This is a genomic window from uncultured Idiomarina sp. (assembly GCF_964010655.1).
Lineage (GTDB): Bacteria > Pseudomonadota > Gammaproteobacteria > Enterobacterales > Alteromonadaceae > Idiomarina > Idiomarina baltica.
The window spans coordinates 1-47,155 of sequence record NZ_CAXGLS010000016.1 but is presented as its reverse complement, the minus strand read 5'-3'; the positions used below and the strand labels follow the sequence as shown (position 1 = coordinate 47,155).

43 protein-coding genes are annotated in these 47,155 nt (G+C 47.5%); 13 read left to right on the top strand and 30 right to left on the bottom strand.

Translation table 11 applies throughout. The features are described from left to right. The first annotated feature begins 42 nt into the window (after nucleotides 1–42). A complete protein-coding gene (locus ABNS04_RS06030) occupies nucleotides 43–942 on the top strand; it encodes a metallophosphoesterase (protein WP_348671229.1) in 900 nt (299 codons plus the stop codon). Between the two features lie 161 nt (nucleotides 943–1,103). Here the strand turns inward: ABNS04_RS06030 and ABNS04_RS06025 are convergent, their stop codons facing one another. The 9 genes from ABNS04_RS06025 to ABNS04_RS05985 all read right to left on the bottom strand — a co-directional run bounded on the left by ABNS04_RS06025 (nucleotide 1,104) and on the right by ABNS04_RS05985 (nucleotide 15,225). Beyond that, nucleotides 1,104–2,372, bottom strand: a complete 1,269-nt coding sequence (locus ABNS04_RS06025) for a DUF6575 domain-containing protein (protein WP_348671228.1) — start codon at nucleotides 2,370–2,372, stop codon at nucleotides 1,104–1,106. A 494-nt stretch (nucleotides 2,373–2,866) separates the two neighbouring features. After that, on the bottom strand, nucleotides 2,867–3,430 hold the full coding sequence (locus ABNS04_RS06020; RefSeq protein ID WP_348671227.1) for a DNA N-6-adenine-methyltransferase: 564 nt from the start codon (nucleotides 3,428–3,430) through the stop codon (nucleotides 2,867–2,869). Next, nucleotides 3,427–4,251, bottom strand: a complete 825-nt coding sequence (locus tag ABNS04_RS06015; protein ID WP_348671226.1) for a DUF3883 domain-containing protein — start codon at nucleotides 4,249–4,251, stop codon at nucleotides 3,427–3,429. Before ABNS04_RS06015 ends, ABNS04_RS06020 begins: the two co-directional genes overlap by 4 nt. Nucleotides 4,252–4,285: 34 nt before the next feature. After that, entirely contained in the window at nucleotides 4,286–7,339 is a 3,054-nt protein-coding gene (locus ABNS04_RS06010; RefSeq protein WP_272978851.1) for a DEAD/DEAH box helicase family protein, read from the bottom strand. An 8-nt stretch (nucleotides 7,340–7,347) separates the two neighbouring features. After that, the gene (locus tag ABNS04_RS06005; protein ID WP_272978850.1) at nucleotides 7,348–9,222 is read right to left on the bottom strand and encodes a site-specific DNA-methyltransferase; all 1,875 of its coding nucleotides are present in this window, start codon (nucleotides 9,220–9,222) and stop codon (nucleotides 7,348–7,350) included. Nucleotides 9,223–9,271: 49 nt separating this feature from the next. Then, a complete protein-coding gene (locus ABNS04_RS06000) occupies nucleotides 9,272–10,012 on the bottom strand; it encodes a DUF4391 domain-containing protein (RefSeq protein ID WP_272978848.1) in 741 nt (246 codons plus the stop codon). Between the two features lie 2 nt (nucleotides 10,013–10,014). Continuing rightward, nucleotides 10,015–13,308, bottom strand: coding sequence for a helicase-related protein (locus ABNS04_RS05995; protein ID WP_272978846.1), 3,294 nt, complete (start codon nucleotides 13,306–13,308; stop codon nucleotides 10,015–10,017). A gap of 307 nt (nucleotides 13,309–13,615) precedes the next feature. Beyond that, entirely contained in the window at nucleotides 13,616–13,825 is a 210-nt protein-coding gene (locus ABNS04_RS05990) for a hypothetical protein (protein WP_272978845.1), read from the bottom strand. 536 nt (nucleotides 13,826–14,361) lie between these two features. Beyond that, entirely contained in the window at nucleotides 14,362–15,225 is an 864-nt protein-coding gene (locus tag ABNS04_RS05985; protein WP_272978843.1) for a YicC/YloC family endoribonuclease, read from the bottom strand. Between the two features lie 197 nt (nucleotides 15,226–15,422). On the opposite strand from ABNS04_RS05985, the gene ABNS04_RS05980 reads away from it, so the two are divergent. Both ABNS04_RS05980 and ABNS04_RS05975 read left to right on the top strand, forming a co-directional pair. Then, nucleotides 15,423–16,322 carry an alpha/beta hydrolase gene (locus tag ABNS04_RS05980; RefSeq protein ID WP_272978842.1) on the top strand — a complete coding sequence of 300 codons (900 nt, stop codon included), beginning with the start codon at nucleotides 15,423–15,425 and terminating at the stop codon, nucleotides 16,320–16,322. After that, nucleotides 16,315–17,394 carry a sigma-70 family RNA polymerase sigma factor gene (locus tag ABNS04_RS05975; protein ID WP_348671225.1) on the top strand — a complete coding sequence of 360 codons (1,080 nt, stop codon included), beginning with the start codon at nucleotides 16,315–16,317 and terminating at the stop codon, nucleotides 17,392–17,394. Before ABNS04_RS05980 ends, ABNS04_RS05975 begins: the two co-directional genes overlap by 8 nt. Nucleotides 17,395–17,412: 18 nt before the next feature. Here ABNS04_RS05975 and smrA read toward each other — a convergent pair whose 3' ends face one another. Then, nucleotides 17,413–18,000: a DNA endonuclease SmrA gene (smrA, locus tag ABNS04_RS05970; RefSeq protein ID WP_006954555.1), complete on the bottom strand. Its 588-nt coding sequence runs from the start codon at nucleotides 17,998–18,000 to the stop codon at nucleotides 17,413–17,415. A gap of 154 nt (nucleotides 18,001–18,154) precedes the next feature. Here smrA and rph point away from each other — a divergent pair, with 154 nt between their 5' ends. Continuing rightward, on the top strand, nucleotides 18,155–18,868 hold the full coding sequence (gene rph, locus ABNS04_RS05965; RefSeq protein ID WP_071462116.1) for a ribonuclease PH: 714 nt from the start codon (nucleotides 18,155–18,157) through the stop codon (nucleotides 18,866–18,868). 9 nt (nucleotides 18,869–18,877) lie between these two features. Next, a complete protein-coding gene (gene pyrE, locus ABNS04_RS05960) occupies nucleotides 18,878–19,522 on the top strand; it encodes an orotate phosphoribosyltransferase (protein ID WP_272977443.1) in 645 nt (214 codons plus the stop codon). 82 nt (nucleotides 19,523–19,604) lie between these two features. Here pyrE and ABNS04_RS05955 read toward each other — a convergent pair whose 3' ends face one another. Beyond that, complete coding sequence (locus ABNS04_RS05955) at nucleotides 19,605–21,302, bottom strand: cyanophycinase (protein ID WP_272977442.1); 1,698 nt, start codon at nucleotides 21,300–21,302, stop codon at nucleotides 19,605–19,607. A gap of 229 nt (nucleotides 21,303–21,531) precedes the next feature. Here ABNS04_RS05955 and ABNS04_RS05950 point away from each other — a divergent pair, with 229 nt between their 5' ends. Next, entirely contained in the window at nucleotides 21,532–22,911 is a 1,380-nt protein-coding gene (locus tag ABNS04_RS05950) for a hypothetical protein (RefSeq protein ID WP_006954559.1), read from the top strand. Here ABNS04_RS05950 and trmL read toward each other — a convergent pair. Beyond that, complete coding sequence (gene trmL, locus ABNS04_RS05945) at nucleotides 22,895–23,359, bottom strand: tRNA (uridine(34)/cytosine(34)/5-carboxymethylaminomethyluridine(34)-2'-O)-methyltransferase TrmL (RefSeq protein WP_006954560.1); 465 nt, start codon at nucleotides 23,357–23,359, stop codon at nucleotides 22,895–22,897. The genes ABNS04_RS05950 and trmL overlap by 17 nt on opposite strands. 66 nt (nucleotides 23,360–23,425) lie before the next feature. Between trmL and ABNS04_RS05940 the strand changes: the two genes are divergently transcribed. Continuing rightward, nucleotides 23,426–24,352 carry a cation diffusion facilitator family transporter gene (locus ABNS04_RS05940; protein WP_272977441.1) on the top strand — a complete coding sequence of 309 codons (927 nt, stop codon included), beginning with the start codon at nucleotides 23,426–23,428 and terminating at the stop codon, nucleotides 24,350–24,352. On the opposite strand, the gene ABNS04_RS05935 is transcribed toward ABNS04_RS05940, so the two are convergent. From ABNS04_RS05935 to glnA, 6 genes are all read right to left on the bottom strand, one after another. Then, nucleotides 24,330–25,316: an alpha/beta fold hydrolase gene (locus tag ABNS04_RS05935; RefSeq protein WP_272977440.1), complete on the bottom strand. Its 987-nt coding sequence runs from the start codon at nucleotides 25,314–25,316 to the stop codon at nucleotides 24,330–24,332. The two genes, ABNS04_RS05940 and ABNS04_RS05935, sit on opposite strands and share 23 nt — an antisense overlap. A 31-nt stretch (nucleotides 25,317–25,347) precedes the next feature. Continuing rightward, the gene (locus ABNS04_RS05930) at nucleotides 25,348–26,703 is read right to left on the bottom strand and encodes a HAMP domain-containing sensor histidine kinase (protein ID WP_006954563.1); all 1,356 of its coding nucleotides are present in this window, start codon (nucleotides 26,701–26,703) and stop codon (nucleotides 25,348–25,350) included. Beyond that, entirely contained in the window at nucleotides 26,703–27,380 is a 678-nt protein-coding gene (locus ABNS04_RS05925; protein WP_006954564.1) for a response regulator transcription factor, read from the bottom strand. Before ABNS04_RS05925 ends, ABNS04_RS05930 begins: the two co-directional genes overlap by 1 nt. Before the next feature lie 78 nt (nucleotides 27,381–27,458). Further along, nucleotides 27,459–28,853: a nitrogen regulation protein NR(I) gene (ntrC, locus tag ABNS04_RS05920; RefSeq protein WP_348671224.1), complete on the bottom strand. Its 1,395-nt coding sequence runs from the start codon at nucleotides 28,851–28,853 to the stop codon at nucleotides 27,459–27,461. Further along, nucleotides 28,850–29,914, bottom strand: coding sequence for a nitrogen regulation protein NR(II) (gene glnL / locus ABNS04_RS05915; protein WP_006954566.1), 1,065 nt, complete (start codon nucleotides 29,912–29,914; stop codon nucleotides 28,850–28,852). Before glnL ends, ntrC begins: the two co-directional genes overlap by 4 nt. Before the next feature lie 92 nt (nucleotides 29,915–30,006). Next, the gene (glnA, locus tag ABNS04_RS05910) at nucleotides 30,007–31,416 is read right to left on the bottom strand and encodes a glutamate--ammonia ligase (RefSeq protein ID WP_006954567.1); all 1,410 of its coding nucleotides are present in this window, start codon (nucleotides 31,414–31,416) and stop codon (nucleotides 30,007–30,009) included. 402 nt (nucleotides 31,417–31,818) lie between these two features. On the opposite strand from glnA, the gene typA reads away from it, so the two are divergent. Then, nucleotides 31,819–33,657: a translational GTPase TypA gene (gene typA / locus ABNS04_RS05905; RefSeq protein ID WP_272977697.1), complete on the top strand. Its 1,839-nt coding sequence runs from the start codon at nucleotides 31,819–31,821 to the stop codon at nucleotides 33,655–33,657. Between the two features lie 65 nt (nucleotides 33,658–33,722). Here typA and ABNS04_RS05900 read toward each other — a convergent pair whose 3' ends face one another. Continuing rightward, nucleotides 33,723–34,385: a hemolysin III family protein gene (locus ABNS04_RS05900; protein WP_006954569.1), complete on the bottom strand. Its 663-nt coding sequence runs from the start codon at nucleotides 34,383–34,385 to the stop codon at nucleotides 33,723–33,725. After that, entirely contained in the window at nucleotides 34,382–34,663 is a 282-nt protein-coding gene (locus ABNS04_RS05895; RefSeq protein WP_006954570.1) for a DUF3081 domain-containing protein, read from the bottom strand. Before ABNS04_RS05895 ends, ABNS04_RS05900 begins: the two co-directional genes overlap by 4 nt. 213 nt (nucleotides 34,664–34,876) lie before the next feature. Here ABNS04_RS05895 and ABNS04_RS05890 point away from each other — a divergent pair, with 213 nt between their 5' ends. Continuing rightward, nucleotides 34,877–35,491, top strand: coding sequence for a TetR family transcriptional regulator (locus tag ABNS04_RS05890; protein ID WP_272977698.1), 615 nt, complete (start codon nucleotides 34,877–34,879; stop codon nucleotides 35,489–35,491). Here ABNS04_RS05890 and ABNS04_RS05885 read toward each other — a convergent pair. From ABNS04_RS05885 to ABNS04_RS05865, 5 genes are all read right to left on the bottom strand, one after another. Beyond that, entirely contained in the window at nucleotides 35,488–35,994 is a 507-nt protein-coding gene (locus tag ABNS04_RS05885) for an MgtC/SapB family protein (protein WP_272977700.1), read from the bottom strand. The two genes, ABNS04_RS05890 and ABNS04_RS05885, sit on opposite strands and share 4 nt — an antisense overlap. Next, entirely contained in the window at nucleotides 35,994–36,506 is a 513-nt protein-coding gene (locus ABNS04_RS05880; protein ID WP_006954573.1) for an NAD(P)H-dependent oxidoreductase, read from the bottom strand. Before ABNS04_RS05880 ends, ABNS04_RS05885 begins: the two co-directional genes overlap by 1 nt. A 21-nt stretch (nucleotides 36,507–36,527) precedes the next feature. Next, the gene (locus ABNS04_RS05875; RefSeq protein WP_006954574.1) at nucleotides 36,528–37,172 is read right to left on the bottom strand and encodes a DUF2959 domain-containing protein; all 645 of its coding nucleotides are present in this window, start codon (nucleotides 37,170–37,172) and stop codon (nucleotides 36,528–36,530) included. Next, nucleotides 37,172–37,408, bottom strand: a complete 237-nt coding sequence (locus ABNS04_RS05870) for a YqaE/Pmp3 family membrane protein (protein ID WP_110575410.1) — start codon at nucleotides 37,406–37,408, stop codon at nucleotides 37,172–37,174. The genes ABNS04_RS05875 and ABNS04_RS05870 overlap by 1 nt, the downstream gene beginning before the upstream one ends. Before the next feature lie 78 nt (nucleotides 37,409–37,486). Next, entirely contained in the window at nucleotides 37,487–38,203 is a 717-nt protein-coding gene (locus ABNS04_RS05865; protein WP_272977702.1) for an SDR family NAD(P)-dependent oxidoreductase, read from the bottom strand. A gap of 65 nt (nucleotides 38,204–38,268) precedes the next feature. Here ABNS04_RS05865 and ABNS04_RS05860 point away from each other — a divergent pair, with 65 nt between their 5' ends. Genes ABNS04_RS05860 through ABNS04_RS05850 form a run of 3 tightly spaced genes read left to right on the top strand, consistent with a single transcriptional unit; the run spans nucleotide 38,269 to nucleotide 40,516 of the window. After that, complete coding sequence (locus tag ABNS04_RS05860) at nucleotides 38,269–39,117, top strand: virulence factor BrkB family protein (protein ID WP_006954577.1); 849 nt, start codon at nucleotides 38,269–38,271, stop codon at nucleotides 39,115–39,117. Nucleotides 39,118–39,171: 54 nt separating this feature from the next. Continuing rightward, on the top strand, nucleotides 39,172–39,612 hold the full coding sequence (dtd, locus tag ABNS04_RS05855) for a D-aminoacyl-tRNA deacylase (protein ID WP_272977703.1): 441 nt from the start codon (nucleotides 39,172–39,174) through the stop codon (nucleotides 39,610–39,612). Nucleotide 39,613: 1 nt separating this feature from the next. Continuing rightward, nucleotides 39,614–40,516 carry a bifunctional GNAT family N-acetyltransferase/hotdog fold thioesterase gene (locus ABNS04_RS05850; RefSeq protein WP_006954579.1) on the top strand — a complete coding sequence of 301 codons (903 nt, stop codon included), beginning with the start codon at nucleotides 39,614–39,616 and terminating at the stop codon, nucleotides 40,514–40,516. Here ABNS04_RS05850 and hutH read toward each other — a convergent pair. From hutH to hutC, 3 genes are read right to left on the bottom strand one after another with little or no spacing between them, the layout of a single operon-like run. Next, on the bottom strand, nucleotides 40,513–42,039 hold the full coding sequence (gene hutH / locus ABNS04_RS05845; protein ID WP_272977704.1) for a histidine ammonia-lyase: 1,527 nt from the start codon (nucleotides 42,037–42,039) through the stop codon (nucleotides 40,513–40,515). The two genes, ABNS04_RS05850 and hutH, sit on opposite strands and share 4 nt — an antisense overlap. A 9-nt stretch (nucleotides 42,040–42,048) precedes the next feature. After that, entirely contained in the window at nucleotides 42,049–43,722 is a 1,674-nt protein-coding gene (gene hutU, locus ABNS04_RS05840) for a urocanate hydratase (protein ID WP_006954581.1), read from the bottom strand. A gap of 14 nt (nucleotides 43,723–43,736) precedes the next feature. Beyond that, entirely contained in the window at nucleotides 43,737–44,450 is a 714-nt protein-coding gene (gene hutC, locus ABNS04_RS05835; protein WP_272977705.1) for a histidine utilization repressor, read from the bottom strand. Between the two features lie 126 nt (nucleotides 44,451–44,576). Here hutC and hutI point away from each other — a divergent pair, with 126 nt between their 5' ends. Then, entirely contained in the window at nucleotides 44,577–45,797 is a 1,221-nt protein-coding gene (gene hutI / locus ABNS04_RS05830; protein WP_272977706.1) for an imidazolonepropionase, read from the top strand. Here the strand turns inward: hutI and ABNS04_RS05825 are convergent. Together ABNS04_RS05825 and rraA are read right to left on the bottom strand one after the other, a co-directional pair. Beyond that, complete coding sequence (locus ABNS04_RS05825) at nucleotides 45,748–46,803, bottom strand: formimidoylglutamase (RefSeq protein WP_006954584.1); 1,056 nt, start codon at nucleotides 46,801–46,803, stop codon at nucleotides 45,748–45,750. The genes hutI and ABNS04_RS05825 overlap by 50 nt on opposite strands. Beyond that, on the bottom strand, nucleotides 46,803–47,155 hold a 353-nt coding region (gene rraA / locus ABNS04_RS05820), incomplete at its 5' end, for a ribonuclease E activity regulator RraA (protein ID WP_272977707.1). The genes ABNS04_RS05825 and rraA, both read right to left, overlap by 1 nt.

Sequence of the window (47,155 nt, the reverse complement as noted above, 5' to 3'; positions counted from 1 at the left end):
TAATACTGCGGTTGCTTAAAACAGGTTTTTTGGACAACTCGGTTGAAAAACACCGTCGGAGACATTCACGGCCACGCAGATAAGTTAGAAGAACTTCTTCTTGAGCTCGGTTACAAAGAAGACGATGGCGTTTACCAACACCCCGAGAGAACTTTAATTTCTGTTGGCGATCTCATTGATCGCGGCCCTTATCAAAAACGGTCGGTAGATATCATTAGAAAAATGTGCGAGCGCGGTCATGCAAAATGCATTATGGGAAATCATGAGTTTAATGCCGTCGCATGGGCTACGACGGATACTAACGGTCATTACCTTCGTGAGCACAGTGATAAAAATAGAAAGCAACACGGTGCATTTTTACTGGAAGCAGAACAAGATAAACAATGGTATAAGGAAACTATAGACTGGTTTAAAACACTGCCTATTTACCTTGAGCTGGATAACTTGAGAATTGTGCACGCATGTTGGCACACTCCGTCTCTCGATATATTGAGCAAATACGCTACTGAGGGTGTGTTACATAACGATGCGTGGATCTCGGCTACTACTGAAGGGCACGAACTGTTTGAAGCTATCCAAGTTCTATGCAAAGGCTGGGAAATAGCATTACCAGAAGGATTCGTCTTTCATGACAAGGATGATAACCCACGAACAAATATTCGTACAAAATGGTGGCAAGAAGACGATAAAAGTTACCAAGCTCTTGCGATTGGCGTGAAGGACAAAGAGAGCTTACCAAGCTCAGACATCCCTGGCTCGGCAATGCCAGGTTACGACAACCCAAAACCATTATTCATCGGACACTATTGGATGAAAGGAGAGCCTTGCCTACAATCCAGCCGTATCGCCTGCGTCGACTGGTCTGTAGCGGCTGGAGGTAAAATGGTCGCCTACCGGCTCAATTCGTCTTCGCTAAATAATGACGCCTTTGTTGCTGTTTGAGGGGCGGTGGTAGCTAAGTCGCGCCAAAGGCGCGACCTATTCGATGTTTTGGATCTGAATGGATGATGTGAATGTTATTCTGCTGTAAAACAAATGGTTGCTGGTTTTAAGGCTGACGTTTTTTGCGTTTAGGATCCATTTTTGGATCCAGTTGGAAAAGCTCAAGAGTCATATTGACGTGAAAGCCCAGTCAACATATTCAACCAATGTTGAAGAGTAGAAGCTCTTCGCCCAGCTGTATCTTGGCTTAAACCGCGTGCGCATTCCATTATAAAGTCAGTAGCTGTCTCGCTATCGAGTTCGTTTATAGAGCTAACACCAGACCATTGTATCCAAGCTAATCCTACTTCTGACGTCTCAAACTTATCAGCTATAAACCGTAATTGTTGTTCACGGTTTTGTAATTGTGCGAGAAACCTTCCACTTGAAGTTACGACTGCGTTACGTTTCATCAGGTCAAGAGTAAAAGCTGCGTCCGTATAATACTTAACTTGCCTGCTCGAGGAGAGATCTTCAATTTCATTATGGTCGAGCGACAGTCCCGCGACTTTTCTAACAACGATATCAATTACGCGATTGAGATTATTAGCCTGTGGTATTTTTATCGAATCTACAAAAGAACGAGTGTTCTCAGAGAGTAATTCTAAAAGTTGCTCTACTCGATCTGCTCGAATTTCTAATTCATCGTCCTCGATTAGACCAGGTCGTTTCGGGGTAAGCTTTATTATAGCTTTAGACTCGACAACAGTCTCGAGAAGCTCTTTAAGCCTGAAGGAATCCAGACGGTACTCTTCAAGCCTTGCAAGTAGCTCGTTCTCAGCATGAAAAATATTGGATAGCCTTGAAATTGCAGATTCCGTCGAATCCAAGTCTGACGTATCTAGTCTCACATTAAATGAACCATAATGCGCGTTTACTGGTGAAAATTTAATATTGCGTCTTGCCTCATCAGGAACAAGAGCATTCATCACATCCGAGACTAACTCAATCGCTTTCGTGACCAAATCAGCAGACGGATTGGACTGACGCTTCTTTATACCTATCTCGAATGCCCAGTTTGCTTCTGGGTGCACAGGCTCGATATCTTCAGGCTCAAAAATAAAGTTTTCAGGAGGAAAGTTAATGTTCACAAAATTATCTTCATAGAAGCTGGCATTCCTTCTGTGATCATGCACGATAACCTTTAGTTCCCTCTCGGGGTTACGGTAAACCTCGGGGACAGAGACACGAAGCTTTACTAAAGCGTCTAAACGCGATTTCGAAATTGGGGAAACAAGCCATTTTGTAATTTCTCCGTCAGCATAGTCGCCGCTCCAATACACCAAAAAGTACTCTCCCCAACGATTCACCGCAGAGAAAAATTTGGGCTCTAAGTACTCATCATAAATCTCGAATATTTCGAGACCGTCAAATTGTTTTAAGTTGAACACTTAGTTAACCTGTATGTTGATATGATGATGAGGATTAGTATTTTCAGCTCTCCAAAACGTTAAATGACCTTTCCGATTTGGCGATGGCTCAGTCACGCCTAATGAAGCATCTAGATGTCCTTTCACGATGTATACGGTCCCGAGCTGTTCCGGCTGAGAGTAGTTGTTCATCAATCTCCGAGCTCGACTCTCTTTAGTCCAGAATGAAACGCCATAAGGTTTTTCTTTCCCAACGTTCGACGGCGCTGGTTTTCCTGGATTATCTTGGAGCCAGCACAGAAAGTCGTTCGACGTAGGCGGGATATTCTTGACAATACGATATACTAAACCACCTGCTCTCACGGAGTCTTCTGGCGGTACTCCCTCAGGGAAGCAGTCCGGCCAAGTATATTCGTCGATTACCATAGTCTATCCTTTTCTTATTTTTATACTTCCTGTTAAAAATCGGTCAAATTATACGCAAAATTGGCTTTTCTACAACTATGTGCCTGTCTTTATCGGAAATGACACATGACAACACCTGACTTTTCAAAAACATCTTTAAACCTTTCCGGGCGATGTCCAAAGTAAAAAAACACTTGTCCACGGGTGTTGCCGGATACATGTTTTCCGTCATCATTCTCGAATGCTATTCGACGATCTGGCAAACAAAGTGCCGAGCAATGCTTTAGTAAAGCATGGAACCATTTTGTCTCGGTGGCGTTATTCACCAAAACAATCCCTTGAGTTATTGCTTCTCGCTCAAAGTTAGCAATAAACAAATCAACAGCTGCATCTATTAGCTTACGTGTGTATGGTGGGTTCATAAAAACCCGCCCTTGCTCTGAAAACCATTCAGACTTGAACGCATCAGTTTGTTTATCAAAAAATCGCTTAGCTTTAACTCGTTGATTTGCTGCAGCAGATGAAAATGGGTCCAAATCAATTTCACCCATAACTTGTCTAGCCATTTCAGTATAAATTGACGGAGTGAACCAAGAATCAGGATCCCGGACTTGCTCTGTTTTCTTTCCAGGGGCGGAGCCTATGTAGGCTAATTTAGCTGCGTCAACTTTCATTCTTCATCACCATTTTTTATGGTTGCTTTGTAAGTTTGTGGCTCTAAGACGCACACTGAGTCAAAGTCACCATGTATCTTGTAGAAATTTGCTTTCCGTGTGTCTAAATCCAATCCGTACACCCGATAAATCCAGTACGATGGCGACAGTTCAATTGATTGACTGACTTCGTTTCTTGAAACAAAGAATGGCGTATTTTGATCCAGAGTTGTCGATTTCACCTCGATGAAACGGACTGTTCCATCTTTATTGAATGACTTAATATCGTAGCCTAAGTGGTCACCTTCTACTCGCGCAGAATGGCATATCTCATTTGCCAAATCAGTGCGTCCCAACTGAATTAAGCGACGCATTTCGTACTCAATAACTAATTCCTCACCTGCGTCACCGATTTTCTTATTGTGCTCTCCAAGTAATTTCCACCAATCCGGATTTTGTGGAGGATCCCAGGTTGTCTCAGGTTTATCTACTTCGTGCAACAAGTTTGTTTGTTGAGAGCTTTCATAGTCCCATGCCTTGCCCAGCGTAACATTCAAAACTGATGCTCGCCCTTCTTGGTAAGAACAAACGACACATTTATGGCGACCCGAGCCGCCTTGGTTCTCATGCAACTCAGCAACTATGGCTTCAGGTGCCTTGCTGCCATGTCCACATAACACAAAGCGCCCCAAAGATGAGGCGGTTTGAGTGACTTCATCTCTTCCTCGAACATACGCGCAGTTTGGACAGCGATGTCTACCCAATCCACCCTGAGATTCAGGTAGATCTCTCAACATCTGTGTTGGTGCTTGGCTATCTTCTTTACAAGTCTCAAATGCCATGCATATTCCGCCCTGCAAATGAACGCCTTTTGCCTCAACCAGCAACCATACTCATCAATTCTGAATAGTTAGTCACCACATCATACTTAACCTTTTCGCCATCAACGTCGCCGCTGAGTCGTTCAAAGAACTTACGTGCGCATTCAATCTTGCGCTCTTCAATGCCGCGCAAGCTAAGCGAGCTCAGAGAGCCTTTGGTTTCGGCTACAAAGTATATGTGCTTTACGCTGCCCTCTTGGAACGCAATTGCCCAGTCGGGGTTGTAGTCACCCACCGGCGTGGGTATCAAGAAACCACGCGGCAGTTTCGAGTAAACGACAACCTCTTTACTACTGTCGAGCTCTTCGACAAACTCGCGCTCGACTTTGGAGTCGGTGACGACGTAGTCGAATACATGCTTTTTCAATACACCCACGGCTTGGCTCAAGTCTTGGCCCGTTTGTGCATCGGTAAAGACATCGGTGTCGTAAGTTTCGTTCGTCGTGTCGTAACTCAGTCGCTCAATAATAATTGAAGCCTTCTGCTCGTTTATTAGGCGTGTCGCCTCGGCAATGAAGTGTTCCGGGTTCTGCTTAAATTGATTGAATACACTCGGCTGAATCTTCGTTAGTATTGCCGCCACAGTTCGGCGTGTTAGTTTAGTGCCTTCGGCTAACTTTCCAATCAGGTCATATTTGACTGTTGAGTGAACAGATGTTGCTTCGTATTCTGTTTGAGTGGCAGTAATTTGAAAGCCTTTACCGGCTCCTAACTGCTCATAACTCACACTATCACCCTGAGTACCCGCTTGAATCGTGTACTGAAGCGGCGTTACGCGCAGCTCATTGTCCATAACGCGAACGCAGTTAGCAATCAGTTCATCAGAATCGAAATCAACCTGGTACACCGCTTTACGATTGATACGCTCCCATAGCTTTTTAAACTCCTGCTTGTGGAAATTATCGTTTAAGCGGTTAAGTTTCGGTTTGCGATCATCACCAACTTTCGGCAACTGAGACTCACTAAAGACAGAGTCCACCAACTTAAAAATTTCTTCTGCATACGGCGCTAGCTCTTCAGGAAGTGGTGCTAGGCTCTCATTAGCCTTCGCTTCATGGTAAACAGGCGCAATAGAATCGTCATCACGGGTGTAATCGTTCTTAACCAAGTAGCGATAAATCTGTTTAGCCATGGTTTCCGAAACTTCTAGCGGGCCAGCTTCTGTTTGCAGCTTTTTACCAGTGAAGTAATCGACATCCGCCTTTTTCGGACGTGCCGATAACGCATCAGAAATTTCTTTCTGTAGGTTGCCAACAAAATCCTTGTAACTTTCACTTGCGATAACCGAGAGCACGTTGATCTCATGTACGGTTGCGGGGTGGTCTTGCCGGTCACCATGCTGATTAACAGCCAAACGTAAACCCCGACCCACTTCCTGACGACGCGAAATGGTATTCTCGGAATGTTTCAGCATACACATTACGAACACGTTAGGGTTATCCCAACCTTCTCTAAGTGCCGAGTGCGAGAAGATGAAACGTGTTGGTTCATCGAACGACAATAGTTTCTCTTTGTCTTTCAAAATCAGGTCATATGCATCAACATCATCAGCAAGTTTTTCGTCCCCTTGTTTTTTCTCTTTTGGGTTCGTTAGTCGCTTGGTTTTCTTGTCGATAGAGAAATAACCGTTATGGGTTTTATCCACTTCTATTTGTTCAAGGTGTTGCCGGTACTCATTATTCTCGAGAGGTAACTCGTAAAGAATACGGTTCCGCTCTTCAATATATTCCTCTTCAAAGATCCGCGCATACTCTCCCTTTTCATCGGCTTGCGAGTAATCACGATACTTGGCTACTTCATCAATAAAGAACAGCGAGAGTACTTTTATACCTTGGCTAAACAACTTTTGCTCTTTTTCAAAGTGCGCTTTGATGGTTTCGCGAATTTGAATTCTGCGGATTGTTTCTTCGGTAACGTCGCCAGTTGCATCACCCGCTTCAAGCTTGTGTCCATTGGTAAACTCAATGAAATCGGTTCGAGCGTCAATCTCTGAAACAACGAAGCCCTTATATTGGTCTAGCCCGTTACTCAATTCATATAGGTTATCCCTATGTTTTAGCTTCCGAGTAACACGTTTAATTCCTGAATTTTGCTTCACCTCATACTCAACGCGAGCCACTGGCGCACTTTTAGAGGTTTCAATCGACTCTAAATATAAGTAAGCATTTGTTCCCGCAAGCCCTTTCACCGATATACCGCGCACGTTGATTTTCTTCACCAGCTTTTGGTTATAGGCGTCAAGCGCATCTAACCGGTGAATCTTATTGTGAGTAGTTTTATGAGTGGCGGAATAACGCAGCACCATTAGTGGTTTAAATTTCTCCAATGCATCGAGTGTTTTCTTACCTTCCATCTTCTGAGGCTCATCGAGGATCAGAATTGGACGGTTTGCACTAATCACGTCGATTGGACGGCGAGATTGGAAATCATCAAGTTCATCGTAAATTCGGCGGTTGTCCTTTCCTGCGGCATTGAACGCTTGGATGTTGATCACCATCACATTAATTCCGCTGTCAGACGAGAAACTCTCTAGATGATGTAGCTGCTTAGAGTTGTAAACAAAGAATCGTGCTTTTTTGTGATAGGTTTCGCTAAAGTGCTCTTGCGTAATCTGCAATGACTTATAAACGCCTTCACGGATCGCGATGCTGGGCACCACAATAATAAATTTGCTCCAGCCATAGCGCCGATTCATTTCGAATATGGTTTTGATGTAGCAGTACGTTTTGCCCGTCCCCGTTTCCATCTCGATGTCGAGATTGATTTTACTGCTTGAGTTCGACACCAAGCCATCAGAAACAGGCAAGTTCTGTCGACTTTGTACATTGTGGATATTCTGGAGTAATTGTGTATCGGATAGCGCGATATCCGCATTACGGAAACCATCTTGATCACCGTAATCCCAACCTTGTTGCCCCTGTTTATTCACAACAACTCCAGGATCCACCCGATAAGTGGTTCCTGAAAGATTCGGTTGGCCAGAAAAGCAATCGACCACCGACTCAACCGCATTCGTTTGGTAAGGCTGTACTTTGAATTTTAGTTTCATACAACCTCCTAAATTGCTTTTACAACCGTATTTGGTGATAGTTGCTTAAAAATCTGTTCAGCATTGATCTTCATTGCATTTGACTCAAAAGCGTCATCTCGGAACACGACTTGCAGAGGTTGGAAGCTGGCGAGCTCCTTTACTAAATTCTCATTTATGCCCTGAGCGAAGCAGGCAACAAAAGCATTTTCATCAACGAAGTAAACCGGTTTACCACATACTTCCTTAAGTGTTATTGGGAGCGCGAGATCTACCGCTGCATCTAGTAGCACCTGAAATAATAAATCCTCGTCCGTGCGGTCAGGTTTTATATGATCAACTAGTAAATCCAAGTCACTTTGCGAGGTTTGATTCGGTGTATAGAAAACATCCGACATGTTTGATGTATCTACTTTTAAAACACGAAAACCTACGTCTTTATTCCAGTCTTTATGGCACTCTCCATCCAGAATTTTTGATCCCGCTCGGCGAATTCTTTCTTTTGAAATGTCTGCTATTGTTTCAAAGCCAGCCTTGTATGCTTCGGACGTTTCATCACATTTTTCAGCTAACTGGACAATAATAAACTTGCGATTGTGGCCGTCTTCAGCATTTAGCTGCATCGTGGCATGAGCAGTAGAGCCTGAACCGCCGAAAAAGTCTAATATGATGTCGTTATCCGAAGTATTAGCAATCTGCAATATCCTCTTCATTAACCTAACAGGTTTAGGACCGTCGAAATAGCCTCGTCCATCAAACAAAGCTTTTACCTCTTGCCGGCCCTCTTGATTGTGGCCTACATCTTGATGAAGCCATAATGTTGTAGGTACCATTCCACCTTGCACTTCGCTTAAAAAGCGCTTAAGCCTAGGGACATTCCCACCATCATTACCAAACCAAATACGATTATCCTTTACTAGCTCTTCAAATTTTTCTTTTGATACACGCCAACATGAACCATGCGACGGCGTAACTACCCGCCCACTGGGTGTCTCAATCGGAAAATCATACTTTTCAGAATACGTTTTGACGGTTAAATTATCTGATATCCAAACGCCACGAGGATCATTATCAAGATTCTTATATCTTGCATTTGCCTCCTCCGTTCTCGGAAGGCGCCCGGCACTAAAAGAATCTAAGTTCTTTGCATAAATGAGAATGTAGTCGTGATTTTCCGACAAGTAACGCGCGTCATTTTTAGGCGAGAAAGCTCTCTGCCACACAACATTTGCTACAAAATTATTGCGACCAAATATTTCATCACACAGCTTTCTTAAATTATCAATTTCATGATCGTCCAATGATATGAAAATCACACCATCATCACACAATAGGTTGCGACTCAGTTTTAATCTAGAATACATCATGCTGAGCCATGCAGAATGGAATCTTCCACTCGAATCTCTATTTACCGTTAACTTATCGCCACGTTCACTAACTTGACTTGTTTTAGTTAAAAAAGAAGCCGACGATTCGGTAAAGTCGTCTTCATAGATAAAATCGCTTCCGGTATTATATGGAGGGTCAATATAAATTAGCTTAACCTTATTTAAATAAGATTCCTGTAGAAGTTTTAAAGCATCTAAATTATCACCCTCTAGAAAAAGATTCGCGGTAGAGTCAAAGTTCTTACTTTCCTCCACTGAGGGCCTCAAGGTATTCGAAATCGGCTGGCTTGATGCTAATAAAGACTCCCGCTTTCCCGGCCAATTCAAGTGATATCGCTCTTGTGGCCCTTCAACGATTGAATCGGAGAGCTCCTGTTTAAGTTGGTCAAAGTCTATGGCAAGTCGCAGCTTTCCGTTTTCATCGCGGACTTCTGTTACACAGTTGGGGAACAAAGCCTGAATTTTTTTAATGTTTTCTTGTGTCATGTCCGGGCTATGCATTTTTAACTTGTCCATTATCTCTCCTCACTACCTTATTTTTATCAAGCTTTATTTATTGCCTGAATTAAACTGTTTTTAACGCTGCTAGTTCTTGCTGCAGCGCTCTTAAATTTCTGTTGAGCTCGACCTTTCGATTAAACTGTTTCTCAGCGTTTAAACGTTTTTGTAGGCGATAGCACTCTCGCTTGGTTTTTTCGATGTTTTCTATCCGTTGCATTGCACATTCAAGTGACTCGCCGTTAGCTAGTGGGTACGGCAATAGCAAACTAAGAATACCGCGATACAATTCCCCCATAGAAATCGCCGGAGGCAGTGCGCGCCAGCTTTTAGTTTGGGCTGTCTTTGCGACATCGTGTTGCTCGATTAACCAGTCTGAATACGCATAAAAGCTCGTCACCCACTTTGAGTTACCTGCTTGGCTCTGTCGTTTGTATGTGGCCACGTACTGAACTTCTCTCCGCGCCGACTCTGCCTCTGCAGTTTTATCGTTATCCAGTTCACGAATTAACTTAAACAGAATCGGAAAAGGTATAGCTTTGTCTATGGCAGCGAGCACCTTCTCGTCGACTACATCACCTTTTAGCTTCAGTTCAAACACCTGAATTTCAGGCACGGCGTTCGACGGTTCGATATTGAGCGTTTTCGCCGACAGTTTATTCGCCCATTTAATTTGCTCTACCTGTGCGACAAATTGTGTCGTGACGGCTGCATTAACGCTCGAGGACTCATAAATTTTATTTTTGGGTATGACTCGTTCAACGCGCGTACTTTCCGGAAGTCGAATCGGTTTATCGAGTTTATGCATCCTTACCGGCCTTCTTGCACAACAATAAACGCCACTAGTTCAAAATCATCCAGGCCATTTATGGTGTTGGCAAGTGCTGTCGTTTCACCACCTGAGAACAAGCTATCAATGTCTTTTTCTTCTTTCACGGCAATCATGCTTTGTATCGCTTGGTTTAGCAATTCCGAATAAAGGCTCATGTCGCGACCATCTTTGGTCTCGCGGTTAAATACCGAACAAAGATTAATAATAGGCTCGGCAACGCCTTTCGCACTCGTCCGCACTAGGTCCAGTAGCTTCTTCACCTCAAAGTGGTTTGCGATAACCTCACCATCGCGTGCTATGTAGACAAGATAAAACGGGTGTAAGCGATTCTGCTTATCCTCATTCACACTGTCGTTCACATTGCGTAGCGTGAATATTACACCTTCTTTGAGGCCTATTTCAGGTCGGGCGGGAACTACTGCATGCATGCCCGTGGGTAAGGTTTTCGGTTCGCCATAGGCTTTTACGAAGTTAAGCAGGTCCATACGAAACTCGTTCAAACCTAAGTCTGTAATCGAGACACCACCCTTGACGTCTTCTAAATCGATAACTTCTTCTTGTAAACGTTTTAGCTGTTCTTTGCGATACGCCACATCATTGGTCTGAGAGCTCAATACGTTATCGTCCCCAGTGGCTGTTACATCGACAATGGTCATGCGGCTTTCTACGCGTTCTTTTAAGTTGATGTATTCATCCAGCGATATATCCGGCCAGTAGTTCACTAGCTGAATAGACTGGTTCGGTGAGCCAATACGGTCAATACGCCCGAAGCGCTGAATAATACGAACCGGGTTCCAGTGAATATCGTAATTGATCAAATAGTCGCAGTCCTGAAGGTTCTGACCTTCGGAGATACAGTCGGTTGCGATTAGTATGTCGATTTCATTAGGCTCTTCAGGTAAAACGCTTTCCTTGTCTTTCGAGCGCGGTGAAAACAAGGTGAGCACCTCCTGAATATCGTAAGCCTGACGACGCGACTTGAGCGTGGAGCTAGGTGGCCCTGAACCGCCGGTGACTTTGGCTGAGTGCAGTCCACGCTCTTGCAACAACCACTGTGATAGATGTTCGTAGAGATAATTAGCGGTATCTGCGAACGCGGTAAAGATGAGCACTTTTTTGTTGTCGCTATTGAGCGGATTATCGACTTTGGCAAGTACATGGCTTCGTAAATGCTGAAGTTTCGCATCGTCCTCTGGCCGAATCTTATTCATCGAATGCAGCAGATCGTTGATAATTTCAAGATCAGCACGCATGTCCTGTTCCCAAGACACAATATCCATATCACTGAGTTTGATCTTGATCTTGTTACCAATTTCCATGTCATGGTAAGACGGCAACTCGTCTTCATCGGCCTCTATCGACTCTACGGCTTCAACTAAGCTCGATACCTCAGAGGTTCCACCCCTCGCTTTAAAGTCATCAATGATATTCAGCAGCCGTTGATGGTTGTCTGATAGTGTTTGTAGCGTGCTTCTGAACGCATAAACGGAGCTCTCGAGGCGCTTTAATAGGTTTGTCGTCATTAACGCGACAAGGCTTTTCTCACGGTCTACTTGGCGTAAACGGCCTCGGCCACCCTCGACTTGGGTGTCGTACATGTCTTCATATTTTTTCAGGCGACTGGGCAGAATAAAGCTGACAGGTGCGTACAAAGATAGTTTTAACAGGCTCAGTTGCTCAAATATTTCATCAAGTCCATATACATCTTCGCGGCCGGTCAGTTTACAGTGAAATGACAATGGCTTGAGCCGTTCTGGGAAATGGCCAATATCGGTCGTATCGTAAAATGACTGAATATGCTTACGTGAACGCGCAATGGTCACGCTATCAAGCAATTCGAAGAAGTCGAAATCTAGCGAGTCAAGAATCGCTTTCGCTGTTCGTTGTTCTGGCGGCAGCTTCGACCATGCATTAAAGGCTGCCTGCGCATTGCGAAATATATCTTCCACACTGCGATTCGTTTTTAAATGCTTGCTCAAGTTGCTGGAGTCACCCTCATAAGCGAGCGCCAACTGATTGCGCAGGTCAGCAAAACGGTTATTAACCGGCGTCGCTGAAAGCATCAGAACCTTGGTTTTCACTCCCGCTCGAATGACTTGATTCATGAGCTTCTGGTAGCGCGTTTCACGATCTTTTACGGCATCGTTGTTGCGGAAATTATGTGACTCGTCAATGACCACTAAATCATAATTCCCCCAGTTCACTCGGTTCAGCGGCATGCCAAAAGATTCACCTGACGTTCGACTTAAATCGGTATGGCATAAAACGTCATAGTTAAAGCGATCTCGAGCGAAGATATTCGTTTTAAGGTTTCGATTAAAGTTGAGCCAGTTGTCGGCCAGTTTCTTTGGACAAAGTACCAATACTGAACGATTGCGCAATTCGTAATACTTTATAACCGCAAGCGCCGTAAAGGTTTTACCTAAACCTACACTGTCGGCCAGTATGCAGCCACTGTAGGTTTCTAGTTTGTTGATGATACCTGTCGCGGCATCCCGCTGATAATTGAACAGCTTGTTCCAAACTAGTGTGTCCTGATAGCCCGTTCTGTCATTCGGCAGCACATCTTCGTCAATGTCATCTAGAAACTCATGGAAGATGTTGTACAGCATTAGGAAGTAAATTTTCTCGGGTGAGTTTTCCTGATAAACCGATTCAATATGCGCACAAATGGTTTCGGTAACGTCTTGCAGCTTTTCAGGATCGGACCATATCTGCTCAAATAGCTTTAGGTAGTTGTCGGTAAACTCCGGCTGCTCAAACTGATGCACATAGTTCGATAGCGCATTACCTTTTTGGTAACCAAGGTCAACTGCTGTAAAACCATTTATAGGCGCAAACACCGTATGTTGGTTGTTGTTTGCGGAGTCTGCTGTCACAGCGAATTGCTGCATTGGCGACGCTGTTTTATTGGAGCGGAATTGCGCCTTGCTGCGGATCCAGTTTGCGCATTCTTTTGCAATCGCTCGCTGAGTCATTTGGTTTTTGAGTTGTATTTCAAACTCAGAACCGTACAAGCTGCGCTCACGACCAAGTTTAGGAATGAAAAACTCGCGACGTTCTTTTTTAAATTTATCGGTCGCTTCTGCTGGCACGAACGTTGGCGAGGTGAAAATAAACTGCAAACTATCAATTGTGCTCAGCTCTTTTTTAAGTGCTTCGTAGGCATAAATTGAAAAACAGGAAGCCGCAATTTTGAGCTTCGAACCAGGTCCGAGGTTCGCTTTTATTTCGTCACCGAAGAGCGTGTTGATGTTGTCGATTATTTTCATTTGCGTCCCTACCTTTAAAGGCCTTAGCCCTCGACGTCTCCGCTAACTGATGGCTTGTATTTTATTTATTGTAATTTGACCGTTTTTAACTATACAGATATGCCCTTTATTCTTACATGACTTTCGGTCATTCAAAAAGTTAACGCTTTTGACGCAATTTTACCATAACTACCCATACCACCCCTCCCGCGTTCACGAATCGAGCTTTTCTATTGCCGTCTAGTTGGGAGGGGTAGTTCCTAGCGCAAAAAGCACCCTCCCCACCGGGAAAGTGCTTTCTTATTGCCCTTGGGAGAGGTGGGTAAGTTTATTCAACAACCTCAAATGCGATTGGCATGGTGAATTTGTCTCGCTGGCTTGGGTCACACCCCTGTGCCCAGTCTGATTCATCAAAGTCCTCCCGCATGTCGCGTTCACGATCCGCCTTAAATCTGGCCTCGATTTCTTCGCGAGTTTGGCCCGTCATTTTTAGGTGGTTTTCGATGTGCTCTTCTGACACCTCTAAAATGTGTGGCATGTTTGTTCTCCTTCTTGCTTAGTCATACTCTAGCTTTCAGATACATCATTATCAATACGGTGCCTAAGTCAACTAATCGAACAGATCCTGTGGCTCAGCACTAAGCAACGTAGCGAAGCGCTCGCGCATGTTCTCTAGAGATCCAAGTTCAAAGTAGCGGCCGTTACGATCAGACCGTCCAAATACGCGTTCCGCGATGTTGCCGAAAAGCTTACCCACCGAGCTGCTGGAGTTGCCACAACTCACGCCATGATTATGGTTCTCACACCCGTGCATAAAGTCGTTGATGGCATCGGTCGACAAGATTCGTGCTCCGTCTACAAAGATGCCTCAATGCTTAGGTTCTTAGATTAAACGTCTCAATTTTCACCTAATGTACTCATTAAAAAGCGGCTAACAAGTAGCTCTTACTAAGTCTTCGATCATAAACCAGGCTTGAAAACTATACACACAGAAATGAAAAAGGCCCCTCTGGAGCCTTAATTAATGAGAACAGTTAGCTTGTTACCTCAAAACAGTCGCGCCAAAGGCGCGACCTACTCGATGTTTTGAATTTGCTCACGCATTTGCTCGATCAACACTTTTAGCTCGACTGCGGCGGCGGTGATTTCGGCGTTGATGGATTTCGAGGCGAGGGTGTTCGCTTCGCGGTTGAACTCTTGCATCATAAAGTCGAGGCGTCGGCCGCAGGCGCCGCCCTTTTTCAGGATCTTGCGGGCTTCGGCGACGTGGGCGTCGAGGCGGTCGAGTTCTTCGGCGACGTCGACTTTTTGCGCCAGCATGACCATTTCGGCTTCGAGGCGTTGTGGTTCGAGTTCGACTTTGGCTTCTTCAAAGCGGGTTAGTAAGCGCTCACGTTGCCATTTAACGACGTCTGGCATGCGTTCGCGTACAAAGGCGACGTGTTCGATGATGCCGTCTAAGCGTTGCTGAAGCATGGTGTTAATGGCTTCGCCTTCACTGGCTCGGTTTTCGATAAATTCGTTGAGCGCGGGTTTTACGGCGTCGAACAGTTCTTTTTGAAGCTCGTCGATATCTTGGTCGTCACTGCTGACGACGCCAGGCCATTTCAACACGTCGAGTGCGTTAATTTGTGCGTTGTGAACTTGGCGGTTAACCCATTTGGCTTGGTTGATCACGCTCTCGGCGAGTGCTTCGTTAATCACTAACTCGCTTTGCTTGCTCTCATCCATGTGCAGGTGCAAGCGACATTCGACTTTGCCGCGCTGTAATTGCTTGCGGAAGAGCTCACGCAGGTTGTTCTCGAGGGCGCGCACGCTCTCGGGCAGTCGAAAGTAGGTCTCTAAATAGCGTTGGTTAACCGAGCGGATTTCCCACACGGCGCTGCCCCATTCTGCTTTGTGCTCGTAACGAGCGTAACCGGTCATACTTTGAATCATGGCGTATCCTACTTTTTTGTCGGGAGGTCTTTCCTTCAACCTGCCGAAAACAATGTGTGCGTTAAGCGTATAAGCCAAATATTACCTGTGCAAAGAGGCAATATGAAGTAATAGTACAAAAAAGATGTCACACTTTTCTGTGCGAGTCTGACCTTATTGAGCAACCTTTATTAAAAGTGACTCAATAGGAACGTATTATGTCTTTGAAAAACCAATTTTTTATCTTGTTATTAGGCGTGTCGTTGGGCCTTTTCAGCCTACCCTCGCATTCTCAAAACACCGTGCTACATGCGCAGGTTTCGGGTCAGGGTCAGCCGGTAGTGCTTATCCCGGGTTTAATGTCCGATGAGCGTGTTTGGCAGCAAACGGAAGCGGCGTTAGCTCAGCATTATGAGGTGCACACGCTGGCATTTGCTGGCTTTGGGGCGCATCCAAGCAATCCTCAATTACGTGAGGCATTTACTGAAAACGCAGGTGCTGCGCTAGAACGTTATTTGCAGGAAAACAGTGCTGGCGATGCGGTGGTTATTGGGCATAGTTTGGGCGCGTTCTTAGGCTATCAACTGGCAAGCCAGCAGCCTCAGGCGTTGCAATGCCTTATCGCGGTTGATGGTGTGCCGTTTTTCTCGGCGCTGGTCAGTGGTAACTCGGCGTTGACTGCTCAAGCGGTTAAACCTCAAGCACAGCAAATGCTGGCGGTGTATCAACAACTCTCCTCCGAACAAATGGCGATGCAAGTGCAAATGGGGGCGTCACGGCAAACCTCGTCTGAGGAGAACCAAGCGCGCGTGGTCGCGATGGCAAAAACGTCGGATCCTACCACGGTGGGCCGTGCGATGTATGAACTGATGACCACGGATTTACGCGCTGAGGTCGCCGACCTCAACGTGCCGACATTACAAATGGCGGCGACTGGCGGCTTCTCAACGGCCGAGCAAAAGCAAACGGCGCTTAATGCCTATCAACAGCAGATCGCTGGTGATAATGCCATCAACTTGCTAGAGTTTGCTGAGTCACGCCATTTTATTATGTGGGATCAACCCGAGGCCTTTTTGTCGGCCGTTAATCACTTCATCGAGGAGCGCTGCCATGACTAATCAAACTGCACAGTATGCGGCGCTTAACGCTTCGATTGAGCAAGCGCGCCAAGGTAATTCGCAGGCGTTCGCCGAGGTGGTCACACATACACAAAACTTAGTGGCGAGTATTGCCTTGGCCATTGTTAAAGATATCCGAGCCTCAGAAGAGGTGGCGCAAGAGGCTTATCTCATTGTCTGGCAAAAAATGAATACGCTGCGTAAGACGCGTAGCTTTTTGCCCTGGCTACGACAAATCACGCGGCATTGTGCTTATCAGTGGTTAAGCAAAGAGCATGTGCGTCGTACCGACTATAAGGATAATCTCGATGAGGAGCTGGGTGCGGTACTGAGCGATGAATCACCCGAGGCGTCGCTCAGTGAGCAACAGCAGCAGGCGATTATTTATCATGCGTTGGATAAATTGCCAGAGCAAACCCGCGATGTCGTACTGCTGTATTATCGCGAACAGCAGTCGGCTGAGCATGTTGCGGACTTGCTGGGGATCACACCCGAGGCGGTGCGCCAGCGTTTGTCTCGCGCTCGCAAGCAATTAGCTCAACAATTACTAAGCCGTGTGGGTAAAGCGGCGTTGCTTTCGGCACCATCCATCAGTATTTCGACGTTACTGACAACAGGCGCGATGGTGGGTAGTGCACCTGCCGCTGCAGCGGGCTTTTCGCTGACCTCTGGTGTTGCCACAAGCGTGAAGTGGTTAGCGTTATTAGGTGCCATGGCGGTCACTATTCTCGGTGGTTTGGCGGGCTTGTTTATCGGCTCTCACCGCGCGCAGAAGATGGCATCCACCGACGCTATCCGCCAACAGTTGGTGCGAATGCGTAATCAGGCTGCAGTATTCATGATCGTTGTCGGTAGCTTGTTTATTCTAAGTTACGAGGTTGATCCCGGTTGGTTACTGCCGACGCTCAGTTATCTAGTGCTATTGCTGGGTATTCTAACCTATCAACGCCGAGTGCAGCGTTTGGTGTGCTCCGGTGGTCGGTCACTCAGCTGCTATTTGGGGTTAGCGCTTGGGCTTGGTGGCGGCCTAACTGGCTTTTTTGCGGGATTAATACTGAGTGGTCGTCTCTAACGACCACTCGTTTTACGGTTATTTTTTCGCGTGTTTTTCGCGGTTCTTTTGCTTTTGTTCCGCGTTCTTCTTCATCATGATATACACCGCGCCGCGTCCACCATGGTGGCGCTGTGCGCTATGAAACGCGAGTACTGGCGGCATTTCACGCAGCCACTTATTCACATAGCTTTTTATCAGCGCGGGATGCGGTTTACTGTGTTTACCTTGTCCGTGAATAATCAGTGCCGTGCGTATACCGGCGTTATGGCAATCCTGAATAAAGTTAAATACTGCGGTGCGCGCCTCGCGCAGCGTATGCTGATGCAAGTTGAGACTCGCTTCCATGGTGTAACGGCCTTGTTTAAGCCGTTTGTACACGCCTTCTTGCACGCCATCGCGCCGAAATTCGATACACTCCTCAGGCTCCACCAACTCAACATACTCGGTCGATAAAAAGTTAACATTTTCTTGCTCTTCGGCTTCAGCCGCACGACGCCGCTCCTTTTGTGCCAATGTCGGCTCAAAAGCAGTGCGAATGTCTGCAACTTCCTCACCCACCAAGGGTGTTACGTCGTTCATTTCTTGGCGGAACAATTCAAATTCTTCGTCTTTTGAACGCGACATACGGCCTCCCGTTCAGTGATTACCGCGTATTTTCAGCTTGCGTTAGTTTAATACGTTACAGAACGATTCGCGATCCATTCAACGGTCAAATTTGCTACACTAACGGCTAATTCGTTTTACTTATCCGCGTTTACTATCAAATAAAGGAGATGCCATGCGTCCAAGTGGTCGTACTGCCCAACAAATTCGCCCGGTCACCATCACGCGTAACTTCACCAAACATGCCGAGGGTTCAGTTCTGATTGAATTCGGCGATACTAAGGTGTTGTGTAATGCCACGGTTGAAGCCGGTGTGCCACGCTTTTTAAAAGGTCAGGGACAAGGTTGGGTGACCGCTGAATACAGCATGCTCCCACGCTCTACCCACACTCGCTCGCAGCGCGAAGCGGCGCGTGGCAAGCAAGGAGGCCGCACGATGGAAATCCAGCGGTTAATCGCGCGTTCTTTGCGTGCTTGCATCGACCTTAAGGCGCTCGGCGAAAACACCATCACGCTCGACTGCGACGTATTGCAGGCTGACGGTGGTACACGCACCGCCTCAATTACCGGTGCTTGCGTGGCGTTGGTTGATGCGTTGAACTACATGCGCGCTAACAAAATGGTTAAGGTCAATCCGTTAAAAGAGATGGTTGCGGCGATTTCTGTCGGCATTGTTGATGGCGATGCAGTGAGCGACTTAGAGTACATTGAAGATTCTCAAGCCGAGACTGACATGAACGTTGTGATGACGGAAGCGGGTAAGTTCATTGAGATCCAAGGCACCGCTGAGGGTGAGGCGTTTAGTTACGACGAGATGCAAAGCCTAGTGGACATTGCGCGTGTCAGCATTAAAGAATTGATCGATATCCAAAAAGCAGCATTGGCATAAGGGATCAGCATGAAAACCTATCAAAAAGAGTTTATCGAGTTTGCGATTGAGCGCGGTGTACTAAAATTTGGTGAGTTTACGCTGAAATCCGGTCGCACCAGTCCTTACTTTTTTAATGCCGGCTTGTTTAACAAGGGTTCTGACTTAGCTAAGTTAGGACGCTTTTACGCAGCGGCGTTAAAAGACTCAGGCATTGACTTTGATGTGTTGTTCGGTCCTGCCTACAAGGGCATTCCTATCGCCAGCGCGACTGCGGTTGCGCTGTTTGATCACTTTCAGACCGATACGCCTTACTGCTTTAATCGCAAAGAGAAAAAGGACCACGGCGAAGGGGGGAACTTAGTCGGTTCAGCTCTTGAGGGACGCGTGATGTTGGTCGATGATGTCATCACCGCGGGCACGGCGATTCGTGAATCCATGGATATTGTTGAGCAAAACGGTGCACAGCTTGCGGGCGTGTTGATTGCCTTGGATCGTCAAGAAAAAGGCAAAGGCGAGCTATCCGCGATTCAGGAAGTTGAACGTGACTTTAATGCGCAAGTGATTGCGATTGTCTCACTGAACGATGTGATTGAATATCTTAAGGACGACGAGCAGTTTAAAGCGCACTTGCCTGCGGTTGAAGCGTATCGCGCTCAATACGGTGTAGCATAACGCACTGCGCCACTAAAAAGCAGCGCATAAAAAAGCTCGCCTCCGTGTAAACGGGGCGAGCTTTTTAGTAACTAGGTGCTGCTTACAGTTTTTCTTCGGGCTGATAAGCAATACCAATTTTACCGTTAATCACTTGGCATTCACCACCGGCTTCAGCGGTACGGCTTGCGTCGTTGATACGCGCGATCAAGCGATAGTCTTTATTCAGAAGCGTTACTTCGTTGCGTTCTTCACCACACAACACGCGAATCGAATCAACTAAACCGCGGTCGGTTAGGAAATTGGTGGTTGGATTCTCTTTTACAATACCTGACTGGTCCGAGAATTCCGCGGTTTGTAAGCCATACGGATTCATCATACCGGACGCGCCAGCGACTAAATAATGGAAAGTACTCGCGACCGCCGTAGGCACCGATTGTGCGTTTTCTACAAAGAACACGCCTCGCTCGCCGACAATATCAAATAGGCCTTTCTCAAGGTTCACTTTCATGGCGGTATTCTCATCAATCCCTAGCGAAAGCGGTGTACCACTATCGCCCGCGAGACGGATTAAACGACCATAACGACCTTTATCAGAGAAGTCGCTATCCAAAATACCAAAGTGAAACAGCCCTAAACCGCCCAATGGGTGGAACGTCAGCGTGTCTGGGTTGGTATTGGTTGGACAGGTTGCATCCAAATCACAACCGAACGGCGGTGGCTCAGAAGCAAAGGCGCCGTCTTTTATCGCTGATTCGGTGGTACCGTTAGAAATCATCGGTTTAGATGTCAGCGCAACAGCACCCGCGCCGTTACCACCTACCACTAAACGCTTGGATTGCACGAAGCTCACGATGTCGCGTAGCAAATCAGACGGCTGGTTATCTTCATTAATGAAGGTTGAGCGGGTAAGATTGGCATCACCATCATTGATAAAGATCGCATTGGCTTGGCGCACCATCTTTAAGGCTTCTTTGGGCGCTTTACAAAACTCAACTTGCTGCTGATAGCGGTCGCGATACACACGGTCTCGCGCATATGCACCGAGCACTTCCTCTTGCACGTCAGCCAATTCGTCACAACGGCCCTCTTGTTGCGCTTTAATTAGAGCCGCATCAACCGGGAACCAATGCGGCTCGGCACCTAGCTGACTGAACAAGTCCATGTAGTAATCGACTTCGTTGTAAGGATCGCGCGATGACGACGTCGTGAAGAAGACCACGGGCTTCTTGCTGTCATCAAAGCGAGTAGTCTTCGCCATCTCAACGAACTGGCGATAGATATCGATCGCAGGTTTATTCTGCGACTCATTTAAATTAATCTTTTCATCGAGCTCAGCAGGGACGGGCATTTCGAGTAAGTCGACCAGCTTGTTCCACTCAGCTTCAGATAATGAATTGTACGTTTTTAATGTGGCACGACGAGTAAATTCACGCATGAACACGCGTTCTGTGATGATTTCCTCGTTCATACGGTCATAAATAAGCTTTAACGCCTCATCGACCTTTTTCCGAGCCTCTTCACGAAAGCCGGTCCAGTATTCATCTGAAACAGCCGTCTTGATTGACTTCTCCGACAAGTCGATATACCGATTAGTACGCATTGTTTTGCTATCAATCCAATCGGTTTCGTTACAGCTATCGGACGCCATGCTCGTGCAGAGCGTTAAACCGCCCCCAGCCAACATTAAGTGGCGGTAACCATCATCTTTGATGGTTGGCTGTTCTTGTGCGGATACCGCACTGGTCATCAGTCCTGCAAGCACGATGCTGAGGCTTGATGCGATCCATCCTTTGTTCATGAGACACCCTTCTGATTACTGCAAAGTTGCGGGTTAATGAATCCTAGTATAACGGGTCAATGGATAAAAATCGCTCTCAGTTTTATCAACATCGACCCCATCTGCTCTGACCTCAATAAGAAGAATAAATTCAATCACCCTGCGGGTGTTGGATTTTTGTAAATGCTGTGCATAATACCCTGCAATTGATATACTTCTGAGGTCAAATTGACCAAGGTTCTGTGTTCTGGTGATTAACTTATTTCGCGCTATCGTTTTTTCTACGCTTTTTTTTGTAAGTGGGCAGCCTCATGCGCAGCAATCATCAAGCAACCTATCGACTGACTTAAAATTAGACGATGAGCAAACAACCCAAACGCTCGTCTTTCGAGCGCCGCAAGACGGTCCATTGCCGGAGCTCGTTCAGTCGATATTAGAAGAAGCCTATGCTGAACTTAATATTAAACTACGCTATGAGTCTTTGCCGCGCCTACGCGGCGAACAGCTGGCTTCCGAGGGGATCATTGCTGGTGAGTTAGGGCGCATTCCTGGACTATCTGAGCAACTCACCAATCTCATTCGTGTCGATTTTCCGATCTATGAGTTTTCCTTGCTTCTTATCGCCGACCCTTCACAGTGTGGTGTCTGTACGCCCGATAAGTTAAGTAATTTGGCTTACTTAAGTGGTTTACGCGCCGGTGATGAAGTGGTTGATTCTTACCAACTGGATATTCCGATTGCAAAGCCCATCAAATTAGAGCAGGTAATCAAGCTAATGGATGCGGGCCGCGTTGAAGCAGCGCTGATGGCTGATTTTCAGTATCGTGGTTCCGCGCTACATGACCGCGATGATTTGATTGTTTACGAAATTAAGCGCTATCAAGGCTATCACTATCTACATAAGAAGCACGCAGATCTCATTCCTGACTTATTAAGCACTCTAAAACTAATGCAAGCGACCGGTAGGATCACGGCATTGCGAGAAACGTATCAATCAAAAATCGCGCGTCCCATCACGCCCGTTCGTATTCCAAATCCATTAATTGGTGCCAGTGCGTTAATGCCCCGGCAAACCGAGATGGACGGTGAAGGAAGCTTGTGGCAACGGTTCATTGAACTAACTGCCGATTGGGCTGAACAGGTTGAAACCGAAACTTCGAACTGGCCGCGTGCTAAACAACTCGTTGACTCCGGGAAAGCACAAGTTCTCGTTGGAATCCGAGAAGAACAGATTGATCAACGCTTTATCAAAACAGAACATGCCTTCGCTCGCAGTGCGCCTGTATATCTATTTAGCAAAACTCAAGCAGCGATAGACGATACGCTTGACCACAAGAATGTAAGTTTGTGCGTTGCGGGTGGCGACTATCAACACTCATTGCTACCCTCAAATGCCAATATTTACACCGCGAATACGTCATTAGACTGCTTTGCACTATTGGATATGGGTCGAGTTGCAGGTGTTGTCGATTACGCGGCCAACTTACCAGACTGGATGGAGACGCCGTATGAACGTTATGCGTTGAGTGACGAAGTGCCACTCTATTTAGCATTCAAAGACAACGCACAAGGTCAGCTACTGCGCAGTCTGTTTGATAAAGCAATTAAAAACGCTATACCGCGCCCTTAAAACCCAACTGACGCCAGGCTTCATACGTAAAAATCGCGACTGAATTTGATAAGTTTAAGCTCCGGCTATCTGGCACCATTGGTAGACGTAACCAATTTTCCTGCGGAAATGTCTGTAAAACGTCCATCGGCAACCCGCGCGTTTCGGGACCAAACAACAGTACATCATTTTCCTCGTACGCGACCTCGGTGTAACGTGTTGAGCCTTTCGTCGTGCACGCAAAAATGCGGTTATAATCCACGTTTTCTAGAAAGTCCGACCAATTTTTATGGATTTTCACTTGGGTAAGGGCGTGGTAGTCCAAGCCAGCACGGCGCACCTTCTTCTCATCTAAGTCGAAACCCAGTGGTTCGATAAGATGCAATTGCATGCCCGTATTCGCCGCCAAGCGAATAACATTACCCGTGTTCGGTGGTATTTCCGGTTCAAATAAGACCAAATGCAACATAGTGATTTTATCAGCTACTTAAAAAACGCTAGAATACCATTATCTTAATACGAGGTGTGTATCGAATTGAATTCTCGAACGAGTTATAAGCATCAATACGCTTTTTGGGTAAAGCTCGCCAGTGCTTCATCGGTCACTACGGCCGCTTTGCTGATAGCCATGAAACTCTACGCTTGGTTTGATACTGAGTCGGCGAGTATGCTCGCCTCGTTAACTGATTCGTTGCTCGATAGTGGTGCCTCGATTTTTAGTTTTTTCGCCATCCGTTACTCTTTGCAACCCGCAGATGATGAGCACCGATTCGGCCACGGTAAAGCCGAATCCCTTGCCGCGTTAGCGCAAAGTGCTTTTGTCGCTGGCTCAGGCATGCTACTTATTTTTCACAGTGCGCAACAATGGATGGACGATTCACAACTACCTAACTTAGAAACGGGTATTTGGGTCAGTGTGGCAGCCATCGTCATCACCATGGTATTACTGGTGATTCAACGGATAGCCATCCGCGTCACCGACTCGCAAGCAGTTAAAGCCGATCATTTGCATTATCAGTCTGATATCTTACTCAACGCGGCGGTTTTAGTTGCGCTGGTACTGAGCCAATTTGGCATGCACTGGGCGGATGGCGTGTTTGCCATTTTAATTGCGTTGTATCTAATCTGGGGGGCGATTCGCATCGGCACTGAGGCATTTAACTCGTTGATGGATCGCGAACTGCCCGAAAACTTACAAAAGAAAGTGGTGGATACAGCGCTAGCCATTGACGGTGTTTTAGGGATCCACGGCCTGCGTACTCGTGAGGCGGGTTCAACACGTTTTATTCAACTCCACATTGAACTCGATAATCACTTATCTCTTCTCAAAGCCCATGCGATTTCTGATGAGGTCGAAAGTGCACTGATGAAGGCGTTCCCGAGTGCCGACATTATTGTTCACATGGATCCCGAAATTATTGCCTATGTTGAGGGTTCAATTACTGAGCGTCGCTCGACTTGAGTCTGGCATAGATCGAATCCATGATGGGCTGTCGATAATCGTCGCTCTCCATCATTAATTCGTGTTTCGCTCCTTTGATCGAGCAAAACTCAACGTTGCCGCCCGCACTGTTAGCAAAACGCTGTTGCGCTTTTTTACTCACCACCACATCGGCGCCCGCATTGAACAATGTCGCCGTTACTTTGAGTTGGCTCCCCATGCCCTGCAATTGTTTACAAGTCGTCAGTGCTTCATGTAACCAAGCAAACGTCGGTCCGCCGAGTTTAACCCGGGGCTCGCTTTCATAGGCTTCGCGAAATACTTGGTAACGTTGCTCACTGTGGGTCAACACATTCTCAGCAAAAGGAATCGCAATATAGTCCTTCATACCTAAGAAATACCACGGGTTATCCGGTGCAATAGTCTCGTTTAACCAGCGACCTGCGCCAGCAATCGCACGCGCAATCGCTGCTGGAATACCGGCTGTTCTGATGCCGAACATCGGTGCCGTCAAAAACAAATGCTTAAATTTGAAATCCTGCTCACAACACGCCCAGGATAAAATCGCTCCGCCCATCGAGTGCCCAAGTGCATAACGAGACGCTTTAGGAAAGCGCTCGTCGATGTGATTCATGAATACACTAAAGTCATCAATAAAATCGCGGAAGTTTGCGACATGACCCTGATGGCTATTCTTCGTCATGCGCTCTGATAAACCTTGCCCGCGATGATCGATGACAGCACAGGAAACACCTTGTTGCGCCAGTTCCCAAATCACTTCTTGGTATTTAATCGCCGCCTCAATACGACCCGTTGAAATCACCAGTAGTGGCGCTGTATCGCTGACTTTATGATAGGCATAAAAAAGGCGCAGGCCATCCGCTGCGTCTAAATAAATGTGCTCAACTGAATCCGCCCAGAAAGGGGCGATATGTTGGTGATAAAATTCGAGCCACTTGGGCTCATTATCCGCCGGTCGGATCATCCGCTTTGATTCCCGTCGCTATGATTAAGCCCTAGTCTAACGGTAAATCCAAGATAACTTCTAGTCCTCCTTGTGGATGATTGCGTGCACGCAGTTGACCGCCTAGAACCAACGCTGAGCGCTGACTTAACGCTAAACCTAAACCGACACCTGCCTGATGCTTACGCGACGGGTCGCCGCGGTAAAACGGCTCAAATAGCTTCTCAATGGTTTCTTCATCAACGCCAGGCCCATGGTCACGCACATAAAGCTGCAACCACTTGCCATGCTTTTCGCAACCAAACTCGACCGCTTTGTCGGTGTAGTGCAGGGCATTACGCATAATATTTTCTAACACTAACCGGATCAGCTCATCATCGCTCTCAAGTTCGCGCCAATCGCCCTCGCGAATAACGAGCCGATCTTTATATTCAGGATGACTGTACAAGGTGTCGTCGACAAGCCGTTGCACCAACTTGCGCAGATCAACGGTATGCGTATTTAAGCTGATTAAGCCGTTCTCAAGTTTCGAGAGTGACAAGATACGTTCAATGATTTGATTCAAGCGCTCACTATCGCGACGCAACTGTTGCCAATGTGCATCCTCTTGATGCTCATCTTCGCTGAGATCGAGGGCGACTTGCATCCGTGCCATCGGCGAACGCAATTCGTGTGACACATCACTTAATAAGCGCCGTTGCGCATCACGAGAAATAGCAAGATCGCGCGCTGTCTGCGCTAGGGCTCGCGCCAGCTCGCCCACTTCATCTTTACGTCGAGGCAGCTGGCCTAACTCAGGCTCAGCACTACCTTGAGCAACCTCACGGGTAGCTCGGATCATGCGCTTTATCGGTCGAATCAGCCAGATACCTAGCAAAATCGCAATCGCTAAACTACCGCCCACCAACGTCCAACTGCGCGCCCGCATCAACTCTTGCTCTGCTTCTTCACGATCAGTCCACTCCGACGCTTTTAGTGGACGAGTGATTAGAAGCTTATTGCCTTTAAACTCGAAAGGACCTATCAACAAACGATCTTCGAGTGGCATTTGCATCGGCTCATCGTAGTTTAAAAAGCGCAACATGGTTTGCCGGTAACGCTGCGATAGGAACTCATCCATCATCAACTTTTGCTGACCTTGCGCGAGTACTCGGGCTGCAACGCGATAATCACCTGTCAATAAACGTCCAGGCTGCAAAGAAAGATAGGTCAGCTCATTTTCGAGTAACGGTGCTAAGGTCCGCCGAATGGGTTCCGCGATAGGTTTAACTTCGGGTGTGACTTTATTCCAGACCGCAAGCAAGTAACCGCTGCTGGCGGTTAAAAACAGTAACGCCCAAAACAGCAGGAGCAACCGCAGCGTAAGCGATTGGTACCAGCGGATCGGGCGTTTACGGTGCGGCTTCATTATTCGTTGACGAGACGATATCCCCGACCACGAACGGTTTGAATGCGCTCAGGATTAGCCGGTAATTTTTTACGAATATTGCTGATATGTACGTCGAGACTACGATCAAACGGCCCCATCTTACGGCCCAGCGCAGCCACCGAGAGTTGGTCTTTACTCACCATTTGTCCCGCTTGCTGCATCAAACAACGCAGAATATCAAACTCTGTCGGTGTCATGACCAACGGCTGGCGGTCGCAGGTGACTTCTGCCTTACTCGGATCGAGTGTAAAGCCACTCACCGTTAATACCTCGTTTTGCATCATGGTATTAGCCGTTCGGCGTAGTAGCGCTCGTACGCGTGCTATTAACTCACGCGGATTAAATGGTTTGGGTAAATAGTCGTCTGCGCCGAGCTCGAGCCCCATTACACGGTCATCATCATCTCCGCGCGCGGTTAACATCAGTACTGCGGTATCACGATGTTGCTGACGTAAGCGTTGTAATAACTGCATACCATCAATACCGGGCAGCATGACGTCTAACAAGATCAGCTCGAAGTCCCCGTTTAAAGCGGCATCCAGTCCTTTAACGCCATCATCAACTACGGTCAGCTCGACCGCCTCTCGTTTAAAGAGCTCGGTCAGCATCGCTGACATTTCATGGTCGTCATCAATGAGTAGAACAGAATGTGTCATGGTCAATTGAGTCCCGTTTAAAGTGTAAAGACCATCTTCTAAAATAGCACAGCGTAACGCGACTCTCTTTACAAAGATTTACTTGCTCAATAACTTGAGCTTGCGCGTTAGCGTATTGCGCCCCCAGCCAAGCCAATGTGCGGCTTTTTGCTTGTGTCCGTCGCACTTCTCCAGTGCAATGCGCAAGGCGATGCGCTCAACATCCTGTATAATAGGTGTCATATTATCATAGTTATGGGTTTGTGTGCGCAACTCGTGTGCCAGTAACTCGCGCCAATTCCCTGTCGATTGACCGTTTTCCAGCTGTTCGCTCTGTTCTAGAAGCTCATGGGGCAGTTCATCGGGGCTGACTTGTTGTGCGGGCGCCATCACCGTAAGCCAACGACACACATTTTCGAGCTGCCTTACATTACCCGGCCACACGTATGCTTCAAGTTGCGCCAACGCTGCGTCTGATAACTGTTTCTCGCTCACTTCGAGCTCAATAGCTGACTGCTTTAAAAAGTACCTTGCCAGCAAAGGTATATCCTGCTTGCGTTCACGCAAGGCAGGCAACCGCAACTGAATAACATTGAGTCGATGATATAAGTCCTCACGGAATTCGTTGTTTGCAACAGCCTCTTTTAAATCTCGGTGGGTAGCGGCGATGACCCGCACATTAACCTGTACCGGCTGATGCGCACCGACTGGATAAAACTGACCTTCGGCTAACACACGCAATAAGCGGGTTTGCACCGAAAGTGGCATATCGCCAATTTCATCTAAAAATAGCGTCCCGCCATCGGCTTGTAAAAACCGTCCATCACGCTTTTTATCAGCCCCGGTAAATGCGCCTCGCTCGTGACCGAACAGCTCGGATTCAACCAAGTCGGCTGGAATGGCTGCCATATTCAATGCAATAAACGGCTTATCTGATCGTGGACTATGTTTGTGCAATGCACGCGCAACGCGCTCTTTACCCGTGCCCGTCTCACCCGTAATCAATACGCTTACGCTCGAAGCCGACAGCCGACCAATGGCACGAAATACATCTTGCATAGGGGCTGACTCGCCAATAATATCATTATTCGCTTGCTGCGCACTGACCCTCACCTCAGGTTTACTGCGATGCGCCATTGCTTTCGCAACCACGTTGCGAGCTTCCTCAATATCAAAGGGCTTAGCTAAATACTCGAAGGCACCGCCTTTGAAAGCACTCACCGCGGTATCCAGATCCGAATGAGCGGTCATAATCACGATGGGTAAATCAGGGTCTCGTTGTTTTATTTGCTTTAGCAAGGCTAAGCCATCGGTGCCCGGCATACGAATATCACTAATAATGGTATCGGGAACTTTCGAATCAAGCGCTCGCGTGAGTTCATCGGCACGCTCAAAGACTTGCACTTGATAACCCGAGCGTTCAAATGCTTTATGAAGTACCCATCGAATAGAGGGGTCATCGTCTAGAATCCATAGGTGTTGCGCTTGGCTCATAGATTCGCCTCCTCAGTAACTTGTCGTTGATACGGGAGGTATATCCTAAACACCGTGTTTCCCGGCTCGGAGTCGACCTCTATTTTGCCTTGGTGTTGATGAACTAAACTATGCGCCATGGATAACCCCAAACCCGTGCCTTCGGCTCGACCGCTCACCATTGGGTAAAATAAACTCGCCTTAATTGCATCATCGATACCCGGGCCATCATCGATAATACTGATCACTGCACATTGACGATAACGACGCCCCAATAACGTCAATTGATGCTCAATGCGCGATTTAAAAGTAATTTGTCCCTCACCATTCAGTGCTTGAGCCGCATTTTGCGCGATATTTAAGAAAACTTGTTCACAGGATTCAGCCATTGCCCACAGTTCAGGCAATGAAGGATCATAGTCACGTTTTATGCTAAGACGTTCGCCGTATTCGTAACGCACGGTTTTGGCCACGCGTTCGAGTAGCTCATGCAGGTTGGTTTCACGTTTTTGCTCGGCTTGTACCGGGCCCATCATGCGATCAATCAAAGTACGTAACCTATCGGCTTGCGTCACAATAAGGTCGGTATACTCTTTTAATTCTTCATCTGGCAATTCGAGTGCCAGCAATTGCGCAGCGCCCCGCAGGCCCCCTAATGGGTTTTTAATTTCATGCGCCATCCCACGTAACAATGACTGTGTAGCAAATAGCTGCTGTTGTTGCTGTGTTTCACGTGAAATCTGGCGTTGTAAGTCGACCTGTTTGAGCTCGATAAGCCAGTGCTTTTTTGCATCATCATGCAATGACTGAATACTGACTTCAGTAGTCACCCTTTGCCCCGAATGAAGAAAGAAGCTGGCTTCGGAGTTCACCACGGTTTGGTCTTCGGACAAACAATTCTGCAGTGTACTTAATGGTAGGTCGCTCTCGTAGTATGCCTCAGCAAAAGGCTCACCAATAAGACGCTTGGCGCTATGGTCAAAAATCGATTCAGCTGCAGCGTTGACGTAACGCACGATCCATTGATCGTCGACAATGACCACACCGGTCAGTAGCTGATTCAATATGGACGCCAGATTCACTTAAATACACTCCACAATAGCCTGCACTAATTTGGTGCATATACACGGCTTAAAAAGGGAGGCTTTGCCTCCCTTCTTGCAACCGTCTTAATTTAAACGCTGTAGTACATATCGAATTCAACAGGGTGTGTTGTTTTCTTCAATGTTTCTACTTCGTTGTACTTGAGGCCGATGTATGCGTCGATCATGTCGTCATCCATCACACCGCCTTGCTTGAGGAAGTCACGGTCTTTATCCAATGCATCCAGTGCCATTTCAAGTGAATGACATACTGTTGGGATATCTTTCGCTTCTTCCGGTGGTAGGTTGTACAAGTCTTTGTCCATCGCATCGCCTGGGTGGATCTTGTTACGGATACCGTCCAAGCCCGCCATTAATAGTGCGGTGAAGCACAAGTATGGGTTCGCGCTTGGGTCAGGGAAGCGCACTTCGATACGACGCGCTTTAGCACTCGATACCAATGGAATGCGAATCGATGCAGAACGGTTACGCGCTGAGTAAGCCAACATAACAGGCGCCTCAAACCCAGGTACCAAACGTTTGTACGAGTTAGTCGATGGGTTAGTAAACGCATTGATAGCGCGTGCGTGTTTAATGATACCGCCAATGTAATATAACGCGGTTTCGCTCAAGCCTGCGTACTGGTCGCCGGCAAACAGGTTTTGACCATCTTTCGCCAGTGACATATGAACGTGCATACCCGAACCGTTATCACCGACCAATGGCTTAGGCATAAAGGTCGCGGTCATACCATAGGAGTGCGCTACGTTGTGCACAACATATTTGTAGATTTGAATTTCGTCGGCTTTCTTAGTCAGACTGTTGAACTGAGTTGCCACTTCGTTCTGACCCGCTGTCGCCACTTCGTGGTGGTGAGCTTCAACAACCAAGCCCATGTCTTCCATCACCAAGCTCATGGTGCCACGAATATCATGCGCAGAGTCAACCGGAGGCACTGGGAAGTAACCGCCTTTTACGCCCGGACGGTGCGCCAAGTTACCTTCTGAGTATTCACGACCCGAGTTCCACTTTGCTTCCTCGGCATCGATCTTGTAGAACGAACCGCTCATGTCGGTGTGGAAACGCACATCATTAAATAAGAAGAACTCTGGTTCAGGACCAAAGAATGCACTGTCAGCCACGCCTGATGCTTGCAAGAACTCTTCTGCGCGTTTCGCGATAGAACGAGGATCGCGGCTGTAGCCTTGCATGGTATCAGGTTCTAAAATGTCACACCGTACGTTCAGTGTCATTTCGTCGGTGAACGGGTCGAGTACCAACGACTCTGCGTCTGGCATCAACACCATGTCTGACTCGTTAATACCTTTCCAGCCAGCGATTGAAGAACCGTCGAACATTTTACCTTCTTCGAAGAAATCGTCGTCGATTTGCGACACCGGGATTGTGACGTGCTGTTCTTTACCTTTGGTATCGGTAAAGCGTAAGTCGACGAATTTGACGTCATGCTCTTTAATGGCGTCGAAAATCTTACTTGCTGACATGTTTTCCTCCAGCGGAATCTTGAATATCAAAAGTCAAAATAAACATATATCAATAACTGATTAAATCCAGTTTTATACAGCTATTGTTGTGTACCTCTTAGGATGCATATTGGATTGCAATCCACGTGCCAAATATATAACTCATTGTTTTTAAAGTTTTTTAATAAATTAGACTTCCGTTGAAACGTTGAAAACAACTAAAATTTGCACCAATTTGGTTCATTGTAGACCATTTTGGTGCAAATAAGCATTAATTCCTATTGATTCATGTCATTCTGATGAAAAATTCAACAGCCCCTTTTTATATCGTTAGCAAACAGGTAGAATACGCCGCTATTTTCATCAACCCCTTGTCGGTTTAGACAACGTTGTTCACTTTCCGACATCAATAGGCTGTTCTTAATGACAACTCAGGCATTTGATATTAATAAACTTCGCAACATTGCGATTATTGCGCACGTTGACCATGGTAAAACGACATTGGTCGACAAGCTGCTTCAACAATCTGGCACGTTAGAGAGCCGTGGTGAGCTTGAAGAGCGCATCATGGACTCAAACGATCTAGAAAAAGAGCGCGGTATTACCATCCTCGCTAAAAACACAGCGATCAACTGGCAAGACTACCGCATCAACATTCTAGATACCCCTGGGCACGCCGATTTCGGTGGTGAGGTTGAGCGTGTCATGTCAATGGCTGACTCAGTTTTGCTACTCGTTGACGCTGTTGATGGTCCAATGCCGCAAACACGCTTTGTAACGCAAAAAGCGTTTGCTCACGGGCTTAATCCAATCGTCGTTATTAATAAAATTGACCGTCCGGGCGCGCGTCCTGACTGGGTCATGGATCAAGTGTTTGATTTGTTCGACAACCTTGGCGCGACCGATGAGCAGTTGGACTTCCCTGTTATCTATGCATCAGCATTAAATGGCTGGGCAAGTCTGGATGCAGAACAATCAGGCGGCGACATGACGCCATTGTTCGAAACTATCGTTGACCAAGTCAGTCATCCAGATGCGGATCCTGAAGGCGATCTGCAAATGCAGATTTCTCAGTTGGACTACTCAAGCTATTTAGGTGTTATCGGTATCGGCCGTGTTACTCAAGGTAGCGTTAAGGTTAACCAACAAGTCACTATCGTGGGTGCCGACGGCGAAACACGCAATGGTAAAGTTGGCCAGGTATTTAACTACCTTGGTTTAGACCGTATCGATGCGCAAGCTGCGCACGCAGGTGATATCTGTGCAATCACGGGTTTAGGTGAATTAAAAATCTCCGACACAGTATGCGCTGTGGGTAAACCCAACCCGCTTAAACCGCTGACGGTTGACGAGCCAACGGTAACAATGACCTTCCAGGTCAACACCTCTCCGTTCGCAGGTAAAGAAGGTAAGTTCGTAACCTCTCGCCAGATCCTTGAGCGTTTGCAGCAAGAGTTGGTTCACAACGTTGCGCTGCGTGTTGAAGAGACTGATAACCCGGATAAATTCCGTGTATCGGGTCGTGGTGAATTACACTTGGGTGTTTTGATCGAGAACATGCGTCGTGAAGGCTTCGAGCTCGCAGTATCGCGTCCAGAAGTTATCATCAAGCATGAAGATGGTCAGAAGATGGAACCGTACGAAACACTGACGGTTGATATCGAAGACCAACACCAAGGTGCTGTCATGGAAAAACTTGGCTTACGTAAAGCCGAGATGACTGACATGAACCCAGATGGTAAAGGCCGTGTACGTATCGACTTTGAAGTACCTAGCCGTGGCTTGATTGGCTTCCAAACCGAGTTCATGACCCTGACTTCAGGTACCGGTTTGATGTACCACACCTTTGATCACTACGGTCCGCATAAAGGCGGTACTATCGGTCAACGTGTGAACGGCGTGTTGATTTCAAACGCCCAGGGTAAAGCACTGACTTACGCACTGTTTAACCTGCAAGAACGTGGTAAGTTGTTCGCATCACACGGTGACGAAGTATACGAAGGTCAAATCATCGGTATTCATAACCGTTCAAATGACCTGACTGTTAACTGTTTGAAAGGTAAGCAGCTGACTAACGTACGTGCTTCAGGTACTGATGATGCACAAACCTTGAGCCCACCGATCCGTTATACACTTGAGCAAGCGCTTGAGTTCATTAACGATGACGAGCTGGTCGAGGTAACGCCGGTATCTATCCGTATTCGTAAGCGTATGCTGACTGAAAACGAGCGTAAGCGTGCGAGTCGCGAGCCGAAAAGCTAAGTGTCTATGTGATGACACACAAAAAACCCGCCAACCGGCGGGTTTTTTTATGGGTGATATAAAAGTCATTGTGCTGCTATTAATTCGGGCTGCGGCAACACATAATAAAAAATCGAGAAGAAATGTAGGATGCTCCCGGCCAGCACAAATAAGTGCCAAATCGCATGGTGGTAAGGCATCTGCTTACGTACGTAAAATATCACGCCTAAGGTGTAGGCAAGCCCCCCTGCAAGTAGCAGTAGTAAGCCGCCCGTATCAACGTTATCGAGCATCGGCTTAATGGCGACCAACGCCATCCAGCCGAGTCCAAGATACAACGTCAAAGACAACCACTTAGGTGGATTCTTCACAACCAACTCTAGAATCACGCCGAATAATGCGATTCCCCAAACCACACCGAGTAGTGACCAACCCCAAGGTCCACGCAGGTTAATTAGCGCAAAGGGTGTGTAGGTGCCCGCAATAAGTACAAATATAGCGGCGTGGTCTAACTGTTGGAATACAGCCTTAATACGCGGCCAAGGAAAGGCGTGATAAAGCGTTGAGGCGGTATAGAGCAAAATGAGGCTAGCCCCATAGATACTCGCTGCCACCACGTGCCAAGTATCGCCATAAGCGACAGACCACACCAGCATCACCACGAGCCCAACGATGCTCAGCACCGCCCCTATGCCATGCGTTAGCGCATGAGCGACTTCTTCTAAAACTGTATACGACTTATTACTCATCCACGCTCCAAACCTGGGGTTTCGTAGCCTTCACTGATATTTTTAAGCGCACGAATGAATTGGTCGAACTGCTTGCCATTGTCGTAATCTAACCGGTATTTGTTATGAAACTCTAGCGTCAGTTTTACGCCGTGGCCTTCCAAAAATACCGTGTAGCCATCATGGTCAGTATACGCAGTAATACCATCAAGGACGTGCTTGCCTTGCTTTGCCTCGCCATGCTCATGGATCTTCTCATAAGCATCTAAAATAAGACGAAAATCGATCTCGTTTTTCATGCACTGTCTCCTTGCTTGTCCATTAATGTATACACAGTAATTATACGTAACAACGCCACTACTAGACTTGTTCTGCTCCAAATGCCCTTTCAGAGTCTATCGAAATGACTCAGTTGTCAAATATGAACATGTACACAAAATATACATACAATAATGCATGATAAGCAGAAAATCGCTATAATCAGACTGTATTCTAATTTGATGAGGTGTAATTTGGTTAGGCGTACAAAAGAAGATGCGCTCGCGACTCGCTCACAGCTGCTTGATGCGGCCGAGCGTGTATTTAGTGAGCGAGGTGTCACCCATACGTCAATGGCACAGGTCGCCGAAGCTGCAGGTGTCACTCGAGGCGCTATTTACCACCATTTTAGTAATAAGATGGCGTTGATTGAGTCGTTAATGGAGCGTGTGCGTTTGCCCATTGATGAGATGCGCGAGCAAATTGCACAACAACCTGAGTTCGATGCGCTCGTCGAAATACAGGAACGCACCAATGAGTTTTTAAACCGTGTTGCCACCGATCCGCGCGTGCAAGCACTCGCAAATATTTTAATGCATAAATGTGAATACATTGATGAGGTCAATCCGATCAAGTTACGCCATTTGAGTGGCCGCAATGACTGTATCTGTGATGTCGAAGCGTTATTCGAGAAAGCGGTTAACGAGGGTCAGTTGCCACCCCAAGTGAGCCCACGCATTGCGGTTATCGGATTATTTGGCTTAGTCGATGGGCTGATTTACAACTGGTTAATGGATGATGGCTACTTCCCTCTTGTCGAGTATGGTGAAGCAGCCATAAATACGTATATCATCGGACTAAAAGCCTAAGGCTCATTACTATCTGCGCGGCGCTTACGCCAGCCATCGTACTTCTGATGAACGCCGCGCGTAAGCGACTGAAAACTCTCTTCTAGCAAGTCAACGCCCACTAATACCACCACAACGATCAGTGCTAAAGCGAAAGCTATAGGGTATAACCCTAAACCGGCAACAACGCCGATTGCTGCGAGCATCCAGATGGTGGCCGCCGATGTAACGCCGACTACCACTCCGTCTTTGGCAAGCATCACGCCCGCACCAAGAAAGCCAATGCCCGTGATCACTTGCCCGATGATACGTGACGCGTCGGTGTGATCATTCATAACTAGTTTGGCACTCACTAAGAAGACGTAGGTGCCGAGTGTGATCAGTGCTGAAGTTCGAATACCGACAGGTTTGCCTCGAATTTGCCGCTCAAGCCCTACAATGGCACCGCTGGCAATCGCGGTGGAAATGCCCTTCCAAGTGAAGGGCGCCATGTGCTCAAACACCAAAATATCCGAGAGGCTCATTAGTCACCCTGACTAAGGAAAGTCGATAGAAAATCTTCGTCCATTGCCGCGATGGTCTCATCATTAGCATTAGGACAGCAGGCAAAAAGAGGAGCAGTCCACGCCTGAACATTACCCAGGATATCGCGCAAATGGCTGAGACCACGGATACCACCCAGTCCACCGGGTGAGGCAGCTGCCAGTAACACTTTTTTGCCTTTCCATACCTGGCCGTCAACGCGCGACGTCCAATCAATCGCATTTTTAATCAGTGGCGAAACAGAGGCGTTATATTCTGGGCTGACAAGCACAACTTTATCAGCCGCCGCAACAGCCTTTGCCAGCTGTTGCATTGCCTTAGGAACACCTTCTGCCTGCTCGTGGTCGCCATGATAGATCGGCGCATCTAATGCGTCAGCATCGAGTAACTCAAAATCAAACGTGTGCTTTTCGGCAACCTGCACCAAGCGATGCTTTAATTTTGCATTAATTGACTCTTTACGACGACTGCCGCCGATAAACAAAATACTCATGAAAACTCCTGTAAAAGTGGGTTAAGCACCGCTGTTCATGCTTTCAATAAAGCGATTAGACTCATCAATGGCAGACTCCATCTCATCAATTAGGTCTGAGATATCGGTCTGTAAACGACTAAATTCACCGCGAATTGCGTCGATAGCACGCGCGTTCAGATTGTGTTTGAGATACAACACATTGTCTTGCATCTTTTGTAACACAGGGTCCATCTTTCCAGCCGCTCGTTCCATCACGCGAATGAGTTCGCCATAATGACGTTCTGTCTCACGCAGACGTCGCTCACTCTCGCGGCGCATGGCATCATTACTGTAAAGCTCTAGCTCTTCGCTCCATTCATCAAACAAATCTTGAGCCACGTCGTCGACTTCTTCGATACGTTCGTTGACACGCTCAGCCGCAGACTTACTTGCCTCATAATCGTCACGCAGTGCGTTGTAGCGTTCTTCGAGTTCACCACCGTCAAATTGCAGCAGCGCATCCAAGCGCTCGAGAGCCGATTTGAACTCTTCTTGAGCATCGCTTTGTGCCTCTTTGGCGTCGTCAACACGATCGACCAAAATATCGCGCTTCTCGATGCCCAATTTCTCCATCGCTCCATAGTAGGCGCTTTGACAACCCACTAAGAACAACAACGTAAAAATACTTAACGCCAGCTTTTTCATTAGTCTCCCCTTACGGCGCGAACCAGTCGTTCATCTCGTTTATCTTGGTTGTAACTACGTACGACCAAAATCGCGTGAATGATCGCAAGGATATAAACTAAACCTAAAGCGCCAAATGAAAAAACAAATAGCACGATACCCAACGCTGTGAGTATCACGTTAAATAAGAGTTGGAAAATCCGTCCTGTCGTCAACACCGCGAGCGGTGGAATCAAAACAGCTAAAATGTAACGCATAAAACCCCCTGTCGAGATAAATGAAATCCCCCCGTACGACCTCATATTAATGCATTGGTTGCACAATGAATACAAGTCTTAATAGGGCAGTCGTTTGCCATCCCAATGAAATAAGCCACCGGAATCTTCAGCCGTGAGCCCCTGAATCACCTTAACAATGCGATCCGCCGAAAGTTCAGGCGAATAAAGTTTGTCTTCGGGCACACGCTTTTGAAATGGTTTCGAGAGATCGGTATCTGTCGTGCCTGGGTGGATTGCGGCAACCACAAAAGATTTATGTGAGCGTTTAAGTTCAATTGATGCAGTTTTGACTAACATGTTTAAAGCCGCTTTACTGGCCCGGTAGCTGTACCAACCGCCCAAATAATTATCCTCGATGCTACCAACTTTCGCTGACAGTTGAATGAAAAAACGACTCTTCTTCTTGTCCAACAGCGGTTTGCACGCTTTAAGAATCATTAACGGCATGACAGCATTAACGCTAAAGAGCTTACTCAAGTTTGCTTCATTTAAATCGTCGAGCTGCTTTTCTGGGAACGTATCATCGTCATGCAGCATGCCTACCGTCGAAACAACGCCCTCAAGCACTTCACCGCGCTGATTAAATTCAGTGACCCACTGTTCTAAGGGTTCAGCGGTGTAATCCTCTATCGTCGTGTAATGTACACCGGCGACGCGTTGGTTAATTGGCTGACGCGATACTGCGATAATGGTGCTATCGTTGAACTTTTGCTTAAGCGCTTTCGTTAATGAAAGCCCGAGACCACCTGCGGCACCAAAGACTACAATTGCCATCTTGTGCGTTCTCCATCAATATAAGACTCATTCATCGTACGCAGAGATATGTAATTTTGACCAATATGAACTGGAAACTTTGGCTTAAACACGGTTTTAAATTTTCTCGGCATGTCGCACTTCGCAGTCAGTCCGACTCAATTAACGTGACCGCCGGCCATCTCACCTATGTCAGTTTATTGTCCCTAGTGCCATTATTAGTGGTCACATTCACTGTGTTTTCGGCCTTTCCAGTCTTCGATGACCTCAAAAACAACATAGAGAGTGCGCTGTTTGCTAACCTGCTGCCCACTTCGGGTGAGCAGCTAAAAGAATATATCGATGAGTTTGTTGGTAATGCATCACAGATGACCGCCGTCGGTATCGCATTCCTATTTTTTGTGGCTGTCGCCCTTATTTCGGCGATAGATTCTGCGTTAAATAATATCTGGCGCGATACCAGCAGCCGACGTTGGACAGTATCTTTTGCCATTTATTGGATGATTTTGACACTCGGCCCTGTTCTTATTGGTACGGGATTGGCGGCAACGTCTTACTTAGTCTCGCTGTCTCAGTTTGCAGAAACTTATGTTTCGGGGATTCGTAGCTTTTTGCTGTCCGCAGTACCGGTCGTGACGAGTTTCATCGCCTTTGTATTGCTCTACCAACTCGTGCCTAATCGACCCGTTAAATTCCGCTATGCGGCTTTTGGTGCCGCCTTTTCAGCTATTCTATTCGAGGTCAGTAAACAATTATTCTCGCTGTACATCACCCACTTCCCAACCTATCAGGCGATTTATGGTGCGCTTGCCACGGTGCCTATACTCATCGTTTGGATCTATTTGTCATGGTTGATTGTCTTAGCAGGTGCAGAGATGACAGTGAGTCTGGAGGAATACCGTTTAATCCATAAAAAGCGTACGCAGTCAGATTGATCTGTGCGATAGAATCGACAACCATATACTTTTTCACAAGCAAGAGTAGATAGCATGATAGGTTTAATTCAGCGCGTAAGCCGTGCTCAGGTAGATGTCGATAATAACAAGGTTGGCGGAATCGACGCTGGGTTATTGATATTACTGGGTGTTGACCAGGGTGATAACGAGCAAAAAGCCAAACGTCTTGCCGAGCGTATTATCCACTACCGCGTGTTTACTGATGCTGAAGGCAAAATGAATAAAAGCCTCGTCGACAAGGGCTATCCGACTCTAGTTGTGTCGCAATTTACGCTCGCTGCCGATACTCGTAAAGGGCGCCGTCCCAGTTTTTCGAGCGCAGCTCACCCATCCGAAGCACAGACGTTGTACCATGTATTTTGCGACCATATCCAATCACAGGGTGTGCATGTAGAAACCGGTCAATTTGGTGCCGATATGCAAGTCAGTTTGGTAAATGACGGACCTGTCACCTTTGAACTACGAGTAGATTAATATGTATAAAGTGATAACCCCGACTACCGACACCGACTTTGAAAAATACTTTCATCTCCGATGGCGCGTATTGCGTGAACCCTTTCAGCGCCCGCTAGGTTCTGAGCAAGATGAGTACGATCAGGTCGGTTTGCACCGCATGGTCGTCAACGAAGCAGGTGAGCCGGTTGCGGTCGGACGTTTACATTTTAATAGCCCAGAGGAAGCGCAAATTCGCTTCATGGCCACCGCGCCTGAATATCGAGGCGAAGGTCATGGTGTTGCGATTATTTTTGCACTCGAAAGCGCAGCTCGCGCCGAAGGTGCCACTCACGTCATTATTAATTCACGTGATACGACCATTGGTTTTTATAAAAGATGTGGTTACCAGGTGGTGGAGGAAGCGGATACCGTCAAAAATCCGATGGCAGAACACCAATTGAAGAAGTCGTTCAGTGAACAAAACCGTATTATCTATCGCCCTGAATGGTGTGAAGAACTACAAAATACATGGACAAAAGAGATTCCTATATCTGACGCGATGGGGATCAAAATTCATCAATACACCGGACGCATGTTCGAAACGCGTGCTCAACTGTCACGTAACATCAACGTACACGGTACGATGTTTGCTGGTAGCATCTACTCGCTCGGCACATTAACGTGTTGGGGGCTGTTGCATCTGCAACTTTTAGAGAGAGAACTCGAAGGATCGGTTGTACTAGGAGATGGTAATATTCACTATCATAAACCGGTCACACGAGAGCCGCGCGCGGTCGCTTATTTGAGTGACGTAACAGGCGATTTTTCAGCGCTAAAAGAGGGTAAGAACGCGCGTATGATGATGAAAGCCCAGATCATGGATGATGAACGGCCTGTGGCTGAATTTACAGGCCGTTTTGTCGTGTTGGCTAAACGTGATTAAGCGGGCGTTATGTCCGCTAGCGTCACGCCTAAGCGACCCGACTTAATCAAATCACTCGCCGCCTTAATATCCGGTGCAAAATAGCGATCTTCCGCATAGTAGTCGACCTGTTCACGTAAGATAGCGAACACTTCTTCTAATTTTGCACTGGCTTTTAGTGGGCGTCTAAAGTTTAAGCCTTGCGCAGCCTCCAACCACTCGATAGCAACAATATCGGCGATATTGTCAGCAATATCACTGATTTTACGCGCTGCAAAGGTTGCCATGGAAACATGATCTTCTTGATTCGCTGAGGTTGGCAGACTGTCAATCGACGCTGGATGAGCTAAGGTTTTGTTTTCTGAGGCAAGCGCTGCCGCAGTCACTTGCACCATCATAAAGCCCGAGTTCACACCACCTTCCTCGACTAGGAACGCAGGCAAGTTGCTCAGATGTTTGTCAATCAATAGCGCGCCACGACGTTCTGACATTGCACCGATCTCACTCGCCGCGATAGAAATAATATCTGCCGCCATAGCCACGGGCTCAGCATGGAAGTTACCACCTGAAATAATATCTTCCTGCTCACTAAACACGAGTGGGTTATCGGTCACGCCGTTCGCTTCACGTTCTAAAATCGTCGCTGCGTGCTTCAATTGATCATAAACCGCACCCATCACCTGAGGCTGGCAACGCAACGAGTAAGGGTCTTGAACCTTCTCACAATTTTCGTGATCTTTAGCAATCTCAGAGCTATCAGTCAGGATATCACGGAATGCAGCCGCCACTTGTTGCTGTCCGATTTGTCCGCGGACTTGGTGAATACGCGCGTCAAACGGTGCGCGTGACCCCATCGCCGCTTCCACTGACAAGGCGCCTACAAGAATAGAGCTATGGAACACACGCTCCACTTTAAATAAGCCCGCTAATGCCAATGCGGTCGATGCCTGCGTGCCGTTCAACAACGCGAGGCCTTCTTTTGGCGCCAGCTCGAACGGTTCTAAACCAGCTTTTGCCAAGCCTTCTGTGGCGGGCATACGTTCACCATTAACGCGCACCTCGCCCTCTCCTAACAACGGCAGCACCATGTGTGCCAGAGGCGCGAGATCACCGGATGCTCCAACCGAACCTTTGCTCGGAATACACGGATAGACCTGATGGTTCAGTAGCGCAGTAAGCGCATTGATAACTTTTAGGCGAATACCCGAGAAGCCGCGCGCCAACGAGTTTATTTTTAGCAATAGCATTAGACGGACGACTTCATCGTCCATAAGCTCACCCGTACCGACCGAATGTGACAGCACAATACGGCGCTGTAAGTCGGTTAACTTTTCGGGTGGAATGCGTGTATTGGCGAGCAAGCCGAAGCCGGTATTAATACCGTAAACAACGCGCCCTTTATCCAATACTTTTTGTACAGTCGCTGCCGATCGCTCAATATCTTCGATAGCGGATTCCGCGAGCTCAAGCTGCTGTGGTTCGAAGTACCACGCACGGAGGTCAGCCAATGTAAGCTGACCAGGATTTAATGGAAATTGGCTCATTGTTACTCCTTATTTCTCGAGCATGGGCAAATCAAGCCCCTGTTCTTGCGCACAGTTCTTCGCGATATCGTAGCCAGCATCCGCATGGCGCATCACCCCGGTGCCCGGGTCATTCCACAACACACGGCCCAAACGTTGCTCAGCTTCGTCGGTGCCATCGGCAACGATAACCACACCCGCGTGCTGGGAATAACCCATTCCCACGCCGCCGCCGTGGTGTAAGCTGACCCAAGTCGCGCCGCCTGCGGTGTTCAAGAGTGCGTTCAGTAGCGGCCAATCAGATACAGCATCGGAGCCGTCCGCCATACTTTCAGTTTCACGGTTAGGGCTCGCAACCGAGCCGCTGTCGAGATGGTCACGACCAATGACGATAGGCGCTTTTAATTCACCGTTACGCACCATTTCGTTAAACGCTTTCGCAATACGGGCACGGTCCTTCAGACCAATCCAGCAAATACGTGAAGGCAAGCCTTGGAAACTAATGCGTTCTTTCGCCATATCCAGCCAGTTATGCAGATGTGGGTTATCAGGAATCAGCTCTTTGACCTTAGCGTCGGTCTTGTAAATATCTTCTGGATCGCCTGAAAGCGCGACCCAACGGAACGGGCCAATACCCTCGCAGAATAACGGACGAATATAGGCTGGTACGAAGCCTGGGAAATCAAAGGCGTTAGCAACACCCTCATCTTGAGCCATCTGGCGAATATTGTTGCCGTAATCCAGTACGGCAGCGCCTTGTTGCTGGAAGTGCAACATTGCTTTCACTTGCACTGCCATTGAGCGTTTGGCTGCAAGCACAGTCGCCTGTGGATCGTTATCTTGCTCAGCCTGATATTTTTCGAGTGTCCAACCCTGAGGTAGATAACCATGCAAGGGATCATGCGCTGAGGTTTGGTCAGTCACCACATCGGGCGTTACGTTCCGTTGTTTTAGTTCTTCGTACACGTCAGCGGCGTTCCCGAGTAATCCAACCGAAATGGCCTTACCTTCCGCCATAGCGTTGTTCATTAATTCCAGCGCTTCATCCAAACTGGTCGCTTTGTGGTCCACGTAACGTGTGCGAAGTCTAAAGTCGATGCGGCTTTCATCACACTCAACCGCGAGCATACAAAAGCCCGCCATCGTTGCGGCCAGTGGTTGAGCACCACCCATGCCGCCGAGGCCACCGGTTAGAATCCATTTCCCGGTTGCATCACCCTCAAAGTGTTTGCGCGCTACCGCACCAAAGGTTTCATAGGTGCCTTGAACAATGCCTTGTGAACCTATATAGATCCAAGAACCAGCGGTCATCTGACCGTACATCATCAGACCCTTTTTATCGAGTTCGTTAAAGTGCTCCCAATTCGCCCATTCGGGTACCAAATTAGAGTTAGCAATCAGCACACGCGGCGCGTTCTCATGAGTCGGAAATACACCGACTGGTTTGCCAGATTGGACTAATAGTGACTCGTTCGGTTTTAACCGTTCAAGCGTTTCAACGATTTTATCAAAACACTCCCAGCTGCGTGCTGCACGACCAATACCTCCGTATACGACGAGCGCTTGCGGGTGCTCTGCCACCTCTTCATCAAGGTTATTCATTAACATGCGCTTGGCAGCTTCAATTTGCCAATTTGCGCAGGTTAATTCTGCGCCGCGATCAGCGCGGATAACGCGCGACTTATCTAAACGGGTAAATGACATTATTAACTCCTTTTTTAATCTAGTTTTGGCGCATCAAAGTTCATATGTCCGCCCAATTTGAATCGCGAGCCTGGGTGAGTCAGGATGGCGTAGCTCACGACGCCGCCGGAACTCCATGTCCGACGTATAATTCTTAAACACGGTTCGTCACGACTCACTTGCAGCAACTGACATACCGACGAAATCGGATGAATCGCTTCAATCTGGTGACTCGCTTCAGTCAGCGGCGTAACCACGCATAAATATTCGTGGGGCGTCACTTTGGTGTAATCCTGCTTTAAGTAGTCGGGCACCAGTTTGGGATTTACATAGCGCTCCTCTAACTGCACCGGTAAGTCGTTTTCCAAGTGCGTAATAGTGGAGTGCAAGACTTCGCTGCCCGGTTCAATTTGTAACGCCTCGGCGACTTGACTCGACGCATCCTGAATTCGTAAATGATGGACCTTAGCGCGGTATTCGTGACCTCGGTCGCGCACTTCATCAGCAATGTTCTTAATCGCCATGAACGATGTTTGCGATTTAATCGGTGCCACAAACGTGCCAGCGCCTTGCGTTCGAATCACAAGTCCCTCATCTGCTAATTCCTGCAAGGCGCGACGAGCGGTCATGCGGCTGACAGAAAACTGTTCGGCAAGAACGTTTTCAGAACTAACGGGGTGATTCTCCGGCCACTCGCCGGTCTCGATTTTGTCGTAAATGAATTGCTTTATATTGGAAAACTTGGCCATAGGACACCCAGCGGCATAAGCGTTGAACATGACAAAAAGTTTAGATCAGATCATTTGTCTATACAACCTGTATTTGCTAATCTAGTTAACACATCTAGCCAAACAGAATCCTAAGAGCCTTACATCATGCAACGAATCGAAAATATTCAACTAGTTACTTTAGATGCTGAACTGTCCGACTATGGACTGATTGAAGATGCCATCGTGATTGTTAACGGCACCCACATCGAGTGGGCAGGACCTGCGTTTGATGCCCCGTCCACACCCACCGCGGAAGTGATTGACGGCCAAGGTGGTTTAATGACGCCGGGGTTAGTTGATTGCCATACTCACTTGGTCTGGGCTGGCTCGCGTGCTAACGAGTTTGCTCAGCGGCTGCATGGCGCTACTTACGCTGAGATAGCACAAGCTGGTGGAGGGATAGCCGCGACCGTGCGAGCAACCCGAGAGGCAAGCTATGATGAGCTATTACAACTGGCACTAAAGCGAGCTAAAGCACTTATCGCACAGGGTGTAACAACTCTTGAGATTAAATCGGGCTATGGCCTTGACCTCGAGACCGAGCGTAAGCAATTACGAGTGGCGCGCGCAGTCGGCGAACAATTACCCGTACGAGTGAAAACCACGTTGCTGGCGGCTCACGCGATTCCACCCGAATTCACAAATAACGCCGACGGCTATATCGACGAAATAGTAGAACGTATTCTCCCAACGCTTGCTGATGAGGGACTGGTGGATGCCGTTGATGCGTTCTGTGAATCAATTGGTTTCTCACCTGCGCAAACAAAACGCGTATTTGAAGCGGCTCAATCCTTAGGTTTGCCCGTCAAATTACACGCCGAGCAAATCACGAATCAACAAGGTGCTCAGCTCGCAGCACAATTTAAAGCGCTTTCGGCCGATCATTTAGAGCAACTCGACGAAGCAGGTGTTCAAGCCATGGCAACGTCCGGTACCGTCGCAGTGCTGCTGCCTGGAGCGTTTTACTTTCTGCGAGATGACCAAGTGCCGCCGATTGAACTGCTGCGTAAGCACCGAGTGCCGATGGCGATTGCTACCGATGCTAATCCTGGATCGTCGCCGATTCACAACTTGCAACTGATGCTACAAATGGCGGCGACTTTCTTTAAGTTAACGCCAGAAGAGTGTTTGCGCGGCGTCACGGTTAACGCAGCTAAAGCGCTTGGTATGCATGGACAGGTCGGTGAAGTCAAAGCAGGTATGAAAGCTGATTTAGCTTTATGGGACATTCAGGATGCCGCCGAACTGACTTATCAGTTCGGCGTGAATCCACTGATTAAGCGTTGGTACGACGGCGTCGTTCACGTCCCAGCATATAAGCAATAACGAGCTCAGTTAACACTTGCCCCGTTTGCTTTTGACCCTCGTCAAAACCGGTGGGGCATAATGAAGGTGCTGCTTCAGCAAGGTGCAGGTAGGCAGCATCTTCGAGCTCGGCCAAACGTTTCACGAAACTAAATCCTTGCGCAAGGCTCAAGCCACTATAATTAACTGCGCTGGCGGGAACGCCTGTTAAACAATCAACATCGACCTCGATACCCAGTGGACGTTGCCAACTGACTGACTTAGCTGCGACTTCATCCATGACCTCCGCAAAAGGACGCCCGATAATACTGTGGATCGCATGATAGCGCATACCGGCATCAGCCATTTGTCGCAGGCTTGAGGCTGAATTTTTGGCTTGGTGTAAGCCCACAACATGATAGTGCGATAAAGCCCCATCGACATAGGCGTAACTAAAACCATTACCACTGTGCCGACCCTCACGAGCTCTAAAGTCCGCATGGGGATCGAGGTTAATAGCCCCACAAGGCTGCTGCTTAGCAGTCGAGAGACTTTTAAGTAACGGGTACGCGTTATTGTGTCCACCACCGACTAAAACAACTTCAAATCCGCGTACGAATAACGGCTCAACCACTTCGCGAACGCGCGCATCAACACGTTCAACAAGCTGTCGAATCGTTTGTAAGTCATGTTCATTATTGGCGTCTAAGGGTTCTGCCTGACTCATAAGATCGCTGCAGTCGACGGATCCGACAAGTAGCAATTCGTGCGTGGAAAGTAAGCCCGTATGTTGAAGGTTCGCAAAACTACCTAGGAAAGCCTGCCAGCCACCCTCTGCACCGGGGCGACCGAGGTTTCCTTTAACACCGATACTCTCAGGAACACCAACAAGGGCAACGCGTTGTCCTAATTCCCACGCTTTGTCTAACGCCTCAGAGTAAGACCCCGAAGGCAGACCATTCATGGCCTGCCCGACTTTTGTTTCATGTGGCCGAAGTTTAACGTAGCGGCTTAAATCATCGGTAATTAAAAACTCAGGCTTTTGCATTATTCGATATCAAGTGGCTCAGGAGATAAAATAACGCCGGTGCTATCCACGTAAATATGATCTTCTGGTAGAAACGTTACTCCGCCAAAATTGACTGGAATATCTGTTTCACCAATTCCTTCGCTTGAGGCACCTACAGGAATCGAGGCAACACCCAAAATTCCCATATCCAGTTCTTCAAGTGAGTCAACATCACGCACTGAGCCATAACAAATGATACCTTCCCAGTCATTATCCAACGCTTGCTCTGCAATGGCGAGGTCGATCAAAGCGCGGCGCACAGATCCACCGCCATCAATCAATAACACTTTGCCCCCACCATCTTGGTTCAGGGTCTCTTCAATCAGCCCTT

Bases quoted from the DNA above. Each gene is read 5' to 3' on its own strand.
- ABNS04_RS06020 (WP_348671227.1), bottom strand. From the start codon at position 3,430: ATGAAAGTTGACGCAGCTAAATTAGCCTACATAGGCTCCGCCCCTGGA.
- ABNS04_RS06015 (WP_348671226.1), bottom strand. From the start codon at position 4,251: ATGGCATTTGAGACTTGTAAAGAAGATAGCCAAGCACCAACACAGATG.
- ABNS04_RS06010 (WP_272978851.1), bottom strand. From the start codon at position 7,339: ATGAAACTAAAATTCAAAGTACAGCCTTACCAAACGAATGCGGTTGAG.
- ABNS04_RS06005 (WP_272978850.1), bottom strand. From the start codon at position 9,222: ATGGACAAGTTAAAAATGCATAGCCCGGACATGACACAAGAAAACATT.
- ABNS04_RS06000 (WP_272978848.1), bottom strand. From the start codon at position 10,012: ATGCATAAACTCGATAAACCGATTCGACTTCCGGAAAGTACGCGCGTT.
- ABNS04_RS05995 (WP_272978846.1), bottom strand. From the start codon at position 13,308: ATGAAAATAATCGACAACATCAACACGCTCTTCGGTGACGAAATAAAA.
- ABNS04_RS05990 (WP_272978845.1), bottom strand. From the start codon at position 13,825: ATGCCACACATTTTAGAGGTGTCAGAAGAGCACATCGAAAACCACCTA.
- ABNS04_RS05985 (WP_272978843.1), bottom strand. From the start codon at position 15,225: ATGATTCAAAGTATGACCGGTTACGCTCGTTACGAGCACAAAGCAGAA.
- ABNS04_RS05980 (WP_272978842.1), top strand. From the start codon at position 15,423: ATGTCTTTGAAAAACCAATTTTTTATCTTGTTATTAGGCGTGTCGTTG.
- ABNS04_RS05975 (WP_348671225.1), top strand. From the start codon at position 16,315: ATGACTAATCAAACTGCACAGTATGCGGCGCTTAACGCTTCGATTGAG.
- smrA (WP_006954555.1), bottom strand. From the start codon at position 18,000: ATGTCGCGTTCAAAAGACGAAGAATTTGAATTGTTCCGCCAAGAAATG.
- rph (WP_071462116.1), top strand. From the start codon at position 18,155: ATGCGTCCAAGTGGTCGTACTGCCCAACAAATTCGCCCGGTCACCATC.
- pyrE (WP_272977443.1), top strand. From the start codon at position 18,878: ATGAAAACCTATCAAAAAGAGTTTATCGAGTTTGCGATTGAGCGCGGT.
- ABNS04_RS05955 (WP_272977442.1), bottom strand. From the start codon at position 21,302: ATGAACAAAGGATGGATCGCATCAAGCCTCAGCATCGTGCTTGCAGGA.
- trmL (WP_006954560.1), bottom strand. From the start codon at position 23,359: ATGTTGCATTTGGTCTTATTTGAACCGGAAATACCACCGAACACGGGT.
- ABNS04_RS05935 (WP_272977440.1), bottom strand. From the start codon at position 25,316: ATGATCCGACCGGCGGATAATGAGCCCAAGTGGCTCGAATTTTATCAC.
- ABNS04_RS05930 (WP_006954563.1), bottom strand. From the start codon at position 26,703: ATGAAGCCGCACCGTAAACGCCCGATCCGCTGGTACCAATCGCTTACG.
- ABNS04_RS05925 (WP_006954564.1), bottom strand. From the start codon at position 27,380: ATGACACATTCTGTTCTACTCATTGATGACGACCATGAAATGTCAGCG.
- ntrC (WP_348671224.1), bottom strand. From the start codon at position 28,853: ATGAGCCAAGCGCAACACCTATGGATTCTAGACGATGACCCCTCTATT.
- glnA (WP_006954567.1), bottom strand. From the start codon at position 31,416: ATGTCAGCAAGTAAGATTTTCGACGCCATTAAAGAGCATGACGTCAAA.
- typA (WP_272977697.1), top strand. From the start codon at position 31,819: ATGACAACTCAGGCATTTGATATTAATAAACTTCGCAACATTGCGATT.
- ABNS04_RS05900 (WP_006954569.1), bottom strand. From the start codon at position 34,385: ATGAGTAATAAGTCGTATACAGTTTTAGAAGAAGTCGCTCATGCGCTA.
- ABNS04_RS05895 (WP_006954570.1), bottom strand. From the start codon at position 34,663: ATGAAAAACGAGATCGATTTTCGTCTTATTTTAGATGCTTATGAGAAG.
- ABNS04_RS05885 (WP_272977700.1), bottom strand. From the start codon at position 35,994: ATGAGCCTCTCGGATATTTTGGTGTTTGAGCACATGGCGCCCTTCACT.
- ABNS04_RS05880 (WP_006954573.1), bottom strand. From the start codon at position 36,506: ATGAGTATTTTGTTTATCGGCGGCAGTCGTCGTAAAGAGTCAATTAAT.
- ABNS04_RS05875 (WP_006954574.1), bottom strand. From the start codon at position 37,172: ATGAAAAAGCTGGCGTTAAGTATTTTTACGTTGTTGTTCTTAGTGGGT.
- ABNS04_RS05870 (WP_110575410.1), bottom strand. From the start codon at position 37,408: ATGCGTTACATTTTAGCTGTTTTGATTCCACCGCTCGCGGTGTTGACG.
- ABNS04_RS05865 (WP_272977702.1), bottom strand. From the start codon at position 38,203: ATGGCAATTGTAGTCTTTGGTGCCGCAGGTGGTCTCGGGCTTTCATTA.
- ABNS04_RS05860 (WP_006954577.1), top strand. From the start codon at position 38,269: ATGAACTGGAAACTTTGGCTTAAACACGGTTTTAAATTTTCTCGGCAT.
- dtd (WP_272977703.1), top strand. From the start codon at position 39,172: ATGATAGGTTTAATTCAGCGCGTAAGCCGTGCTCAGGTAGATGTCGAT.
- ABNS04_RS05850 (WP_006954579.1), top strand. From the start codon at position 39,614: ATGTATAAAGTGATAACCCCGACTACCGACACCGACTTTGAAAAATAC.
- hutH (WP_272977704.1), bottom strand. From the start codon at position 42,039: ATGAGCCAATTTCCATTAAATCCTGGTCAGCTTACATTGGCTGACCTC.
- hutU (WP_006954581.1), bottom strand. From the start codon at position 43,722: ATGTCATTTACCCGTTTAGATAAGTCGCGCGTTATCCGCGCTGATCGC.
- hutC (WP_272977705.1), bottom strand. From the start codon at position 44,450: ATGGCCAAGTTTTCCAATATAAAGCAATTCATTTACGACAAAATCGAG.
- hutI (WP_272977706.1), top strand. From the start codon at position 44,577: ATGCAACGAATCGAAAATATTCAACTAGTTACTTTAGATGCTGAACTG.
- ABNS04_RS05825 (WP_006954584.1), bottom strand. From the start codon at position 46,803: ATGCAAAAGCCTGAGTTTTTAATTACCGATGATTTAAGCCGCTACGTT.